Below are 57671 nucleotides of genomic sequence, written 5' to 3'. Positions count from 1 at the left end.
GATGTAGGGAATCAGTGCGCGGCGGCCCTCGGCCTTGAGCGCAGCGAAGCGTTGGTCGATACGATTCATGGTATGGGCCGTCATCTAGAATTCGATTCCGTCGATCTTCGCAACCGTCATGATGTCCTTGTCACCACGTCCGGAGAGGTTGATCACGATGTTCTGGTCGGGGCGCATGGTCGGCGCCAGCACCTTGGCATAGGCCAGGGCGTGGGCGGACTCCAGTGCGGGCATGATGCCCTCGACGTGGGTCAGCTCACGAAACGCCTCGAGCACGTCCTGATCGTTGGCGGCCACGTAGTTGACGCGCCCGACGTCCTTCCACAGCGCGTGCTCGGGGCCGACGCCCGGGTAATCCAGGCCCGCCGAGACCGAGTGGGTGTCGGAGACCTGGCCACCCTCGTCGGACATCAGGTAGGTGCGGTTGCCGTGCAGCACGCCGCGCGGGGCGCCCGACGTCAGGGGGGCGGCGTGGCGCCCGGTCTCGACGCCGTCGCCGCCCGCCTCGACGCCGTACATGACGACGTCATCGTCCTCGACGAACGGATAGAAGAGCCCCATGGCATTGGAGCCGCCGCCGACGCAGGCGATCAGCGCATCGGGCAGCCTGCCGAACTCCTCGATGGACTGACGTCGCGCCTCGCGGCCGGCCACGGCATTGAAATCGCGCACCAGCATCGGATAGGGATGCGGACCCGCCACGGTGCCGATGATGTAGAAGGTGTTGTCGACGTTGGTCACCCAGTCGCGCAGCGCCTCGTTCATGGCGTCCTTGAGGGTCTGCGTGCCGGAGGTAACCGGGATGACGTTGGCCCCCAGCAGGCGCATGCGATAGACGTTGAGCTTCTGGCGTTCGACGTCTGCGGCGCCCATGTAGACCTCGCACTCGAGACCCAGGCGCGCCGCCACGGTGGCCGTGGCCACGCCGTGCTGGCCGGCACCGGTCTCGGCGATCACCCGCGGCTTGCCGCTCTTCTTGGCCAGCAGCGCCTGGCCGATGGTGTTGTTCACCTTGTGGGCGCCGGTGTGGTTGAGGTCTTCGCGCTTGAGCCAGATCTGTGCCCCACCGAGCTGCTTCGACCATCGCTCGGCATGATAGAGCGGTGACGGGCGGCCCACGTAATGGGCCAGGTCGTAGTCGAATTCCGCCTGGAAGGCCGGATCATCACGAAGACTCAGGTAGGTCTTCTCCAACTCATCCAGGGCGAAGCTCAGGGTCTCCGAGACGAACCGGCCGCCGTAGGCGCCAAAATGGCCGCGGGCATCCGGCAGTCGGGTCAGGTCACTGAACTTGCTCACGAAAGACACCTCACAGGGTCGCCAGATAGGGGTGTAGGGGAACAGGTCGACGCCGAGGACTCAGCGCGAGCGCCGATCGTCGGCCCGTCGCACGGCGTCAAGGAATGCCGCCATGCGAGTGGCGTCCTTGACGCCGGGCGCGGTCTCGATGCCACCGGAGACATCCACCGCGAAGGGGCCAACGGCTGCGATCGCCGCGTCGACATTGTCCGGCGTCAGGCCTCCGGCGAGGATAACAGGTTTTGCCAGGCTTGCGGGGATTCGCGACCAGTCGAAGGTCTCCCCCGTGCCCCCCGGCACGCCGGGGCGATAGGCGTCGAGCAGCAGCGCCCGGGCACCGCGATAGGCCTCGGCGGCGGCAGGAAGGTCGAGACCTTCACGCATGCGCAAGGCCTTGATCCAGGGGCGCCCGGCCGCCTCGCAGGCGCCCGGGGTCTCGTCACCGTGGAACTGCAGCAGGTCCAGGTGCGGGCTGCAGCAAGCCACCAGGGACGCCGACGGGTCGACGAAGAGCCCCACGCGGGTGACGAAGGCCGGCACCCGGGCACTCAGCTCGACGAGCCGGCGCTCATCGATGGCGCGCTTGCTGCCCGGCCAGAGCACGAAGCCCAGGGCGTCGGCGCCGGCGGCCACGGCGGCGTCGACGTCCTCCTCGCGGGTCAGGCCGCAGAACTTGATACGGGTGCGGTGCAGTATCGACATGACGGCAGCGGTCTCCGGGTGGGTCGAGATGGATATCGCAAGAAGGCCGGCGCGTCGGCGCCGGCCACCGGACGGCTAGGCCCCCTCCGCCACCGGGCGGCCACGGCGAAATTCGACCATCGGGCAGTCGGGCAGGGCTCGCTCGCCGGTCCACTCACCGAGGAAGGCCAGCAGGTTGGGCCCCAGCGGCTCTCGGGGCAGGCCCCAGCACTCGTCATAGACGGAGTCGACGAAATGCAGGCCGCAGGCCGGAGCGGTCACGTCCCCCAGGGCGCGATTCTTCAGCGCCATGAGCTCGCTGAGGTAGTCATCGCCCCGCTCGCCCCGCCCCACCGTGACCAGGGCGCCGACGATATTGCGGATCATGTGGTGCAGGAAGGCGTTGCCCTGGACGTCGATGACCACCAGGGGACCATGGCGATGCACCTCGATGAAATGAAGGTGGCGCCAGGGCGTCTTCGACTGGCAGCCGGCGGCGCGAAAGCTCGAGAAGTCGTGCTCGCCGACTAGCGCCTGGGCGGCCCGGTGCATGGCATCGGCATCCAGGGGATCGCGACACCAGGTGGCATTGGCCCGTTCCAGCACCGGCCGGCTCGGCTGGTTGAGGATCACGTAGCGGTAGCGTCGTGCCAGGGCCTTGAAGCGGGAGTGGAAGTCGTCGGAGACCGGCTTCACCCAGCGCACCGCGACATCGCGCGGCAGGTTGGCATTGGCGCCGAACACCCAGGCCTTCTCGGAACGCGGCACCGGAGGGTCGAAGTGGACGATCTGGCGGGTCGCATGGACACCGGAGTCGGTGCGTCCGCTGGAGTGCAGGGTGATCGGCTGTCCGGCCGCCACCTTCGAGAGCGCGGCCTCGACGGCCCCCTGCACCGAGGGGGAGTGCTTGAGGCGCTGCCAGCCGCAGTAGCCGCTGCCGTCATACTCCACCCCCATGGCCAGGCGGCCGTTCAGGGGGTGGCGTTCATCGAGGGATCTGAAAAGGGTCATTCGGCCTCATGGCAGGTGTTGATCCAGCAGTTCACGGGCCTCCTGCCGGGCATCCGGATCGCCGGTCTCGTCAATCAGGCTCTCGAGCAACGCCTGAGCCTGACCGCGCTCGCCGGCATCCAGCAGGCGTCGCGCCTCGGCGAGCGTCGACGTCGGGAAGGCCGCCGCGGAAAAGTGGGCATTATCCTCCGACAGCGGCGGGAAGGCCACCTCCTCGACGTCCCACTCCTCCGGCAGGTCGCGATCGGCACGGCTGACGGCCGACGCGGGAGACGCATCGCCGCCGCCCTGGCCAGAAGGCGTGAAGTCCACGCTGGGCTGCATGGGCGTCTCCTCTCGTGGCGCGGGATTCGCCTCCAGGGAAGGCGGATGGTAATCGATGATGTCGCGTCCGTCGTCGGCCTGAACGGTCTCAAGCGGCGTCTCGGCGATCGACGATGCCGGCTCCGCCTCGAAACCCTCGTGATCCTCGAAGCCCTCGTGAGTGTCAGGGAGCTCGTGAGTCTCAGGCGCCTCGTGGGCGTCGCGCTCCGGGTCGGAAGACTCGGTGCCAGAGAGCTCGGCGGCGGGTTCCGGCTTGGGGGGGCGATAGGCGGCCAGGGGGTCGGGCGAGCGATCGACGCTCAATGCCTCACCGACGGACCGTTCTTCGACCGCTTCGGCGCCCTCATCGTCGTCCGGCGCGTCGGGCTCATCGAAGCGACGCGGCTGGTGCTCGTCGGGCACGGGGAACACGGCCCGCTCGGGGTCGGACGACGCGCTGTGCACCGCGTGGCGCTGCATGAGCGTGGCCACCTCGGCCTGGACGTCGGGATCGCCGCCGGCGCGAAGCTGTTCGGCCTGACGCGCCGCGGCGCTGCGATCACCCTGCTCCAGCTGCACTCGCAGCAGCTTGAGCCTCAGGTCGTCGCGGCCGGGCTCTCGGACCAGGCTCGCCTCCAGCAGCTCGCGAGCCTGATCGTAACGCCCATAGGCGATGAAGATATCGGCCTCGTTGATGGCCTCGGCCTCGGGCATGGAGGCGCGTACCGGCGTCCTCGGCGCCTCCTCACGCCCCGGAGCCCGCGCCTCCTCGGCAGCCCTGTCGCCGGCCCCCGGCATCACCACACCGCTGGCCGCGGGGTCCACCGGACGGGCCTCGTTAAAGACCGGGGCCGGCGCCTCCTCCTCACGGCGACGCCGGCGCACCAGAGCCCAGAGTGCCAGCAGCGCCGCCAGGCCGGCGCCGCCCAGCATCAGAGGGCGATCGACGGCGCCCTGGTAGAGGGACCCCCACCAGGGCGACGGCTCAGCCGGCGACGAGGCGCTTCCCGGGGTCACCACGCCGCCCGCACCGGCGGCATCGACGCCGCGTCCACCGGCCGCGAGACTCGCCAGCTGCTCGCGCATGGCCTCCACTTCCTCACGCAGATCGCCGAGCGCGGTCTGCAGCGCGTCCCGCTCGCCGCGCACTGCCTCCAGGGTCTCCCGGCTCTCTTGCCAGCGCTCCTCGAGACGCAGCAGGCGCTGGTCCTCGGTGAGCTCGCCGCCACCCTGAATCATCGCCAGCACCTCGGGGTCTATGACGTCTCCTTCACCCCGGGCAGCCGGTGATAGCGCCAGAGAGGGCGTCGCGCCTGCGCCCTGCGCCGACGCGGCCTCGCCGGCCGAGTCGTCCGCCGCGCCCTCCGTCAGATTATCCGCCGTGAGTCTGCCCTCGGCGGCCATCTCGGCGTCGCTCAGCAGCGTCAGCCGCTGCCCGCCCTCGCCGGCGGGCTCGCCGTCTTCGTCCGCTGCGGCCGCCGTCGAATCGGCGGGGGCATCCTCCGGGCTTGCCGCCGGCGCGGGCGCCTGGGTCGAGGCACTGGCCACGGCCGACGCCGGCTCGCTGCCGCCAAGCGGCACCCGCGCCGGGGCGCCGCTGCCGCGATTGGCCCAGGCCTGGTTCATGGACTGGACGAGATCGCCGGCCCGGGCGGCGGAGCGCGCCGCGATGGCCTCACGGGGAGGGACCACCAGGGTGAAGCCGGCACGCATGGCGTTGATGTTGCCCGAGGGAAAGACCTCCGGGTTGGCATCGACCAGGGCAACCATCATCTGGTTCATGCTGATGCCGCTGTCCGGGCGCAGCCGGCCCGCCACGGCCCACAGGGTGTCGCCGGGACGCACCCAGGCGGGATTGCCGGCGCCGGCCGCGGCCGAGGTGCGGGCCACGGGGCGCGTCGCGGCGTCCGGCGAGCTCGTCGGCAGGCGGGAACGGGAGACGGCCTCCCGCGGCGGCGTCGAGGGGGCGGCGACCAGGGCCGGCAGGCGATCATAGTCAGGCGGGTCGAGCAGCAGGGTCACCTCGCGCAGCTGCTGGCCGCCGGGCCAGTCGAAACGCAGCAGCAGGTCGACCCAGGGTTCGCGTACGGCGCGCTCGGTGGTCAGATCGACCATCAGGCGTCCCTGGCGGCGGGTCACCTCCATCTTCACGCTGGCCGCCAGCGGAGTACGTGAAAGCCCGGCCGCCGAGAAGGCCCCTTCGTCGGCCACGGAGACGTTGAGCAGCCCGGGCTGCAGGCCGGCACTGTCGGTCAAGGGGATACTCGCTCGCAGCGGCGCACTGAGCGTCGAATTGACCTCGGCCTCCCCCAGGCCGAGGGCCAGCGCCAGTGGGCTGGCGGTGGAGAGCGAAAGCAGCATGGCGAGTGTCAGCTTGCGTTTCATCGGGGTCCCTTGCGTCGTTGCTGCCGACGCCTCGAACCGGGCGACGGACTGGTCATATATTCTTAGTCGTCTTGATGTCTATGTAACACATTCCACTCAAGGGCGCGCCATCACGCGACATCAGCGGATCCCATACTTTTCAACATACGACATGGATCATGGGCGCCGCGAACCTCCCCCACCAACGAAATGCGGGGCGCCTCCCTCAGGAGACGCCCCGCACCTTCAGGGCGTGACGATCAGACGGCCGCAGCTGATCGCCCGTGCCTTACTGTTCGCGCAGGATCTTCAACATGCGCTTGAGGGGTTCGGCGGCGCCCCACAAGAGCTGGTCGCCGACGCTGAAGGCGGAGAGGTATTCACCGCCCATGGCCAGCTTGCGCAGGCGCCCGACGGGCACGGTCAGGGTGCCGGTGGCGGCCGCCGGGGTGAGGCCGTCGATGGTGGCGTCCTTGTCGTTGGCGATGACCTTGACCCACTCATTGTGCTTGGCCAGGCGATCCTCGATCTCGTCCATCGGCACGTCTTTCTTGAGCTTGATGGTGAAGGCCTGGCTGTGGGAGCGCATGGCGCCGATGCGCACGCAGAGCCCGTCGATGGGGATCGGGTTGTCCTGGAGACCAAGGATCTTGTTGGTCTCCACGGAGCCCTTCCACTCCTCCTTGCTCTGGCCGTTCTCCATGGGCTTGTCGATCCAGGGCAGCAGGCTACCGGCCAGCGGCGCACCGAAGTTGTCGGTGGGGAAGTCGCCGCCACGCATGGCCGCGGTGACCTTGCGATCGATGTCGAGGATGGCGCTGGCCGGGTCGGCGAGCTCGGCGGCCACGCTGTCACGCAGGCCGCCCATCTGGTTGAGCAGCTCGCGCATGTGCTTGGCGCCGGAGCCGGAGGCGGCCTGATAGGTCATGGAGGTCATCCACTCGATCAGGTCGGCCTCGAAGAGCCCGCCGAGACCCATCAGCATCAGGCTGACGGTGCAGTTACCGCCGACGAAGGTCCTGGCGCCACGGGCCAGCTGGGCATCGATGACACCGCGGTTGACCGGGTCGAGGACGATGGTCGCCTCATCGGCCATGCGCAGAGTGCTGGCGGCGTCGATCCAGTAGCCCTTCCAGCCGCCCTGGCGCAGGTCGGCGTAGACCTTCTCGGTGTACTCCCCGCCCTGGCAGGTGACGACCACGTCCAGCGCCTTGAGGGCCTCGAGGTCGAAGGCATCCTTGAGCGGGGGCACGTCGACGCCGACGTCGGGGCCGGCCTGACCAACCTGGGAGGTGGTGAAGAAGATCGGCTCGATGCCCTTGAAGTCGCCGTCATCGAGCATCCGCTGCATCAGCACGGAACCGACCATGCCACGCCAACCGACAAAACCGACTTTCAACATGTAAAGTCCTCCAGAAATCGAATGTGCGAAATACTATACACGAGCAGGCCGCGCCTGGCAGACGTCGATCAGCCCAGGCCCGCGCAGGTGTGGCCAGCATCTGACGCTGGCCACACCCGCCAGAGCACGCGCCATGTAACAATCCTTGACAAAATGGCGACATTAAGTAAACTTATGTAACATGCATCGAGCGCCAGCGGCATGGATATGGATGGCGTCGAGCGCCCACGGCAAGGCCGTTCAGGGCCTTACTCGGCATTCAGCCCATCCATTGACGCACAAGGACAAGACCCCACCGAAGGGGGGCTCTGGATATGCACCACGATATCGCCGCCATTGCCACCTGGAACGCCCAGGACGCCAAGGAGAAACGCGGACACCCAAGAGCCGCCGTCCCGCGTTACCACTACAGCACCTACGGCCTCGTGCTCAGCTCGCAGCTCGAGCTCCCCGAACTTCGCGGGACCGCGCCCACGCCCACCCCCGATATCGAAATACTGGCCGACTCATTCCCTGAAGACCCGAAGAGTACTGGCATTAGCGAAGTCCCCCCCCAAGGCTCCGCCGACTGCTCCCAGCTCGTCTTCGAAGGGGTAGCCCGTTATCGAGTCGAACAGGGGAAGCGTATCCTGATCGACCGGCGCGTGTTGAAGACCCGGGGAACCGGCACGCCCGAAAGGGATCTGCGAGGCCATCTGCTGGGCAGCGCCATGAGCACCCTGCTGCACCAGAAGCACTGGCTTCCCTTCCACCTGAGCGCCCTGGAGACGCCAGATGGGGCCTGGGGATTCACCGGCGTCCCCGGCGCAGGCATTTCGACTCTGGCCGCCTGGCTGCATTATCACCACGACTGGCCACTATTGACAGACGAGGTCGGCGTCATCAAGCCGGATGAGGCACTACCCTACCTGCACCCGGGCCCTCCCGGGCTCAAGCTCCGGAAGGAGGCCCTGGCGAGCCTGGAGTTCGATCATCACAGCCTCAGCAGGGATCTGACACGAACCGGCAAGTATCACCTCATCCTACACCGAGGATTCCACACCTACGCCCAGCCGCTTAAGGCCCTCGTCCTGCTGGAGCGTGCCGACAAGGGCGCCGCTGCCAGCCTGGAGCCTCTCGAAGGCCTGGAGGCCCTCCAGGTCGTCATGGCGTCCCTCTACCTACCGGAGTGGGGGCAGGCACTCAACGGCCCGGCGCGGCTGATGGCCTACGTCTCCGAGCTGGCTCAGCGCATCCACGTCTATCGCTATCGCCGCCCCTGGTCGCTGGACGACATGGAGCTGAACCTGGCGCCTCTGGTACAGCGGATTCATGAGCGCGCAAGCCATGTCAGGGTTTGACTCACACCCGCTCGAAGGCCGCCAGCACGGCGTCGCCCATCTCGGCGGTCGAGACGGTGCGGGTGCTCTCGGCGGCGATGTCGGCGGTGCGCAGCCCCTCGTCCAGCACCTTGCCCACCGCCCTCTCGATGCGCTCGGCCAGCTCCGGCGCGTCGAGCGAGTAGCGCAGCATCATGGCCACCGAGAGGATGGTCGCCAGCGGGTTAGCGATGCCCTGGCCGGCGATGTCCGGCGCACTGCCGTGGCAGGGCTCGTACATGCCCTGGCCGCTCTCGTTGAGCGAGGCGGAGGGCAGCATGCCGATGGAGCCGGTGAGCATGGCGGCGGCGTCGGAGAGGATGTCGCCGAACATGTTGCCGGTCACCACGACGTCGAACTGCTTGGGCGCCCGCACCAGCTGCATGGCGGCATTGTCGACGTACATGTGGGAGAGCTCGACGTCCGGATACTCCGGCGCCAGGCGCTCCATCACCTCGCGCCACAGGATGGTGGCCTCCAGCACGTTAGCCTTGTCGACGCTGCACAGCCGCTTGCCGCGCTTCTGCGCCATCTCGAAGGCCACCCGACCGATGCGCTCGATCTCGCTCTCGCTGTAGACGTAGGTATTGAAGCCCACGCGCTCGCCGTTACGCTCCTCGATGCCGCGGGGCTGACCGAAGTAGATGCCACCGGTGAGCTCGCGCACGATCATGATATCCAGGCCGGCGACCAGCTCGGGCTTGAGGCTCGAGGCAGCGGCCAGCTGCGGATAGGTGATGGCCGGGCGCAGGTTGCCGAACAGCCCGAGCTGCTTGCGCACGCCGAGCAGCCCCTTCTCGGGGCGCTTGGCGAGGTCCTCGAGCTTGTCCCACTTGGGGCCGCCCACGGCGCCAAGCAGGATGGCGCGGGCCGCCTGGGCCTTTTCCAGGGTCTCGGCGGGCAGCGGCTCGCCGTGGGCGTCATAGGCGGCGCCGCCAAGGAGCCCCTCCTCCACCTCGACGTCGAGGCCATTGGCCTGACAAGCGGCCAGGATGCGGCTGGCCTGAGCGGTGATCTCGGGGCCGATGCCGTCACCGGGGAGAATCAGAACCTTCTGTGTCATCATTACTTCCTTAGTAAGGCTAGCTCAGGGCATGGGGCTTTCCCGGCGACAAGCCTGCGAGGAGGCGCTGTGAACCCATCCCTGGGCGCTACCGATGCCATCCATGGCATCGGACCTCCTCTACGGCTTGCCCCCGGCGCCCCCACGTCCTGGCAATAACATCCAATCTCTTCGATCAGGCCTGTGCGCTATCGCGGAACAACCAGGGCCGCGCGGCGCGATGCTTCTCCTCGAAGGTACGAATGGCGTCCTCGTCCTTCAGGGTGATGCCGATGTCGTCGAGGCCTTCCAACAGGCAGTGCTTGCGGAACGCGTCGACCTCGAACTCGAGGATCTCGCCGGAAGGCGTGATCACCCGCTGGTGCTCGAGGTCCACGTCGAGGCGATAGCCCTCGCTGGCCTCGACCTCGGCGAACAGGCGATCGATGGTCTCCTCGGGGAGCGGCACCAGCAGCAGGCCGTTCTTGAAGGCGTTGTTGTAGAAGATGTCGGCGAAGCTCGGCGCGATCACCACCCGAAAACCGAAGTCCTCCAGCGCCCAGGGCGCGTGCTCGCGAGAGCTGCCGCAGCCGAAGTTGCGACGCGCCAGCAGCACACTGGCGCCCTGGTAGCGCGACTGGTTGAGGACGAAGTCCGGGTTGATCGGGCGATGGGTGACGTCCTGGCCCGGCTGGCCCTCGTCGAGATAGCGCAACTCGTCGAAGAGGTTGACGCCAAAGCCGGTGCGCTTGATCGACTTCAGAAACTGCTTGGGGATGATCAGGTCGGTGTCGACGTTGGCCCGATCGAGCGGGGCCACGAGGCCCTCAGCGCGTACAAACTTGTTCATGGCTCAGGCCTCCTGGGCAGCGGATGAAGCGTCGAACGGGCGGACATCGAGGCTTCTTACATCGACAAAGTGACCGGCGATCGCCGCGGCCGCCGCCATGGCCGGGCTGACGAGGTGGGTGCGACCGCCGAAGCCCTGGCGCCCCTCGAAATTTCGGTTCGAGGTGGAGGCGCAATGCTCACCGGCGCCGAGCTTGTCGGCGTTCATGGCCAGGCACATGGAGCAGCCGGGCTCGCGCCACTCGAAGCCCGCCTCGATGAACACCTTGTCGAGGCCCTCGGCCTCGGCCTGGCGCTTCACCAGGCCCGAGCCCGGCACGATCATGGCGAGCTTGATGGAGTCGGCCACCTTCTTGCCGCGCGCCACCTTGGCCGCCTCGCGCAGGTCCTCGATGCGCGAATTGGTGCAGGAACCGATGAACACCTTGTCGAGGCGGATATCGGTGATCTTCTGCCGCGCCGAGAGCCCCATGTACTCGAGTGCCCGGGTGTAGCCGCGCTGCATGGTCTCGTCGACGGCCTCGGCGGGATCGGGGACCTCGCCGGAGATGCCGGTGACCATCTCGGGGCTGGTGCCCCAGGAGACCTGCGGCTCGATCTCGGCGGCGTCCAGGGTTACCACCGTGTCGAAGCGGGCATCGGCGTCGGAGACCAGATCGCGCCAGTCGGCAACGGCGGCGTCCCACTGCTCGGCTGTCGGGGCATAGTGACGATCACGCAGGTAATCGATGGTGGTGTCGTCCACGGCGATCAGGCCGACCCGCGCGCCCGCCTCGATGGCCATGTTGCACACGGTCATGCGCCCTTCCATGGAGAGCTCGCGAATGGCGCTGCCGGCAAACTCGATGGCGTAGCCGGTGCCGCCCGCGGTGCCGATGCGGCCGATGATCGCCAGCACCACGTCCTTGGCGGTGACGCCGGTGCCGAGGGTGCCCTCGACGCGCACCTGCATGTTCTTCATCTTCTGGGCCAGCAGGCACTGGGTGGCGAGCACGTGCTCCACCTCGGAGGTGCCGATGCCGTGGGCCAGCGCCGCGAAGGCGCCGTGGGTCGCGGTATGGGAATCGCCGCAGACCACGGTCATGCCCGGCAGGGTCGCGCCCTGCTCCGGGCCCACCACGTGGACGATGCCCTGGCGCGGGTCGTTGATCTTGAACTCCTCGATGCCGAACTCGACGCAGTTATCGTCGAGGGTCTGCACCTGGATCAGCGACACCGGGTCCTTGATGCCGGCGTTGCCCTCGGCCCGCTCCTTCACGGTGGTGGGCACGTTGTGATCCGGGGTCGCCAGGTTGGCGTCGAGGCGCCACGGCGCGCGGCCCGCCAGGCGCAGCCCTTCGAAGGCCTGGGGCGACGTTACCTCGTGGAGCAGCTGGCGGTCGATGTAGATCAGCGCGGTGCCATCACCGCGCTCCTTGACGAGGTGCTGCGACCACAGCTTGTCGTAGAGTGTCTGGCCTGCCATGTCATTCTCCCGGGCGCGTAGGCCCTCTCACTGGAATCCGGTCGTCGACCGCGCTTCGCGGCTTTGCCGGCGACAAGGGCATGCGGAGGCGCTGTAAACCCGTCCCTGGGCGCTACATTTGCCATCCATGGCAAATGACCTCCGCTACCCCCTGTCCCCGGCGCCGCTTGCGTCACGCTTCGTTATCATTCTTCGGCGCTTGCCCGGTCGGCGCTATGACTGCAGTCTCCCGCCCATCGCCCATAAAAGCAATTCATGTTATTTATGGATTGGATTCCATAAAGGAATCCTTCTGATTCCCACGGAGCCCCACCCATGGATACCCAGAGCCTGCAGGCCTTCCTGGCCGTGGCGGACAGCGGCAGCTTCTCCCGCGCCGCCGAGCAGCTGCATCTCACCCAGCCGGCGGTCAGCAAGCGCATCGCGGTGCTGGAGGGACAGATCGATGCCCGGCTCTTCGATCGCATCGGCCGGCGGGTCAGTCTCACCGAAGCGGGACGGGTGCTGCTGCCCCGAGCCCGCCAGATACTCGTCATGGTGGACGACAGCCGCCGGGCGCTGGGCAACCTGGAGGACAGCGTGGCCGGCAGCCTCACCCTGGCCACCAGCCACCATATCGGCCTGCACCGGCTGCCGCCGCTGCTCAAGGCCTATACCGACCAGCACCCGGAGGTGCGCCTCGATCTGCACTTCCTGGACTCCGAGCAGGCCTATCAGGGGGTGCTGGACGGCGAACTGGAGATCGCCGTGGTGACCCTCGCCCCGCACCCGGACCCGCAGCTCGAGGTGGTGCCGGTGTGGATCGATCGGCTGTGCTTCGTCTGCGGCCCGGACCACCCCCTGGCCGGGCGCCGCAGGCTGGGGCTGCACGAGCTCTGCGCCTTCGATGCGGTCCTGCCGGGACCGCTGACCTTCACCCGCGGGCTGATCGAGTCACGCTTCGCCGCGGCCGGGCTCAAGCTGCCGGTGGCACTCTCCACCAACTACCTGGAGACCCTGAAGATGATGACCGCCATCGGCCTGGGCTGGAGCCTGCTGCCCGAGCGCCTGGTGGCGGGCGAGCTGCACGTGCTCGAGGTGGATCACCCACCGATCCATCGCCCGCTGGGTTATCTCGTCCACCGCAGCCGCACCCGCTCCAACGCCGCCCGGGCGATGCTCGCACAGCTCGACGACGCTCGGGAGCCGGCCGCCCGGGCATGGCGCTGATCACGCCCCAGCGCGTTACGGTTTACGAAGGCGCAGCGATGCGATCGAGACAGCCCGGTGACGAATTGTTTAGACTGCTCACCATTTGCGACGGATCCTTGCTGTGCCTGCCCACACTCCCCCACCCCTGGTGCCGCGCCACGCCCTGGCCGGCGGCCTGATCCTCACCGGACTACTGGCGCAGATCCTGAAGTTCAGCGGACTCGCGCCACTGGATCATCTGGTGGGCTACTGCCTGTGGCTGGCGACGGCGCTGCTCTGGAAGGACATCCCGAGGCGCACTCGCCGCCAGGCGGGCCTGCTGGCCGTGATCGGCCTGGCGCTACTGGTACTGGCAGAGGCCTGGCAGGGCGCCGAGGTCGACTGGGCGGGCATCCTCGACGGCAACACCTTCGTGGTCGCGATGCTCGTGGGCGTGAGCTTCATCGGCCTGATCGGCAACCTGCGCGGCCGCTCGCGCCCGCCCGGCAAGGCCCTGACCGGCGCCCGCGGCGTGCTCGGCACCTGGCTCGGCGTGCACCTGCTCGGCTCGATCCTCAACCTCTCCACGGTCTTCATGGTCGGCGATCGCCTGGAGCGGCGCGGCCCGCTGACCACGCCGCAGCTGCTCGGCCTCAATCGCGGCCTCTCAAGCGCAGCGCTCTGGTCGCCCTTCTTCGCCTCCATGGGGGTGGTCATGACCCTGGCCCCCGAGATGCACTACGCCACCATCCTGGCCTTCGGGCTGCCGCTGGCCATGGCCGCGGGGATGCTGACAGTCGGCGAGCTCTCGCAGCGCTTCGAACTGGCCGACACCGCCGGCTTCTCGCTATCGCCACGCAGCCTGCTGATGCCGGTGAGCATGGCGGCCACGGTGATGGTGTTCCACTTTGGTCTGACGCCGGAGCTCTCCATCGTCAGCATCATCACCTTCTTGATGCCCGGGATGGCGCTGCTCGCCAACCTGCCCCGGGGCCTGAACTGGACGCGCCGGCGCGTCCACCAGCACGCCATCACCCGGCTGCCGGCGATGCGCGGCGAGATCTCGCTGTTCCTCTGTGCGGGACTCCTGACCGTGGGGCTCTCGACCTTCATCGGCGCCGCCACCGACAGCGACTGGACGCTCTTTGCCCGCTTCGGCCCGGCGCAGGCCATGGCCAGCTTCCTGGCCATCGTCGCCAGCGCCGTGGCCGGCCTGCACCCGATCATCGGCGTCTCGGTGCTCGCCTCGATGCTCGACCTCGACGCTCAGGACCAGACCCTGTTTGCCTTCGTGGCCCTTGCATCCTGGGCCGTGGGCACCAGCGTCGGGCCGCTGTCGGGCATCAATCTCTCGCTGCAGGGTCGCTACGGGGTCAGCGCCACCGGGATGATGCGCCAGAACCTGGGCTATGCCACGGCCATGACCGGGCTGGTCCTGGTCGCGATCCTGCTGATGGAGCGCCTGCTCTAGAACGATGGCGCTGCGGGGACGTCACGACATCAATGTCGCTCCCACGATGTGAGGCTGGCATCGTGCCCTTGTGGGAGCGAACGGTTCGACGCCTCGGAGATGGCGTCGCGATCCGCCGCGCAGCGGCGGCGATCCTTCAGATCACTTCGGCGCGCGGACGAAGTAGCGGTGGCCGCACTGGTGGCAGGGCTCGATCCGGGTGACCCCCTCGAGCTCGACGATGGCGTCGCAGTGCACGCAGGCCATGCGCCCCGGCGCCGCCATCTCGCCGACGCTATAGTCGGCGCGCGACGCCTCCAGGTCTTCCTCGAGCCGCTCGCGCTCGATCACGCTGCGATCCGCAATGGAGAGCAGCGAGTCGACCACCTTGCGTGACAGCATGGAGAGATCAATGCCCAGCCAGGCGGCCACACCCTCGCCACCAGCCCCCAGGTAGCGACGCATCTCCTTGAGGTCGCGCTCGACCCAGGCGCGCAGCAGCGACAGCTCGTCCTTGGTGAACTCCTCCAGCTCGGCCTCGAACTCCACCGCATCATCGAGTTCCTGCTGCAGGTTCTCCCAGGTCAGCTCGTCGGCGCCCTCGCGCAGCCGCTCGAGCATGCGCTCATAGCCCTCGCGCAGGCGGTGGTCGTGGTGCGAATCCTGTTGCTCGCTCATGGTGCTCTCCTTATGACGCGACGGGGCGTGCGGTGTCGGCGGCGCTGCCCGTAGCCGCCGCCCGCCGTGCTGGGGTATCCTAACGGTTAGCCAGTTATTCCATTTAGACGACATCCCGCCGGTAATTCAATGGTTTCGCGCCGCACGGGCGCCCGACCTTGACCCCGGGCAAGGGCCGCTGACATGCGCGGCGCAAAGGCGCTGCGCTCGACTTGCAAGGTACCCGAAGAGAGCGATGGACGCACAGTACAAGCCCCACGAGACCGAACGCGACGCCCAGCAGTTCTGGGACAACAACCAGTGCTTCAAGGCGGTGGAAGACGCCAGCCGCGAGAAGTTCTACTGCCTGTCGATGTTCCCCTACCCCAGCGGCAAGCTGCACATGGGGCATGTGCGCAACTACACCATCGGCGACGTGGTCTCCCGCTACCAGCGCATGCAGGGCAAGAACGTCATGCAGCCCATGGGCTGGGACGCCTTCGGCATGCCGGCGGAGAACGCCGCCATCCAGAACCGGGTACCGCCGGGCCAGTGGACCTACGACAACATCGACTACATGCGCCGCCAGCTCAAGGCGCTGGGCTTCGCCTACGACTGGAGCCGTGAGTTCGCCACCTGCGACGTCGACTACTACCGCTGGGAGCAGTGGTTCTTTACCAAGCTGGTCGAGAAGGGTCTCGTCTACAAGAAGATGTCCACGGTCAACTGGGATCCGGTCGACAAGACGGTGCTCGCCAACGAGCAGGTCATCGATGGCCGCGGCTGGCGCTCCGGCGCGCCGGTGGAGCGCAAGGAGATCCCGCTGTGGTTCCTCAAGATCACCGACTACGCCGAGGAGCTGCTGGCCGACCTGGACAAGATCGACTGGCCCGAGCAGGTCAAGACCATGCAGCGCAACTGGATCGGCAAGTCGCGCGGCGTGGAGCTGACCTTCGATATCAAGCCCGCTGAGGGCTCTGACATCCAGGCATCCGACGGCGCCGCCGCCGAGCCGCTGTCGGTCTACACCACCCGTCCCGATACCCTGATGGGCGTGACCTACGTCGCCGTGGCCGCCGGCCACCCGCTGGCCAAGCAGGCCGCCGAGGGCGACCCTGAGCTCGCCGCCTTCGTCGAGGAGTGCGCCCATGGCGGCACCTCCGAGGCCGAGCTCGCCACCATGGAGAAGAAGGGCATGCCGACCGGCCACCGGGCCGTGCATCCCCTCACCGGCAGCGAGGTGCCGGTCTATGTGGCCAACTTCGTGTTGATGGAGTACGGCACCGGCGCGGTGATGGCGGTGCCCGGCCACGACCAGCGCGACTGGGAGTTCGCGACCAAGTACGGCCTGCCCATCGAGGCGGTGATCGCCGATGCGAACGGCGAGGCCCCGGACCTCTCCGAGGGCGCCCACGACGACTACGGTACCCTGATCCACTCCGGCGAGTTCGACGGCCTGGACTTCGACGCCGCCTTCGAGGCCATCGCCCAGCGACTCGCCGAGCTCGGCCGCGGCGAGGTGAAGACCAACTTCCGCCTGCGCGACTGGGGCGTGGCCCGCCAGCGCTACTGGGGCGCGCCGATCCCGGTCAAGTACGGCCCCGAGGGCCAGACCGTGCCGCTCTCCGACGAGGAGCTGCCGGTCGCCCTGCCCATGGAGGTCACCGTCGACGCTACCGGCTCGCCGCTCAAGCGCATGCCGGCGTTCTCCGACCTGGGCGACGGCTGGACCCGCGAGACCGACACCTTCGACACCTTCATGGAGTCGTCCTGGTACTTCGCCCGCTTCTGCTGCGCCGATAACCAGGAGGCGATGCTCGACGAGCGGGCCAACTACTGGCTGCCGGTGGATCTCTATATCGGCGGCATCGAGCACGCCATCCTGCACCTGCTCTATGCGCGCTTCTTCAACAAGCTGATGCGCGATTTCGGCATGGTCGAGACCGACGAGCCCTTCCAGCGCCTGCTCACCCAGGGCATGGTCATCGCCGAGACCTTCTATCGCCCCACCGAGAACGGCGGCAAGGAGTGGTTCAACCCGGCCGACGTCGAGGTCAAGCGCGACGACAAGGGCCGCCCGGTCAGCGCCGTGCTGGTGAAGGACGGAACGCCGGTGGAGATGGGCGGCATCGAGAAGATGTCCAAGTCCAAGAACAACGGCGTCGACCCGCAATCCATGATCGACCGCTTCGGCGCCGACACCGTGCGCCTGTTCATGATGTTCGCCGCCCCGCCCGAACAGTCCCTGGAGTGGTCCGACTCCGGCGTCGAGGGGGCCAGCCGCTTCCTCAAGCGCCTGTGGCGCCTGGTCAGCGAGCATCTCGAAGCGGGCACGCCGGCCACCCTCGATGCCAAGGCGCTCACCGCGAACTTGAGTGACGACCAGCGCGACCTGCGCCGCAAGACGCATGAGACCATCAAGAAGGCCGGCGACGATATCGGTCGCCGCACGACCTTCAATACCGCCATCGCCGCGGTAATGGAGCTGACCAACGCGATTTCGAAGTTCGACGACGTCTCGCCCCAGGGGCTCGCCGTGTCGCGCGAGGCGGTGGAGGCCTGCGTGCTGCTGCTCGCCCCGATCACGCCCCACGCCTGCCACGCCCTGTGGGCGGCGCTCGGCCACACCGAGCCTGCGATCGACGCCGAGTGGCCGCGGGTGGATGAATCGGCCCTGGCGCGCGACAGCATCGAACTGGTGGTGCAGGTGAACGGCAAGCTGCGGGCGCGCATCGAGGTCGAGGCCTCCGCGGACAAGGCCGCCATCGAGGCCCAGGCCCTCGCCGCCGAGAACGTCCAGCGCCACCTCGAGGGCAAGAGCGTGCGCAAGGTGATCGTCGTGCCGGGCAAGCTCGTCAATATCGTGGTCGGCTGATCGCCACGCCCCCTTCATCGCGCCAGACGGGAGACTGACCCATGCAGCGCCGACACCTTCTGCGCCTCGGCCTCGCCGCCGGCGCCACCCTGGCGCTGGCCGGCTGCGGCTTTCGCCTGCGCGGCTACGACCAGCCGCTGGTGAGCCTCGACGCCCTGGCCCTGGCGGGGCCGGAGACCGACCTTCGCCGCCTGGTTACTCGGCGACTCGAGGGCGCCGGCACCCGGGTGGACGACGACGCTTCGAGAGTGCTCAACCTGGGCAATGAGGCGTTTCGCGAGCGGCGCCTGGGCGGTCTCGACAGCGGGCCTCGCGAGCTTGAGCTGACGCTCGAGGTGCCGTTCTCGGTCCAGCGACGTGCCGATGGCGCCTACCTCCTCGACCAGCAGCGCCTGGAAGTCCGTGAACGCCTGACGGTCAACGACGACGAGCTGCTGGCCCAGGATGCCGAGCGCGAGACCGCCCGCGAGCGGCTGCGCAGTGAGGCGACCCGGCAGCTGATGGACCGCCTGCGCGCCTTGAACGATCAATGAGGGTGCAGGCGTGACGGGGAGCTGTCGTGAAAGGACTAACGTGAAGGTACTCTCTTGAAGGTATTTGCCGACAAGCTCGAGGATGCACTGGCCAAGAAGCTACCCCCGGTGGTGATCGTCGCCGGCGAGGAGCCCCTGCAGCACATGGAGGCCTGCGACGCCGTGCGCCGTGCGGCCCGCCAGGGAGGCGTCGAGGAGCGAGAGGTCCTGCACGTCGAGGCCAACTTCGCCTGGGGGCGCCTGACCGAGGCGGCCGCCAGCCTGTCGCTGTTCGCCACGCGCCGCCTCATCGAGGTACGCCTGGGCAGCAGCAAGCCGGGCCAGGAGGGGGGCAAGGCGCTGCGGGAGTACGCCGAGACCCTGCAGAACGGCGAGGATATCCTGCTGCTCTCCACCGGCAAGCTCGACTATCGCGAGCAGAAGAGCGCCTGGTTCAAGGCGCTGGACAAGGTCGGGCTGTTCGTGCCGGTCTGGCCGGTGGACGCCTCCCGCCTGGGCTACTGGCTGCGCGACCGGGCCGGTCGCCACGGCCTCTCGCTGGATCTCGACGCCGCCCGCTTGCTCGGTGAGCGCACCGAGGGCAACCTGCTGGCCGCCGACCAGGAACTGCAGAAGCTGGCCCTGATGCTGCCCGCGGGGGCACGCGTCGGCCCCCGCGAGGTCGCCGGGGGGGTAGAGGACAGCGCCCGCTATGACGTCTTCACGCTGATGGATGCCTGCCTCAAGGGCGAACGCACCCGCGTCGCCCGCATCATGGCCGGCCTGCGCGGCGAGGGGGTCGAGGCGCCCATCGTGCTGTGGGCCCTGGCCCGGGAGCTGCGCATCCTGCTCTCCCTGCACCAGCACCTGGATCAGGGCCAGAGTCTCGAGCATGCCTGCAAGGCTCAGAAGCCGCCGATCTTCGAGAAGCGGCGCCCGGCCTACCAGCAGGCCATCGCCCGGCTGCCGCTGAAACGGCTGCACAAGCTGCTGCTCTTCGCCCAGCGCCTGGACCTGGCCATCAAGGGCGGAAGCAGCGTCCCCCTCTGGGATGGCCTGCACGACCTGGCACTGACGCTGGCCGGTGGACGAGGCCTACTCGCCGAGCTGCCCTCCTCCTACCGGGTCGGATAGCTGTGTGGGAACGACAGGCCATTTGGGATCAGCCCCTGAGAGTTCTATTCCCGGTGGATGCCCGAAAGCTCGGCGTAGCCTTTGGGGTCTGACCCCCAAGTCGTTGATGGCTCAGTAATATCAGAGGGTTGGCGCAACACGCAGTAGCGGGGTCAGACCCCAAGGGCGCGGCACCGTGCTCGCATGAGGAACAAACACTTTCGAACATGTCGATATCGTCACCTCATTCGTGGGGAGACCCCACAGGGGCGCGACAAGGGCATGAAATTTCACATCATTTCATCCTATACTGGTCAGGCATCGCATCGTTTCGGCGGACTGCAGGGAAGCAGGTACGTCGGAGCCTGGAGCCGGAAGCCCAACCCAAGAAGAAGGAACACCGACATGATGAAGAAGATCTGCCGTTACTTGAGCCCGCTGCTGATCGCCGCCCTGGTGCTGGGCAGCCTGCCGGTGGCCGCGGCCCCGGTGAGCCCGGGCAGCGACCTGATCACCACCCAGGACGTGCTGACGGCCGAGCGGTCGCAGGGCGATCGCGAACGCATCCACGCCGTCCTCGCCCGCGACGACGTCCAGGAGCAGCTGGTCGCCCAGGGCGTCGATCCGGCCGAAGTGGAGGCTCGCGTGGCCGCCCTCTCCGACGCGGAAGCCGCCCAGATGGCGGATCAACTCGAGCAGCTCCCCGCCGGGGCCAGCGTGGTCGGCGCCCTGTTCGCCGTCTTCGTGATCCTGCTGGTCACCGACATCCTCGGCCTGACCAACGTCTTCCCGTTCACGCGTTGAGTGAGAGCCCCGCATGATGGCATGCCTTGACAGGCATCGTGTCAGTGCCGCCCTCCAGAACGCCCGCCTCGCGGGCGTTCTCGCGTTGGTACTGACGATGCTCGTAATGGCCGGTTGCGCCAGTACGCCACGGCTGGCCGAGTCCACCCAGCGCGATCTGCCGCGGCAGACCCTGCTCGAGGACGTCCCCTTCCACGGGCAGCGCGACTACCAGTGCGGCCCCGCGTCGCTGGCCATGGTGCTCAACGCCTCCGGCGTGCCGGTGGCGGTCGACACCCTGATCCCGCAGGTCTTCCTGCCCGGGCGGGAGGGCAGCGTCCAGCCCGAGATGCTGGGCACTGTGCGCCGCCAGGGCCGCATCCCCTTCCGGATCGACGGCACGCTCGACGCCCTGCTGACCGAGATCGATGCCGGTCATCCGGTGGTGGTAATGCAGAACCTCTCGCTGCCTGCCTGGCCGCTCTGGCACTATGCCGTGGCCATCGGCTTCGACCGTGGCGAGAAGACGCTGACGCTGCACAGCGGCATGGAACCCGAGCGCCTCGAGTCCTTCAAGCGCTTCGATGCCACCTGGGCCCGCAGCGACCGCTGGGCCTTCGTCGCCCTGCCGCCGGGCGAGCTGCCGGCCACCGGCGACGGTCAGGACGCCCTGGACGCAATCGCCGACTTCGAGCGCGCACAGGGCGCACAGGCTTCCCTGCCCGCCTGGGAGGCTCTAGTGGAGCGCCATCCGGGCCTTGCCATGGGCCATTTCGCGCTGGGTAACGCCCGCCATGCCACCGGCGACGATGCTGGCGCCCTGGCCGCCTTCGCGGACGCCGTGCAGGCGGCCCCCGACCTCGCCGCTGCCTGGCTCAATCGAGGGCTGCTGCATCGTGAGCGAGGGGAAACCGACGAGGCGCGAGAAGCATTCGAGCGGGCCGCCGCCTTGCCTGGCCCCTGGCAGAACCAGGCCCAGGAGGCCCTCGCGGATCTGACGACGCGGATCTGACGACGCGGACCTGATGACGCAGACCTGACGACTGGGGTTAGCCATGACCTACGACATCGCGCTCAAGCGCATCTATCAACCGGTCGACGCCGAGGACGGCGCCCGGGTGCTGGTCGACCGCCTCTGGCCTCGCGGCAAGCGCCGCGAGGGACTCGCCCTCACCGACTGGTACCGGGATGCCTCTCCTTCGCCGACCCTGCGCCGGCAGTTCCATCGGCAGGAGATCAGCGCGGAGGTCTTCGCCGCTCGCTATCGGGGGGAGTTGCGTGACGCCCCGGAGTGCCTGGTTCCGCTGATGCGCCATGTCCGCCAGGGACGCCTGACCCTGCTCTCGGCGGCGCGGGACTTGGAGGGATCACACCTGCCACTGCTGCGCCAGGCGCTCCTCCAGGCCCTGCATGACGAAGACGTCACAGACCGCGAGCCGGCCTCCTCGCCCTGCTATCTGGGGAGTCTCAAGGACACATGATGTCGCGGTTGTGCCCCCTCAACAGACTTCCATCAATGAGGAACGCGGCGTGACACGATCACAATCGACACAGTAATGATAGCGCTCCAGCTTGAGCAGGCGTTGCCACCAACGCCGCTTAAGCTTGTACACGCCGAACCCGTGACAGTGTGGACACTGCAAAAGCATGGGATCTCCTCGGGGTCGAGCACATCGAGACCCAACCACACAGGTCTTCCATGTCGCCCGCCCATTGATCACACCCGGATGAAGTATTGCCGCTACCCTTGTAGGGGCACAATCGGCGTCTTGGCTCATTTTCATCATCCGGCGCCAACCAGGATTCGTGATGCGTTAGCCCGATTTGCGTGACAATGGCGTGTGCCGGTAGAAAGTCCACAGAACAACCAACCAGCCACAGAAAACTGCCGTGCCAACCGGGTAGGCCAGAAAGCTGTAGGTCATACCGAAATCGAGAAAGGTCACGGGCAGTAGCAACCCCGCCACGGCCAGCGCGCGGTGCGAGCTATCGGGATGATTCAAACCGCTACGAAACAGCCACAGCGGCAGCAGGTAGAGGCCCAATAGCGCGACCAGGCCCGGCACGCCACGCTTGGCCCAGGCGTCGAGCAGGTCATTGTGGGCATGAGCATGTGCCAACACTGCTCGGTCGATCTCACCAGCCTTCACCCGCGAACGCACGCCCTCCTCGTAACCCGCCTCACCGTGTCCCAGCAACGGCCGCTCGACGATCAGGCCCAGCGCCCCCTGCCACATCTCCAGGCGCGTCGTCACCGAACTCGTCTTGGCCTCTTCACCGGTTAGATAATGCTCTACCTCGGCCACCGCCAGACTCACGCGATGCTGTACCCCGGTCTGGGGTAACACATAGAGTGCGGCCAGCAGCACCCCCGCACCCAGCCACCAGGCGGCGGCCTTCCCCCGAGGAAGCCAACGACCGAAGCCACGCTGAAACACCAGCAGGATCAGGGGCAGCGCGACCCAGCCCCCTCGCGTGCCGGAGAGCACCGAAGCCGCCACTCCGCCCAGGGCACCCAGCGCCAGCAGCGCCAACCAGCCAGACCGCCGGGGCCCGTTCAGCGCCCAGCCGATACCCGCCAGGCAGAGCACACCGCTAAGCAGACTGAGGTTTCCGTAGAGGATGGCATGCAGCGGCTCGTGGCCACTGGCCCGCCGCACGCCATTCAACGCCTGCCATAATGCCCAGACCCCGGTCGTCATCCCCCCCAGCGCAAGACCGGTCCACAGCCAGGTCAACGACGGCAGCCAGGCGTGAAGGGCCGGCAACGCCAGCAAGGCCAGCAGCACCGGCACGACCAACGGCCACAAGCCGAGCAACTCGCCATGATAGGCCGCCATGGCCAGCTGAGAGGCGCCGAACAGCAGCAGTATCAGCGCCAGACCCCAGCCCAGGCGACACAGGGGGCGCACCCTCAACCAGCCGGGTATCAACCGGCCCATCAGGGCCAGCAGTCCGAGCAGCCCCAGCCAAAGTGGGCCCCACCAATAGCCGCCAGGCAGCAGCACCGGCAAGGCCATGGTCGCCACGATGCCGGCGGCCGCCAGCCCCTGCATAAAGGTCATTGTGGACTCCATGAGGACCGGGAAATGCCATCGCGCTCATGTCTTCCGAAGTGAATCCCCGCGTCCCACGACATAATTCATCAGGCCGCCCTGCTTGATGCTCTGGGGATCGAAGAGGTTACGGCCGTCGACGACCACCAGCATCGCCAGCTGCTGCTTCGGTCAGGCGAAATCCACCGCGCGGAAGTCCTTCCACTCGGTGCAGATCACCAGCGCATCGGCGCCCTTCACCGCCTGGATGCGATCCCACGACAGCATCAGATCATCGCGCTCTCCGCAGAGCCCGCGACACTCCCGCATCGCCTCGGGGTCTTAGGCCTGCACCCTGGCGCTGCCCTTCCACAGCGCTTCCATCAGGGTGTGGCTGGTGCGTCGCGCATGTCATCGGTGTTGGGCTTGAAGGCCAGGCCCCATAGGGCGATAGTCTTGCCGGCAAACTCCCCCCGAAGGCCTGGGCCAGCTTGGTAAACAGAGTCCGCTTCTGGCGCCGGTTCACGCTCTCCACCGCGGTCAGCAGCTCGGCCTGGTAGTCCACGTCGCCGGCGGTGCCCACTGGCAAGGTGGACTTGCCGAAGATCACCTTGTACTCCGCCATGTGTTCCCCGATTGTCTTGACCACGACCAGCACGTACTGGAGATCGGCGCTGCCATCCTCGTCGGGCGGTGTGCCCACGGCGATAAACTGCAGTCTGCCGAAGGCCACCGCCTCCGCCGTGTCAGTGGTGAAGCGCATCCGTCAGGCACTCACGTTTTCCTGGACCATACGCTCAAGGCCCGGTTCAAACTATGCGGATCTCTACATCCTTCAGCCGTTGGCTCTTTGCCTCGTCCACGTCCATGCACAGCACGTCGTGGCCCACACCGGCCAGGCAGGTCCCCGTCAACAACCCGACATAGCCCGTGCCAAAGATCGTGATCTTCATTATTCACCTCTCTGTTCAACTATTCTGACGTCACACGACGGCACAACCAGCGCTTGCGTATCAGTCCGTCATTTTCTCATAGCCGCAGGTCTGCCTCGGCCTTGGGCAGCACGTACTTGAGGTCGTAGAGCACATGCTCGGGCTTGCCCCAGGCCCGGATGCTCTCTGTGCTCAGCGCGCGGAACTCGCGATGAGCGAGAGCGAGGATGATAGCGTCATAGACGCCGCTCTCAGGCTGCTCCACGGGGCGGATGCCGTACTCGGCCTGGGCCTCGGTCTTGTTCACTTGGGGGTCAAAGACGTCCACCACCATGTTGTAGTCAGAAAGCTCACTGAGGATATCCACCACTCGAGTGTTGCGCAGGTCGGGGCAGTTCTCCTTGAAGGTAAGGCCCATCACCAGCACCCGGGCCCCCTCCACTTGGATGCGCCGTTTGATCATCTTCTTGATCAGCTGGCCGGCCACGTAGGCGCCCATGCCGTCGTTCAGACGCCGTCCGGCGAGAATCATCTCCGGGTGGTAGCCCACCTGCTGGGCTCGGTGGGTCAGGTAGTAGGGGTCCACGCCGATGCAGTGGCCGCCAACCAGCCCGGGGCGGAATGGCAGGAAGTTCCACTTGGTGCCGGCGGCCTCCAGCACCTCTTCGGTATCGATCCCCAGGCGATTGAAGATTACCGCCAGCTCGTTGATCAACGCGATGTTCACGTCGCGCTGGGTGTTCTCGATCACCTTGGCGGCTTCTGCCACGGCAATGGAGCTCGCCTTGTGGGTGCCGGCGGTGATCACCTTGCCGTACAGCGCATCGACGAAGTCGGCGATTTCCGGGGTGGAGCCGGAGGTGACCTTCCTGATGGCGGTCACCCGGTGTTCCTTGTCGCCCGGGTTTATGCGCTCCGGGCTGTAGCCGGCGAAGAAGTCACGGTTGTAGGTAAGGTTTGACACACGAGCCACCACTGGAACACACGCCTCCTCGGTGGCGCCAGGGTAGACGGTGGACTCATAGATCACCACGTCGTCCTGGCCGATTACCTGACCCAGCGTCTCGCTGGCGCGGATCAAGGGAGTAAGATCAGGGCATCGACTGGCATCGATGGGCGTAGGCACAGTCACGATATACACATTGCATGCGCGCAGGGGCTCAAGCTCGCAGGCAAAGCTGAGCTGGGTCGCTTCGGCCAGCAGTTCCGGCTCCACCTCCAGAGTATGGTCAATTCCATCACGCAACTCGCCAATACGCGTGGCGTTGATATCGAAGCCCACGGTGGGCAGCACCTTGCCGAACTCTACCGCCAGCGGTAACCCCACATACCCTAGGCCAATCACGCCCAGGTGAACATTGTGTATGCTCGGCATCTGTTGGTTCCTTGATTGATCGCCATTGCCCATTACAACGGCCCTACGGTTACATTGTGTAACCTTAGGTGGCTGCCCATACCACGAGAAGATGAAATTGCTCACCTCGGCCGATATGAGCTCTCTAAGGAGAGGAAATTTGGTAGAGCTCTGGTGTCTGAAATGCAAGATTCGGCGACACGGAAGATCATCGCGAAAAAGGCTGAATCATCGTCCCAGAAAGCATCTTGGCTATCGGACAACGGCGCAGGAGTTCCTGGGGGGAATACTCAGGAGCCTTGGACACCGCAGGTCAGCGCTTATTGCTTGAATACAGTGTCCAAGAACGACAATGAGCCCTAAGCCTAGCTTGAGGATGTGCCGGAACCGCTGCAGACACAGAAGATCAGCAGGTCCACGAGCACCTGCTCGACAATTGACAGCTTGACGCCTGATCCCCGAGCAGTGATGCCCTAACACTTACACCTAATACATACCAAGAGCCAGATATCTACTACTTCATGGGTGAGGCGGCTAGAGAAAAAAATAAAAATAAATAATAAAAGTTACAAATAAAAAACAAAATTCTCATACCAACTCCCATGCCTTAAGTCTAAAAATCTAACAATGCATCCTTGAAAAGACACCAGAGCTTTAAACTTGTGACATTCATGCAAAAGGTTACAATAGATTACAGGATATCAAAATCTAGCGAAGCTTATAGCATGGCAAAATATATTGCGCATAATCTCAAAAATAGAAATTTAAATATTTTAATCAACAAACGAATAAAAAATAATATGCCTTTATTATTTATGCCTCTGCACAAGGGAACAAAAAATGAGCTGGATACTGCAACGCGCCTTACGCCTTTCTCGGAGACAGAAATGCTTCATCCAACTTATCCTTGATGCCCCCTTACTATCCGCAAGCTTATTACTGGCCATTATTCTAAAACAGGAAAGCATGGCACCGTTGCTCGACCCCCATATCACAATGACATTGTTAATTACTTTGCCGATCACGCTAGCCATATTCTTCTGGCTAGGCTTATACCGCATATTGATACGTTACGTTGGGGTAAAGATGCTCCATACTCTTGCTGCGGGAGTCATGGCATCATCACTGGTCATTTGGACGACATCAGCTCTTCTGGGCAGTTCATTGCATGCCTCAACACTCGCGATCTATTCAATTCTCGCCATGTGCTCAGTGGGAGGTATTCGTTTTTTTTCACGCAGCCTCTTTCATCGTAACAGTATGCGACACAAGGCTAGGGTAATCATATACGGAGCAGGCACGGCCGGTTCGCAGTTGGTCAGTTCTCTCAGGAAAGGATCAGAATTCATACCGATAGCCTTTGTTGACGACTGGAAAGGTATGCATGGAACAATTGTAGAAGGGATCAAAGTATATTCGCCAGATTTCCTAAATCACCTGATCAGCACGATGAAGGTTGAACGGATACTTCTAGCCATGCCAAGCATATCCCGATCTCGGCGTCAGGAAATCATCGCATCACTGGAAAACATGAACGTTACCATACAAACCATTCCGGGGATGGAGGAGATAGTAAACGGAGATGCAAAACCAGGTCAGATAAGAGACGTCGCAGTGGAAGACTTGCTTGGACGAGATCCCGTTCCACCTCGCCTTGATCTTTTAGATGCTAATATCAGAGACAAAGTGGTGATGGTCACGGGTGCGGGAGGATCAATCGGATCTGAACTAAGCCGCCAAATAATGCGATTAGGACCAAAAAAACTGCTTTTGTTAGATACGTGTGAATATGCACTTTATACGATTGAAAAAGAACTCGAAGAAATACAAATTCATGAAAAAAGACCCACTATATCAATAGCCTTGATAGGTTCAGTTCAAGAAGAGAAACGCATTAATAGCATCATGAAGGCATACCGCGTCCAGACACTTTATCATGCTGCGGCCTACAAGCATGTTCCCATGGTCGAATACAACTTAATTGAAGGCATAAAGAATAATGTCTTCGGTACGTTGAGCACGGCAAGGGCAGCAATTGCCGCTGAAGTCGAAAACTTCATACTTGTTTCCACCGACAAAGCCGTGCGCCCTACCAATATGATGGGGGCAACAAAACGCCTGGCAGAACTGATCTGCCAGGCATTCGCAAACTCTCAAGATAAGACTCGATTCTGCATGGTACGATTCGGTAATGTGTTAGGTTCTTCGGGCTCCGTCATTCCTCTTTTTCGTCGGCAAATAGCTCAGGGGGGTCCATTGACCGTAACCCATGAATCCATTACTCGCTACTTCATGACAATCCCAGAAGCCGCTTCCCTTGTATTGCAGGCAGGAGCCATGGGAAAAGGAGGGGATGTCTTCGTGCTGGATATGGGCGAACCGGTGAAAATTTCGGCACTGGCTAGCCGAATGATCCGGCTTTCAGGATTAGAAATCAAAAGCAAAGAAAACCCTTATGGTGATATCGAAATAATATATTCCGGGTTGCGCCCCGGAGAAAAACTATTTGAAGAATTGTTGATCGGAAAAAATGCAACAGGCACAGATCACCCTAGAATTCATAGTGCACGAGAACCCTATTGGAAGTGGCCGAAGCTAAAAATATTCATGGACAACCTTCAGGAAGCAATAAATTCGCAAGACATCAAGACACTTCACAACCTAATCTTACAGTCACCTGCAGGCTTTTGTCCTCAAACACCTATCGTAGACAAACTGTGGTGTATTGGTAGAGAGGTTTCTGAAATGCCTGCGACACATTCTGCTGACTTCGCGGAAAAAAACAATTCAGATGCTCCATTACAGCATATGAAGACGAATATCTTGATGAAAAATTACAACAACTGCCCCTTGGATTCATAAAATGAACAGTACTTTAGGCCACCCGGTACAAGCAAGAGCGCCAGCGCCAGTACCTACCGGATCTTACCAGCATTGGCGGACACCGGTCTAAGCGATCATTCGGGCCTCGAAGACCTCTGGGCTATGTGGCCCCACGAGAACACCCGGCATGAGCGGCGTGGGATGTGCAGAAACCAGGGGGCGTTACATCATGGACATATTAAATAATATGCTATTTTTATGAAAATGTTTGATGATTCTTCTGTTTTGGTTACCGGTGGCAGCGGCTCCTTCGGCAATACCTTCATTCCCATGCTGCTGGAGCGCTGCAACCCCAAGCGCGTGATCATCTTCTCGCGCGACGAGTTGAAGCAGTGGGAGATGGCCAAGAAGTTCGATGGGGACTCTCGTGTGCGCTTCTTTATCGGTGACGTGCGCGACCGCGACCGCATCTACCGCGCCCTGGACAGGGTGGACTACGTGGTGCATGCGGCGGCCAACAAGATCGTGCCCACTGCCGAATACAATCCCTTTGAGTGCGTCAAGACCAATGTGATGGGCGCCATAAACCTGATCGATGCCTGCATCGACAAGGGTGTAAAGAGGGTGGTGGCGCTTTCCACCGACAAGGCCAGTAGCCCGATCAACCTGTACGGCGCCACCAAGCTCACCTCTGACAAGCTGTTCGTGGCCGGCAACTCCTATGCAGGCGATAATAAAACACGCTTCGCCGTGGTGCGTTACGGTAACGTCATGGGCTCGCGTGGCTCGGTGATCCCGTTCTTCACGTCGATCCGCGACAAGGGCGTGCTGCCGATCACCGATGCGCGCATGACCCGCTTCATGATCTCTTTGGAACAGGGCGTGGAACTGGTGTGGCACGCCTTCGAGGACATGGAGGGCGGCGAGATCTACGTCAAGAAGATCCCCTCCATGAAAATCAGCGACCTGGCGCGCGTGGTGGCCCCGGAAGTGAAGCAGGAAGAGGTCGGCATCCGCCCCGGCGAGAAACTGCATGAGCAGATGATCGGCCCCGACGATGCCTACTACACCTATGAGTATCCCGAGCACTACAAGATCCTGCCGGCCATCAACAAATGGGACCAGGACGTCAATCGCATCAAGGATGGCAAGAAGGTGCCGGAAGGCTTCGTCTACGCCAGCGACAACAATGCCGAGTGGATGAGTGACGACATGCTAAAGACGTGGATAGACGCCAACAGGGAAAAGATCGGAGCCATCTGATGATCCCCTACGGACGCCAGGATATTCAGCAGGCCGATATCGACGCCGTGCTCGAGGTGCTGCAGTCGGACTTCCTGACCCAGGGCCCCAGGGTGCCGTGTTTCGAGCAGGCGGTGGCCGACAAGTTTGGCGCCCGCCATGCGCTGGCGGTCAACAGCGCCACCTCGGCGCTGCATGTGGCCAGCCTTGCACTTGGCCTGGGGAAAGGCGACTGGCTGTGGACCTCGCCGGTCACCTTCGTCGCCTCGGCCAACTGCGGCCTGTATTGCGGTGCCCAGGTCGACTTCGTGGATATCGACCCGCGCACCTACAACCTCTGCCCCAAGGCGATGGAAGCCAAGCTCGAACAGGCCGAGCAGGAAGGACGCCTGCCCAAGGTGGTGGTGGCGGTGCACCTGTGTGGCCAGTCCTGCGACATGCAGGCGATCCATGCCCTGAGCCAGCGCTATGGCTTCCGGATCATTGAGGACGCCTCCCACGCCATCGGTGGCCGGTACCAGAATGACCACATCGGCAGCGGCCTCTACAGCGATATCACCGTGTTCAGCTTCCATCCGGTGAAGATCATCACCACCGCTGAAGGTGGCATGGCGCTGACCAACGACGACGCGCTGGCAAGTCGCATGAACCTGTTGCGCAGCCACGGCGTGACCCGCGATCCGGCGCTGATGACCCACGAGGGCGACGGCCCCTGGTACTACCAGCAGATCGATCTGGGCTACAACTACCGCATGACCGAGCTGCAGGCGGCGCTGGGCCTCAGCCAGCTCGAGCGGCTGGACGACTATGTGGCCCGGCGCAATGCCCTGGCCTCCCGCTACGATGACCTTCTGCAAGGCCTGCCGGTGACCACGCCCTGGCAGCACCCGGAGAGTGTTTCCGGGCGCCACCTCTACGTCATCCGCCTCAAGCGCCACCAGATCGCTTCCACGCATCGTCAGGTGTTCGAACGCCTGCGCGAGCAGGGGATCGGCGTGAACCTTCACTACATCCCGGTGCATACCCAGCCCTACTATCAGGCCATGGGTTTCCAGGCGAAGGATTTCCCCGAGGCGCAGCGCTACTATGCCGAGGCGATCAGCCTGCCGATGTTCCCCACCCTGAGCGATGCCGAGCAGGATGCGGTGGTGGCGGCGCTGAAACAGGCTCTGTCCGGCTCATGAACATTGCCATTATTCCCGCCCGGGGCGGCAGCAAGCGGATCCCGCGCAAGAACATCAAGATGTTCTGTGGCAAGCCGATGATCGCCTGGTCGATCGAGGCCGCGCTGGCCAGCGGCTGCTTCGCGCGAGTGATCGTCTCCACCGATGATGACGAGATCACCGCGGTGGCGCGCGAGTGGGGCGCCGAGGTGCCCTTCATGCGTCCCGCCGCGCTGGCCGACGACCATGCCGGCACCCTTCCGGTGATCGCCCACGCCGTCGAGTGGCTGAGGGAGCAGGGCGAGCCACCCGAGGTGGTTTGCTGCCTCTATGCAACCGCGCCCTTCGTGCAAACCGACGACCTGTGGGCCGGCGAGCAGGCCCTGCAGGCAGGCGATGATGTCGACTACGCCTTCTCGGTGACCAGTTACGCCTTCCCGATCCAGCGAGCGCTGCGGCTCACCGCCGAGGGGCGCGTCTCGATGTTCCAGCCCGAGCACTTTCACACCCGCTCCCAGGACCTCGAGGAGACCTGGCATGACGCCGGCCAGTTCTACTGGGGGCTTGCCGCGGCCTGGTGCGCCGGCACCCCCATCTTCGGCGAGCATGCCGTTCCGGTCTGCCTGCCGCGCCATCGGGTGCAGGACATCGACACGCCGGAGGACTGGCAGCGCGCCGAATGGCTGTTCCAGGCCCTGCAGGCCGAGGGCCAGGCGGGTGGTTGAGGCAGTAGCGAATACCCGGGGGCATAGCAGTCGCCCGCCGCGGGTCGTGTTTCGTGCCGATGCCTCGCTGCAGATCGGCAGCGGCCATGTGATGCGCTGCCTGACCCTTGCCGAAGCCCTGCGCAAGCGTGGAGCCGAGTGTCACTTCCTCTGCCGGGAACATCCGGGGCATGCCCTCGCCCTGCTGCAGGCCCGCGGCTTCGCTGTCCATCGGCTGCCGACCGGCCAGCCAGGCGCCCCCGCCGCCGCAGGCCAACCGTCGCGCACTCCCCAACCGGCCCACGCCGACTGGCTGGGTACCACCTGGGAAGCGGATGCGGCCCAGTGCATCAAGGTCGTGCAACGCCTGGCCCCCGACTGGCTGGTGGTCGACCACTATGCACTCGACGCCCGCTGGGAAGTTCGCGTGACACCGGCGGACTGCCGGCTGCTGGTGATCGATGACCTCGCTGATCGTGAGCACCACGCCGACCTGCTGCTCGACCAGAACCTGGGCCGCCGGGTCGAGGACTATGCCGGCCTGGTGCCTGCGCATTGCCGTTGTCTGATCGGCCCGCGCCATGCGCTATTGCGCCCCGAGTTCGCCCGCCTGCGCGAGACCAGCCTGGCGCGCCGCCGTACCCCGCGGCTTCGCGAATTGTTGATCACTCTGGGCGGGGTGGACAAGGACAATGCCACCACTGACGTGCTTAGCGCCCTCAGCGATTGCCCGCTCCCGGACGACTGTCGTATCACCTTGGTCATGGGCGCCTCGGCGCCATGGCGGGACGCAGTCCAGGCCAAGGCAGCGACCCTGCCTTGGCCCACCGAGGTGGTGGTCAATGTGACCAACATGGCCGAGCACATGGCGAGTGCCAATCTGGCAATCGGTGCCGCCGGCAGTACCTCCTGGGAGCGCTGCTGCCTGGGATTGCCGACGCTGATGGTGGTACTGGCGGAGAATCAGCAGCCGATCGCCGAGGCCCTGGATGCCGCCGGCGTGGCCGTTAACCTCGGCACGCCCGCGCAACTGAGTACGCTACCAGCGCGCTGGCCAACCCTGACTCGGCCGCCGGCGCTGGCCCGGATGAGTGAGGCGGCCGCGTCGCTCACCGCTGGCGACGGCACGGCCACCATGTGCCATGCCATGTGGGAGATCGCTCAGGAAGGTCTCAGCGAATGACAGATGACAGCGTCCACCTTCGCCCGCTGAGGGAACAGGATCTCGAACGCATCCGCACCTGGCGAAACCATCCCGAGGTCCGCCGTTTCATGTATACCCAACATGCGATCAGTGCCGACGAACACCGTGGCTGGTTCCAGCAGGCACGGGATGACGTCGACAGGCATCTGCTGGTCGTCGAGCGGCAGTGCGCTGGCGCTGCTGGTGAGCCATTCGGCTTCGTCAACCTGCACGTGGTAGACCCCTGCGCCAGGCGCGCCGTCTGGGGCTTCTACCTCGCCCCTGAAGCGCCCCGCGGCAGTGGCCGAGCACTTGGGGAGGCAACGCTGGCGCACACCTTCGCCAACCTCGACCTGCACAAGCTGTGCGGCGAGGCCCTGGCGAGCAATGACCGCTCGATCCGTTTTCATCAACGCCTGGGCTTCATGCGGGAAGCATGTCTGCGCGACCACCACTTCGACGGCCACACCTATCATGATGTCATCGGCTTTGGCCTGATCGCCGCCGACTGGCAGACGCGTCAAGGAGCCTCCATACCATGACTCATCCAGCTATCGAGATTGCCGGTCGCCGCATTGCCGCGGATCAGCCGCCTTATATCATCGCCGAGCTTTCCGCCAACCATAATGGCAAGCTCGAAACCGCCATGCGCATCATCGAGGAAGCCAGCAAGGCCAGTGCCGATGCCGTAAAGCTGCAGACCTACAGGCCCGATACCATCACCCTCGACTGCGACAGTGACGACTTCACGATCAAGGGCGGTCTGTGGGACGGGCGCACCCTCTACGAGCTCTACGAAGAAGCGCACATGCCCTGGGAGTGGCACCAGCCGCTCTTCGAGTACGCCCGCAAGCTCGGCATCACCATCTTCAGCTCCCCCTTCGACGCCACCGCCGTCGACCTGCTCGAAGAGCTGGGCGCCCCGGCCTACAAGATCGCCTCCTTCGAGGCGGTCGACCTGCCGCTGATCGAGTACGTCGCCCGTACCGGCAAGCCGGTGATCATCTCCACCGGCATGGCCGATGCAGAGGAAATCCAGGAGGCCATCAACGCCGCCCATGGCGCCGGCTGTGAGCAGCTGGCCGTCCTGCACTGCGTCAGCGGTTACCCGGCCCCGGCCGAGGACTACAACCTTCGCACCATCCCCGACATGATCGACCGCTTCGGACTGGTCACCGGCCTTTCCGACCACACCATCGACAACACCACAGCCATCACCAGCGTCGCGCTCGGCGCCAGCCTGATCGAGAAGCACTTCACCCTCGATCGTAACGGCGGCGGTCCCGACGACAGTTTCTCCCTGGAACCGTCGGAGCTCGCCGCCCTTTGTCGCGATGCGAAGACCGCCTGGCAGGCGCTGGGCCAGGTCGACTATGGCCGTAAATCCAGCGAGCAGGGCAACGCCCAGTTCCGGCGTTCACTGTATTTCGTGAAGGATCTAAAGGCAGGGGACGTGATTACCGAGGATGCGGTGAGGAGCGTGCGGCCGGGGTATGGCCTACACCCCAAGCGATTATCTGAAATCATTGGAAAAAAGGTTGTCAGAGATGTTGGCCAGTACTCTCCTGTAAGACTCGATTTCCTCTCATGACCTATTGCATTGCTGCACAGGCTATACGACGCTGTGAGCATCCCCGGCATTAGCGGCGTAGGGTGTGAGAAACCAAGGGCTCATTACAGCATGAGGTCTCGGGACCCTACTAGCTCGCCATGGATCGCCTCAATCATCAGGCTAGCGGACAGCGGCAGCAGCCATCACCTCCCGCAACACCCGACAGGTCTTATCTACTTCCGCGTCAGTCAGCGTCGGGTGGCATAGGAACATCAGGCTGGTCTCGCCCAGCTCACGGGCTACGGGGAGCGGTTCTTCAGGCCGCCAACCCGTTCCGTCAAACGCCTTCTCCCGATAAACCTCCGAGCAGGAGCCCGAGAAACACGGCACGCCGCGCGTAGCGATCTCATCGATGATCCGGTCACGGTCCCAATCCTGAGCGAGCTGCCCCGGCTCCACAAACACGTAGCATTTGTAGGCGGCGTGCTCGCAACCACTGCGCTTGGCGCAAAGGCTGTCGCAACTGGTGTTGCAGCAAAACATAGGCACCCGCAGTCCATGGCACTCTTTCGCCGCGTCCCAGATCCGTAGGGCGTTGGCCTGGCGGCCGGCCGACCACGCCGGCATGCGCGCGAGCTGAATACGTCCTATAGCAGCCTGCATCTCTGTCAGCCGCCAGTTGGTGCCGAAGCTCTCATGCAGCCAGCGGAAGCCCGGTGGATGCTCGCGCTCGTAAACGGCCTCCCAGCTCTTGCCGTGATCCTTGTAGGCCCACATCTTGCGCCACAGGATTTCATCGTTAGTGGTAACCATGCCCCCTTCGCCGCCGGTGGTCATGATCTTGTCCTGGCAGAACGACCAGCAGCCCACATTGCCGATGCTTCCCACGCTTCGGCCACGATAGCGGGCGCCGTGGGCCTGGGCGCAGTCCTCGATCACGTAGAGCCCATGGAGATCGGCCAGTGCCATCAGCGCCTCCATCTCGCACGGCCAGCCCGCCAGGTGCACGGCGAGTATCGCCCGGGTATTCGGTGTGATCTTCTCAGCAACCGTGGCGGCGGTGATGTTCTGAGAATCGCGGTCTACATCAGCAAATACCGGCACCGCCCCGGCGATAACAATGGTGGAGATCGAGGCCATAAAGGTACGCGAGGTCACGATCACTTCATCGCGCCCCCTGCCCTCGCCTTTTCCAACCCCCAACCCCTTCAGGGCCAGATCCAGCGCCGTGGTACCATTGGCCACCGCGATGGCGTAATAGGTACCGGTAAATTGTGCGAACTCACGCTCCAATTGCCGGCCCTCCTGGCCAGTCCAGTAGTTCACCTGGTTGGAAAGCAGCACATCTTGTACCGCCTGAGCCTCTTCTTCTGTGAACGAGGGCCAAGGGGAGAAAGGTCCGTTAAGCATCAATCCACCAATGTTGAAAGAGAACTATAGAAGCACGATGCTTTACGAAATAAAAGATACGTGCAGAATGCAAATTTTCAAACATAATCCTGATTAACCCACCACGGTCTTCCATATATATCCCAGGTCGCCGACCAGGCTCCAGCAGCGAATGTATTCCATATTAAACTGCACCTTGTCGGGCCAGATCACCTCGCGGCTGTATAGCTCCGGGTCCGGCTGGCTGGCCAACAGCTCCTCCTCGTTGCGGTAGGCCAGAGTCGCCGGCCCAGTAATGCCTGGCCGCAGGCTCAGCATCGCCCGATCTTCTCCCTCAAGCCGATCGGCGAAACCGGGAACATCCGGGCGCGGCCCCACAAAGCTCATCTGTCCCAGCAAGACATTGATCAGTTGGGGCAGCTCATCGAGCTTGGCGCGACGAAAGAGGCGGCCCAAGGGGGTAATACGAGGATCGTTTCCAGTAGTTACCGTGGTGGTATGCACCGCGGAAGGCCGCATGGTACGAATCTTGATAACCTTGAACAGCCTGCCGTCACGACCCACGCGCTGCTGAAGGAAAAAGCCGTTCTGCCGGGTTTCCAGCGTAGCCAGGACCCACGCCAAGGCTATCAGCCAAAAAGTCAACAGCAGTCCGACCGCCGCACCCAGAACATCGAAGGTGCGCTTGAGCGCCTTTTGCCGGCTAGTCAGCCCCGCAGCGGCAGCCCCACAGTCTGCCAAGGCGCGCTTGCCAAGGTGGGGTAGTTCCAAAGTCACGACGCGAGATACTCCTCTGAATGGGCAAGGGCCCCCTCAAATCCAGCCCCGCAGCCGATAATAAGCAAGACCCATCATTTCATGCATGGCACGGGTGCTACGGGAAAGGGCCCCGGCACTGGGCAACAAACGGCGCAGCCGAAAGCTCGACGGCTGCACGATAGAAAAACCGGTGGCCACCGGCGTGATCTGCACCTCCAACGCCGACAGGGTGGCCAGAGAGCGACGCATATGCGAGGCGGACGTGACCACCAATAGCGACTGGATGGCGTGCTCGGCCAGCAGCGGCGCCAGTTCCTCCACATGGCCGCGAGTGGTGATCGCCTGAGTTTCCAGGATAAGCGCCTCCTGCGGCACGCCCATATCGCCCAGAAACCGCGCCCCCGCCTCGGCTTCGCTCATGCCGGCGATACGCTGCGGAACTCGACCGCCACTAAGTATCACCCGCGGGGCGCGCCCAGCATGGTAGAGTCGGGCAGCATGCCAGTATCGATCAATCGCCCCCCCGGCGGAAGGATAGACCCACTGGCCGTTACCGGTGCTGAACGCGCCGCCCAGCACCAGTATTGCATCCGCCGCGGGCACGGCCTCCACCGGCCGATCGGCCCAATCACGTTCAAGCCACCATAGCAGACGATCTGCAACCGCAGGTGTGGAAAATATCCAAAGTACAGTCAGGCCCAAAGCCAAGAACAAGGTAGCTACACGGAAACGACTGAGCAACAAGAATGCCAGGGCAGCCAAAAACAAACACACGCTTATACCCATAGGGTAAAGCAGCAATGAAACAATCTTAGAAAGTTCGTACATAAAAACGAGTAGAGAGTGTTTAAGATGAAAAGGGAGAAGTGAAGTCTCAACATCAAGGCGCTAAGGTTTTCCACATCCATCCTCTTAAGCCTGGATTCATAGAATAACCGCAGCACTTTTGGCACCACGGTAGAGGTAGGAGGCCCAGCACTTCCCGGCTACTATGATGGATCGTGGCCAGAGTCGTCGGTAAATGAGAACTTCACTTTTGCTACCGATCTTCAAGTCTACTTCTGCGACCCTCAGAGCTCATAGCAGCGGATAACCAAGGAGCATAATCTACCGCCTGCTGAGGCAGTACTACTCAAAGGGAGTGGATTTATCAACGTTACTCAGCAAGACCTTAATAAGATGCCATGCGGTTGAACGAGCCCCTCGAAAGACATTGGGCCACAAGACACCTGCTGAGATCGTATCAATCACTGTTGCATTGCCCCGTTGAGTACGGGTCGCCCATGTTTACAACTATAGAACAAAATTAACTAACAAACTCCACCAACAAATAGTCGTTACTCAGTTCACCCACAATACGTGCATGTGGATTATTCTGGTGCGAACGCATCACAGCATGGTTATGTTTCGAAATGGTGGTCATGCAGCGAAACCCCGACCACCAGGCCGTGTGATACATGATTTGATTCATCACCCGCCCGATACCCTGACCTTCGCTGGGCTGGTCGATCAGTCGCCCCACGAAGCAGCGGTGATTCCAGAAGCAGCGCAGGAAGAAGTATCCCACCAGGGTTCCGTGATCATCCCACACGCCAAACATCAAGAAGGCCGGATTGGCACACACGCGCCGCAGGCTGAGCAGTGTGAAGTCGTGAGGACGAAAATAGTGCAGGCGTGCCTCACCTTGCCGTTCAAGCAGCGCCATCAACTGGGGAAGTTCCTCACTTCGAATGGGCCTGAACGAAAAGCCTTCCAGCGAGAACTCGGCAAAGGCACGCTGCGTCTGACGCTGCATGCGGCGGCGATGAAGCAACTCAAAGAGCCGCGCATTAAGCCACTCCACAAGCTGCCACACCCAAGGCAAATGGTGCTTGATAAACAACAGCACTCGAGTAATCATGTCACCTCCAGCATCGCCTTGAGACCCCGTCTGACCGGCAGTTGCCAGACCAACTTACACCAGTCATGATTACCCTCAATCAGCCCCGGCCCCTGCGGCGTGATCACAACATCCCAACCGATCGAACGGTTGTGCGGATGTTTGAGGCTTGCCTTGCGAATCATCGATAATGTCTCTGACCAGTAGGGCACCTGAAACCCCTCGATCGGGATACCGGTGACGGGGTGTACCGCCTCCGGCGCGCGCGTGATATCGGAGTAAATGCCGGGGCCATTGACCCTGCCAGTGGCTTCATCGATGGGCGCTGCCAGATTGCCTGCCGCCAGGTTATCCACGTGAGAGTTGACCGAAATTCTCAACCGGCAGCCAAGCACATGATAGTTCCCTGCCTCGTCGATCAGCGTGAAGATACGCACGGTATTGACTCCGGAAGGCGACAGGGCCTGCAACTCAGAGTGCTGATCCACTAAGCTCTCCACTATATTTAAGCCCTGTTGCTTCATCCAGGTCACCAGGTGCGCTGCGCTCAACTCGTCGGTACGATGAATCTTTACGCTGGACCCGCAGTTGCCTGAAGCGTCCTTGAACACCAGGCGCTGATGGTCGGCGAGGAGACGCTCCACCAGCACCGGATCCGCCTGGAGGGCTTCGATAGACCAGAGTCCGTGACGGAAGAATTCTTGATAAGCGGCGTGAAAACGACGTTTATCACTGAGCACCTCCCGCGCATCGCGAGGGTTCACACGCTTCTGGAACTCATACATGGTGCCCGTGCCCGCCCATGTTGCTTTCTCGTTAGGGTTGAGTTTGGCAAAACCAAACTGGTACCACTCGAGCGGTGATATATTATAGCGCAGCGAATCGCTGACCATCACCACCGACTGACGTGCCATCCCAACGTGATCGGTATCACGTGTATGGCGCATAAAGCGGCGCAGCAGCGGCCAATTCATGCGGCGCAGGTAATAGCCCAGATAAGCAGTACGACATGCCAAGGTTAGCGTCATGAGTTCACTCCCCTTCCCCTTTCTCCATGATCTGCACCAGCTCATCCACGCTGACGAAGTGGATATCCGGCCAGCGCCGCAGCATACCGGCCAGAAGCTCATCCAGTTTCTCGAGCCCCTGCTGGCGATTGGCGGGATCGATATGCCCCGCAAAGTTGACCCGGTGGGAACTGATGATCACCGGCTTGCGCCAGCGGAAAGCCGCTGCCATCTCGCGCAGCGCCTGCCCCACCGGGTCGGACTTGTTACCGCTGCAGGGCTCGAAGCTCAGGGTGCGAACCAGCTTGCCGGCCTGACCTCCCTTAGGCGGTGTCAGAAAGTTGACGCTGCGCCGACTCTTGCCGCCACCGGACGGCTGGCGACCGCTCAGCGGCTTATCGATAGAGCGCACGCCAAGGCCTGCCACAAAGTCATCCAGCGCCGGGTGCAGCTTGAGTGCGGGCGGTGTAAAGGTCGTGGAGGCGAAGCCGAACGTCGTCTCGAACAGGGCGAGACCCTCGCGAATGATCTCGCGGTGCTGGGCCAGCAACACTTCATCATGTAGCGAGAAGGCATGTGTGAAGGCCACACCCGGCATATCGGGCACGCCGGCAAGCCCGGCCATGCTGGCCACCTCCAGGTTCGCCTGAAGATCCTTGTCCCCACGCGCTAGCTTACGTTCGAGCAGCGGCACGCTGAAATGCTCACGGCCATGGAACTGGGGGCGAATCAAGCATTCCTCCATGCCCTCCTGCCAGGCCTGACAGGTCCCTTCATAGGCGGCAGGCTCCTCGGCGGCCAGCCGTGCAAAGGTGGTAGAAAGGGTTTCGTAGCCGTAGCGGCCCTCGCGCAGCATGAAGGCCGTATCAGGATTGGCGGAGAGCGCATAGGCTGTAAACACCACCCGCCGGGCTTGCGCATCCCGGTGCCTGGCCAGCACCCCGTAGAGCATATGGAGATCCTCTCGGGTCTCCACGCTGTCGCAGTAGTCCATGTAGCCGCCGAAGCCGCTTACCCTATCCTTCAGCGCTTCCACGGCACGCTTCTTGGCAGTGCGAATGCTACCGTAGTCGTCTACGGCGAAGGCCACATACTTGACCCCGGTGTGCCAGCCGGGAAGGTGCTTGACTTCGTGAAAAAAGTTTTTAACGAGAGACATTACGGTTCCCTGGCAACACTATCTCGATTGGACTTCATCGGTTTTATCGATTGATAAAGGTTGTCCAGCCCATCCCAGATAAGTTCTGATCTAAATCTCGCAGCCCACTTTTTACCATTTGCTCCATGAAGCGCTGCCAGCTCAGCGTCACCCATATAACGAGAAATAGCTTCAACCACCCCCTCAACATCGCCTTTCTCAACGAGCGTACCGTTGTAATCATGACTAACAGCATCGCGACAGCCTGTCACGTTGGTGCTCACAATTGGCAGCCCCATGGCAGCAGCCTGAATCAATACATTTCCAAACCCTTCCCACCATGCAGGCAATACAAAGACATCAAATAAGCTCAAGTAGAGTGGAACATTTTCCTGGAAGCCAACCCAGTGTATATCCGGATCATTCTGTATAACCTCCAGCAGTTCAAGGTCTGGAAATTGTGCTTCATCTAGAACGCCGAGAATAACAAGTTTTACCGAAAAACCACGCTCCCTTAGCTTTAAGAATGCGTTTACAAGCTCCGCTATACCTTTGCGCTCGGCTAAACGCCCAACAAAACCAAGTACCTTACTATCATTAAAGCCAAGATTGCTTTTCAGACGATATTGCGCTTCATGATCTACAACTGAAGGATTGAAACGAGAAATATCAACACCATTGCTACTACCCGGACCGATCACTAACGCTTTGTTATTTGACACCACACCATCTTCGACAGCTTGTTGATTGACAGAATCACTTATACACACCACTTTATGAGCACATGCAGCCGACAGCCACTCCATGAACATCAACAGGTTTCGCTTTGCCCCTTTTTCATGGTCATAGCGTAAGCCTCGACAAGTGTACACTCTGCGCGGCACGCGCAAAAGGTAAGCTGCGAAACATCCTAGAAGGCCCATTTTCGGAGTACCAAAGTTCACTACTTCTGGACGAATCTTTGACAGCGCTTTGATAACCTGAAAAAGGGCCTTGAGATCAGAAAACAAGGATATTTCCCGCTCTATATCAATAGCGACATGCTGAGCGCCCTCTTCAAGGGCATACTTTTCAATAAACCCACCGCTAGGGCCAAAAACATGAACCTCATAGCCAAGCTGAGAAAAATAGCGTGCCTGCCCCTTAATAAGCGGTGTACTTTTTGATGATGTAATCCCAATCACCAGCTTAAGCTTAGCATGATCTTCCATTTAACATCCAAATTTATTACCACAGTTAAAACCTAGAAGCGCTATAAAAGCAATATACCAACCTGAATCCGTGATGCCGGCGCCGGCACTTTCCCTGTCATCGCCAGCGAGCATTTTTTGAACTCCGGGCCCGTCTCTATCATCCAGCGCATGTCTGCTATGGCCGACCATTGCTGCGTCGGCCGGCGACGATGACTCGTTTTGTCATGCATCACTACCCGCCGGGCACGGTAATGCTGGCTGCTGGTGACCATCAGCCCTCTGCGTGGTGGCGTTGTCCGACAGGCGATCAGCATGGCGTTCCTCGCGGATAGCGCAGGCAGCTTCGCAGGGTGTTCAACACCGTCATGCGCCCGATGTCCTGCCCGAAATCGAGGATGATCTGCCGCGCCTTGTGAATCACGAGAGCCGCACGATGCACCAATTCCTGCAACACAGTCCGTATCCGGCGCCGCTTGGCGGGATGGCGGACCGGGCTCAGCTCGCCGGTCATGCCCAACTGCCCCATCAACCGCAGGATGTTGTAGGCCAGTTGGGCGAGATGCAGGATCAGATCATTGGTGGCGAACTTGCCCGAGGGCAGCCGCTCCAGGTCGAGATCGGTCTTGATCTCGCTATGGAATTGCTCGTGGGTGGCATGCGCCTGATAGCGCTTGATCACCGCCTCCGGCTCCTCGTCCAGGCTGGTCCACCAGCCTTCCAGCTCAACCTCCGGTTCGAGCAGCAACTGGCCATCACGATCGGCGGTGCGCTTCACCAGCTGCATCACGCGCTTGACGACGTATTCGACCTTGTTGTCGTCGTGGATCGAGACGGGCTGGGTCCTCAGCGCCTGGCGCTTGCCAGGGCGCAGCTCTTCCCAATAATCCGCCGCCATGGCCAGCCAGGTGTTCTGATTGGCCGTGACCGAGCCACGCGGTTTCCATTTTCACGAGGTAGTCCAGCCGGTGGCCCACGTCGGCAAAGGCCTGCCGCTGCCGTTCGAGAAGCGCCAGGTGCGCCTGGCTGTCGAAGCCGCTGTCCTCGCGCAGCAGGATCGGTTGCTCGGTCAGACCCTGGGCGCGAGGCAGTACCCGCTCCAGGAAGGCGTTGCTCTCCTTCATGGTGTGCTGCTTGCCGGGACGCAACTCCAGGCCCCCTTCGTTGCCCAGATAGGCGGCAATCGGCGTGTAGCCATCGACCTTCTGGTAGGTTCGCGAGACGCCATCCTTCTTCGAGTTGCTGTTGTCCATGACGAAGGTGTCGATGTCCAGGCAGACGTGTGTCGTCTCGGCGGTGATCGGTACCTCGACCAGTGACAGCAGGGTCTTGGACCAGATGGCGGTGCGCGCCTGCAGATCGTTGGCGGCAAGTTTCTCCAACCACTGTCTCAGCGTCGCCGTGCTCGGCACCTTGTGCAGGGTCAGCAGCTGTTGGAAGGGCTTGTCTTGGCGGAAGTTCTCGATGGCGTCATAGTCGCTCATGCCCAGACACAGCAGACCCAGGTAGCTCTTGATCACGTCGCTGATGCGCATGCCCAGCGTGGTGGGGAAGCGGCTGTCGATGCTGTCGACGCCAGCGATCTCGAAGCATTGCCCGATGATGGACAACTCGGCGTGACTGGTGAGGGTGCGGCGACTGGTGCGGAACTTGACGTTGGGCATGACTCTGTCTGGGTGAATGAGGATAACGACTATATTGCCATGCAGGTCAGTGGGTTAGAAGCGCTTCCGAGGACCGGGCTCACGGATTCAGGACTAAGATACGCTCAACCTGGAAGGGAGAACAGCTTACCCATGACACTATCCAACTTCATATATTTTTTGTAGCCACTAGCGTCATAGAACGTAAGCTCACCAAAATAAATCTTACCGGCCATGTTGTAAAGATCCACCCTTACGTGTGGAAAACCTTGAGACAGGTCTCGAGCCACACTCACCATTTCCTCAAAATTTTCAGGCCACCTAGGGTTAGGTACATCTTCCCCGTCACACCCAAACTGATACTCTTCAATACCAATATCAACATATTTTTTATTCAGGTCAAAAAACGCCTTCTTTACCCCATCCCTACTAAATCGCTCGTCACAGAGCAAAACATAATATGGCTCACCATCGAAGCAAAAAAACTTATAATCTGTAAGACTGTTTCCCTGAGGTGGAGAAAGTAGCTTTTCTGCAATGACCTTTGGTTTCAGCCCATAATACGCCCACTCTCTTCCGGCACTTTTCTTATTAATTTTAAACAAGGGGGAAACAACCTTGCGTAGCTCTACGCTCGAAACTTTTTTCTTTATCCTATCTACAAAAATGATATTCCGTCCTCCCCCACCTGTCGTAGACTTCATCACAAAAATATTTGGAAGTTTATTCACATCTATTTCTTCCGCATGTTCATATGCAGCATAAACTTCATTCAACAAATGACCATAACCCCTGCTTTCAACAAACTCTCTGACATTATACTTATCAGTACATTTTTTTATAACTGGGTCTCGATAGTAAAGCTTATAACATTGAAGCTTCTCAGTATAAAGAACAGGATTTTTGAGGCGCAAGATCCGGTGGTGCCTAACAAAGTATTGGGCACTAACCATAAGTGAATCAGGAACCCAAAATAAAAATCGTAATATAAATAATTTAAGCATATCCACAAAGCCTCAACTCATGCATTACAACAGATTCAAACAAACTAAAGTTTTGATTATGACAACATCTAGCATTGCTAGTTAACTACAAAACTTTTAAGAAAATTTTCGTATTTTTCTCCAATAGACTTCAGGTTCAGATCATTAGATAGTTTAGAGGCATTATGGCCCATACTTAATCTAAGTCCCTCATTATCGATCAATTGAAGTATAGCATTACTCATCTCTTGAATATCACCATCTTCAACAATCAATCCATTCTCTCCGTGCTGGATGATCTCTGAAGGACCCGCGTTAATATCAAAGGCTATTGAGGGGCATCCTAAGGACATAGCTTCAATTAGTGCATTAGGGAAGCCTTCGCTACGCGACGGCAATACAAAAACACTAGCTGAAGAATACAACAGTCCCATATTGCTCACCGAGCCAAGAAATTTGGTACGATCTGAAAGCCCTAAGCCCTGAACCATTTTTTCCAATTTTTGCGTTTCCGGCCCTAGGCTACCGGCAATATGCAACTCCCACTCAGGCGCATCAAGCCTTGAAAAGGCTTTAATAAGGCGGTCAAGGCCTTTGACATGGTAGTGCCTGGCTACCGCAAGCACCACTTTCTTACGATCTACTTTTTGTGAGGGCTCGAAAGATCTAACAGGGTTGGGTATTATTTTAACCTTTACACCTTTCTTCAACAGCTCTTTTTTTACAAGAGCTGCTCGCTGAGTTTGAGCTATAACTCCAGAACATTTAGGATAGGTGAGAGACCTAATCAAGCGCATGTATAAGGGAAACTTCAACCCTGGGCTAGCCCTGTCCGTTACCACCACTGGCACTTGGAGAAACGAACTTGAAAGTTTCACCAATGAGTTATGATAATCACCATAGGAAAGTATTACATCTGGGCGTTTCGATTTAATTACATGCCTGACAAAGCGAATCCAGCTCAAATAGAAATACACCTTCCCTCGTGCGGAAAGAGAAAATCCCGGCTCGACCACATCAATTTTATCGTTGAGTTCATAAAACCTCTCTCCCCTGTAACAAAGCACAAGAGTCAAAGAGTGACCAGCGTCAGCCAACCAACTTGTCATAGTAGAAACTGAGTTCTCAAGACCACCAAGCCTCAGTGAAGGAGCAACAACTAATATTTTCATAGCGACTCACACTAAGATACACTTAAGAAAGAATTATCTACTTCTAGACTTTTCGACACCTTAATGAACTCATCTATTTCTTCATCGCTTGGAGCACGCCCACGCCTAAGCAGTATTTTTTCATGCCCAAAAATAGCACATGTGGCACTCACCATGGCAAACCGAAAGCAGCAAGAAAGCAAGGAGACAAAAGCCTCACAGGGGCTACTTTTAATTTTCTTTACGTTATTTCTCAATATGGGAAAATAAGAAGAAATCAGCTTGCTAGCATTAACGTCATCAAACTCTGAATAGTAATATAGAACATCCGGAATACAGCCTAACAGGCGGTTGTCGAGAGCCCTTTGAAAATATTCCATATCTTCCCCATAAGTTAGCTCTTTCTTATATTTATGCTCCACTGCAACACTAGACCTGATCATGGAAGAGATTGGAGATATAAAAATTGGCTTACCTGAGCGATGTCGGACATCATTGAATGAAAAAACTGCACGAACTCTAATCAAGCCTTCCCCACTCTTAAAACTCCCTAGTCCACAACCACAATAATCCGCTCTATAATTCCGCTCCAAAAACTCAACTTGTCGCTCTAACTTTTCAGGGTGATAAAAGTCATCAGCATCCAAGTATGCCACATAGTCACCTGTTACATGATGCAAGGCAGTTTGTCTAGCTGCGGCACGCCCTCGGTTCACAGAATGTGATATCAGCGAGATTCTTGAGTCATTGAAAGATTTCACGACTGATTGTGTGTTATCAGTTGATCCATCATCTACGATGACAGCATTCCAGTTAGTATAGCTTTGGGTAATAAGTGAATGTAGTGCACGAGCGATTGTCCCCCCCCCGTTATAAACAGGCATCATAACGGAAACTAAAGGGCTATTATTTGACTTAATCTTCATAAAAAATCCGATAAATAGATTTATAAATTCAAGATACTTATGACTATAATAAAAAATCAACCAAATTATTAAAAGGACCGATAAAACTTTAACAATAGTTATCGTAATAGAGGGTAAAATCAAAGATACGATGTGATGATTTTAATTTACACACAAGGGTTGGCGGTCTCAATGACCAAGTGCAACACGTGACCCATCAGGTACGGTGTTGCCATGACTCACTGCTATCGCCACCTCTCTGCTGAAGACCGAGCCGCCATCATGATGATGCGAGCCACGCACTCGATCCGAGCCATTTCCACTCATCTGGGCCGGGCACCAAGTACCGTGTCGCGGGAACTCGCTCGCCACACGGTTTCCCCCGTCAAGGGCTACGATACCAGCCTGGCGGGCTACCGGGCTCGTCTGACGCGTCATCGGCCTCGTCGTCGCACCAAGCTGCATCCCGGTGGAGAGCTCTTCGAGGTAGTGGTCTACCTGCTGCGCAAGGTCTGGTCACCGGAACAGATAGCCCGCACACTGAAGCGCATGTCTCCCAACGATTCACGTCGACAGGTCTCGCATGAGGCCATCTACAACGCGCTCTAAGTGATGCCCCGTGGCAGCCTCAAGAAGGAGCTCATCGCCTGCCTTCGGCAGGGTAACGGCAAGCGTCGGCCACGCAGTTGTGGCAAGGATCGACGCCAGCAGATTCCCGAGCTTGTCAGCATCCACATGCGGCCGCCTGAGATCGAAGACCGTCTGATGCCTGTCCATTGGGAAGGCGATCTCATCATTGGCGCCAACAATCGCTCGGCTGTCGGTACGCTGGTGGAACGCACCACGCGCTTGGTGATCCTGGCGAAAGTGGATGGCACCACGGCCACGGCGGCAGCCGTCGGCTTCAGCGACAAGCTCAATGAGGTGCCGCGAGCCCTGCGTCTGTCCATGACCTACGACCAGGGCAGGGAGATGGTGAAGCATGAAGAAATCACGCAGAAGACCGGTACGGCGATCTACTTCGCTGACCCGCATAGCCCATGGCAGCGGGGCTGCAACGAGAACACCAACGGGCTGTTGCGGCAGTACCTGCCGAAGGGCACGGATCTCTCCGTCTACAGCCAGGAAGAACTCGACGAGATCGCCGACTCACTGAACACGCGGCCGCGCAAGACTCTGGACTGGCGCACGCCGCTGGAAGTTTACGCCGAGGTGCTCAAGAAATCGGTCGCTGGCCCGAGCATCCTTCAATAGCGTTTCGCTTGGAACTTGAGACCGCCCCTGTTGGAAAAGTGACAGGTTGTATAAAAGTCAGAGAAAGTTATATTTATAAATGCTCTAATGAGTAAAGAGCAGGGCAAAAAATAAGAATATCGCCAGAGTCTGAGTACTCACGATACCAAAATAAAGCGTCAAAGCAATCAACCTATTGATTAATATTTGAAACTTTGGATTAGTAAGACGACATAGAATGCTCTTATTATAAAAGTAACTAAACCAGTGCGCGTGAAAGTATAATTTTATTTTTTTGAATTGCGATCATATTTTATTCACACTCCATAGTAATAGCTAGTTCATCGCTGCTGATAAACTCCACATCTGGCCAGCGTTTCAGGATATCCCCCAAGAGCTTATCAAGGAGCTTGAGATTTCGATCACGATGGGCAACATCCATGCCCCCAACGTAGTTTATTCGGTGCGTACAGATCACAGCTGGCTTACGTAGTACAAAAGCTTGTTTTATTTCTTCCAATACCTGACCTGACCAATCTTTGTTTTTATTAACATAAGACTCAAATTGCACATTGCGAACGCTATAGCTTTGGCCTAACTTGTTTCGCTGACCTGTGAAGTGGCGGCGACTACGCAAACCATTACTGCCCTCAAGCTGAGGCTCTGGATGCCCGCGCAGCGTTTGTATCATTCGTATGCCATTTTTAGCTAAGGGCTCTTCCAACTCAGATGGCCACGTGTAGTTACACGCGACAAAAGTTTCCGAACGGAAGCCAAAAACCATCTCGAACTGACGTAAACCATCATTCATGATAGCCAAAATGGCTTTGAACTGATGTGCGGAGGCCGGCCAGTAAGCCGTAAGATACTTGTTCTGGTGGAGTGCACCTGTGCGAGTCTTTAGCCCGTAAAAATTGTGCTCAAAGGCAATACGGGTCTCGGGCTGCTCAGCGCGGAGATCTTCCATCCACTGAGTGCTGTTAAGATGTTCACGCGCATGAAATTGGGGCTTGATCAGTCCTTTTACCATCGCTTGCTGCCATAGCGGCCAGAGATCGTCACCGTGATATGCTTTATAGCTCTCGCGAAAGGGCTGATGGTAAAATTTCTCAAAACCACTCCGCTTGATCGCCGCAAAGTCCGGGTTACCCATCACTGTATTAAAGGTAAAAATTGCGGGGCTCCCCTGCGAGTCGCAATGAGAATCCAGCACGTTGAACAGTGCCTCCAAGTCCTGGCGATTCTCTAGGCAGTCCAAGCGATCATAAGGAGACCGATCGACACGTATGCGGGCCTTAAGCAGATTCTCGTATGCATGCCGAGAGGGCATACGGATAGCTCCCCAGTCATCGCTTTCGATCACGACCAGCTTGCGTCGCGTCCGCCAGCCACGCAGATTGGTGGCGGTTCTCATTAAGTCCGTCTTGAGTCGGGCCATTGATGCCATGGTTAAAACGCCTCCTCAGCGGAGCGAAATGCAGCCACGTGCTTAGGCACCTCTGCATCAAAGAGCTCCTGCCACTGCTGCCCAACTCGATCAACCTGGAAACGCCTTGCGCTCTTCAGCACTTTCTCAGCAATCCCAGCCCGCTGACCGATTTGCGCCACTTCCAAGATGCGCGATGCCATAGCATCGACATCAAACGGCTTGATCAGATAACCGCTTCGCTCCTCCTCGACGATCCACCTTGCAACAGGATAGGAGTCAAACACGATCGGGATAGCTCCATAACTTTGCGCTTCTATCAGCGTGTTGGGAAAGCCTTCGAAGGCAGAAGTCATGAAGAAGATGGCGGCTCGATGGTAGTAGGCATCTGGTATCTGACGACCGTGGAAATTGATACGATTTAACTTCTTATAAGACGCTTCATTGCGCAACAAGTCAAGATCTGGACCATCTCCTACCACATCCAACTCCCATTCCGGAAGCTGCCCATTAATTGCTTCCCATATCGGTAGAATTAACTCGGCTTGTTTTTGTTTACACGCCACCCTACCCAACCATAACAGCCGCTTCTCTTTACGAGGGACTTTCTCTAGTACAGAGGGAATAGAGTTAGGAATTAGCTTAATTTTTTGTTTTTTGAAATTTGGCAAGAAATATCTAAGCTCCTCCACATTAGGTGGTCCAAACATAATGAAATGGTCATAGGTATCTAGTATGCGATACAAATTCTTGGCATGGCGCCGTTTGTGGTGTAACAAAAGAAGCTGGCGCCCTAAAGGATTGTGCAGCCATCTTTCCACGGGCTTAGGAACTACACTACAAATGTAGTTATCAAGATTGGCACGGACCGAATAGAGAGTATTACGTAGGCAGGCCAGCAGGAGATAAGCCTTGTTCGCCTTCAGTATTTCACCAATATCATGCTCATAGGGCATCTGGTTAATTACAATATCCGGCTTAAAATTCTGCAGCGTATCCTCCAGAAGCTCGAGATTCTTGATATTTTTTTGTCCGCCTGGGAAACACGTATGCACTAATTTCATAGGCTCTTCGTTTGAGTGCCCCTTTTCTGCGAAGGAGAAAACTGTAACCTCGTGACCCATCGAAATGAAGTGTCGCCCTAGCTTGCAGGTACTCATTTGTACGCCCCCACTATTGGGGTGCAGCGGAGGTGTTAATACAAACATTACTTTGTAGCTTTCAATTGACATGATATCAACCCGGTTTAAACTATAGCATTATTAATTTTTAAGGGAAATCAAATAAAGTGGAGTGAAAGAGCTGCAAACGCAATAACCATGAATCTTTAGATAGGGAGCACAAACCTCAACATCTCTTTAATAGAAAAAATATCGGGATAAATAGATGTCAGCCAAGGAAAGGCAAAAACAAAGATTGTCATAAAGTCCATTAGCTTGGAAATATAATATATTACATATGGAAAAAACAATAATGCAGATATATAGCTTGCTAGTATATAGGCTTTATCCCAGATTATTTTCTCAATTGAAAATTCAGTTCCTAGCCGCCAAAGGATAAAACCTGCCATTACCAGTAGAAAACCGAGACCCCAAAATCTGCCCGCAGCAATGCCCAAGAACCACAACAAATTTGATGCTATCAGCATCATTAAACCGTTGGATAGAATGTTCTTTGCAAATATATTCATACTGAAATAAGCGCCAGAAAAAATCAAACCATAAATCAGTACATCGAGTGCTATTTTTTGGTAGCCTGCTACCATATATGCTCGCCATAACCGAGTGCCACCCTGCATTTGCTGTTCAATTACCTTAGCTCGGTCATCTAGATCAGCCTGGTCTCTGTCTGAACGGTCAATAACCTTTTGTTGCCCGATATCAACTTGAGATATGAAATCGACGGCAACATCTGGAGCCACTAAACTTATTTGAGAAGACAGTGTAAACATGATTGCATATACCATTGGCTTATTACCAATAGCTAGAAACACAAATGCCGGCAAAGCTAGCAATAAAAAACTAAAATGAATTAATGGTGTAGTTGCCATCAAGGCAATATACCGCAGCTTTTTTGTTTCTTGAAATCTCAGGATACCATAGATTAAGACCCAACCAGCGGTCGGGTTACGTACTGCTTGAAGGCTCTCAATATTCCGAGTAAGGAAAAAACATAAGCATAAAAATATGATTACCCAAGGCAATTTTCTATGGTATATGTTTCTAAATATTATAAGCATTGATCCTGTAAAAAAATAACCATAGAAAATACCAACCATGGGAAAAAAAAGCTCGGGGACACCTATAACACTACCTGCAAAATACGCAACAATATGCTTAAACAAGTCATTACTTCCCGGTGCTCCCTTGAACTGAACTATTTCAAAAGAATCAGACATGAACTGATGAAAAGTCATATCTGAATAAAATGTATATACTGACAGAAGGTGGCGAACTCCATCAGGCCCCTCTCCTGTCGGATCATATGCGATCGGTAAAGATACTGCATACCAAACAACGAATATCGTCAGCAACCAATGTCGATGCCCAAAGTTTTTACACTTCCATGCCGCGTATAATAAGACGGGAGGAAAAAATGGAGAAATCAACAGAGAGAAACCAATATCTCTCTTTCCCATACTGCGCGCAACATGTGCTGAACCAAGATGACGGACATTCATACCAGTTTCTCAATAAGATATTTTTAAACACTTTGTATTCTTGCGCTTTTAAATGAAGCGTTATCATCCAGGAATATATAAAAACACGCCTGATTTTTGAATTATTTAATTTATATGTGATGATCTCACTGGCCAAGTGCAATAGCGTGCCGGAGCGAGTGCGGATCTCACTTGGCCATTGAGACGACCGCCTAATTTAAGTGGTTCTGCCAAGAGGATTAAGTTCAAGTTTTCGAAACCATAAAAAATCAACTACCTATGAATAAAGACCTACTGGAATAAATACTAAATTTCAGATTTACTTAATATTTAGTTAGCGCTATAAAAAACGCTCCACAATTTAAAAAATATTTGCATACAATAACAACTACTCTGAATACTTCTCCTTCTTTTAACATTTAACTAGCTGGCTTAGCACTTCAAGCCCATCGATTTTTTTTCCTCCTATTATTGTTGTATATTGCGCCATTATTAACCAATGCCTCTCTATGTCAGAGTAAAAATATCGCACATCATCCAAGCTTAGATCTTCAAGCATGTATACTCCGAAGGCAAAAGCTTGATGAACATAACCATAACGGTCATAACCATGCTGATCGAACCCTGGCACATGAATCACCGGTACTCCATGGATTAGCAACCAAAGTTGTGCACCAGAATTTCCAACAATCGCAATATCGATTCGCGATGCAAAGTCTGCCATGGTTTCATTCCGTGGAGCTAGCTCTACAACCTCTTTGTCGAAGTACGAATCGGTCAGCCGGCTATTGGGGTGAAGTCTAAGCTGCAACCTCGACACTTGCAAAGCATCAGCTAGTCTACGTAGTTGTGCGTGTTCTCGTGGAGTTGGTGAAAATGTGACGTTTGTCGCCATACCAACCCTTGGTTTTTCGGGAATCGGCCGTATGGGAACTGGCAATATGGTTGGCCGGCGGGCAATCATAGTAGCTGTGTCACGGCCTTTGACAACGCCGAGTCCTAGCTCGTTAAGTACAGCAGCGGCAAGAATAGGATAGGGCAATCGTCTGTGATGATGAAAATCATCTTGCCACCATAGAGCACGGTTACCTTCCACCGAAGCTGCACACCATAGGGCATGAAGCCTAGGCGCTACGTCACTAATGATAATGGGGATCAAACCCGGCCGACGGCGGAGCCAACGCCTGGCATGAGCATAGTGGAGAAGCACCTGTCGATCTACCTGATCAAGTCGTTGGCACCGACCTCGAATTGACCAAGTAAAGTACAGTGCCCATGGAAGCCGAACTGTAAAGCGAAGAGCATGCATCCAGCGGCTATGATCTCGTCGCGAGCCATGAATAATAGCTTTTGGTGGAAGCCCAGCTGAACGAAGTTCATTGACCACTGCGGCAGATTTTGAGTTGGGGCGAATATCATCATTGATATAGAATGCAGGGCCCGGTAAACGCCTCAGAGGTAAATCTGCAAGGGGACTAAATCGGCGGATCGGTGCAAATATAATCCACCTGAGAGGTCGTCGCGCACGCTCTCGCTCGTTGGCGCGACGCACCCTCTCGCCACCACGTCTTAAACAGGCTAAAAGATTCATAGGCTTAATTAATTTACTTTTTAATATTTAACAGAATGTTTTATGGCATAGCCTTGTTCATCTACAAGAAAAATTAATAATTACAAAACCAATAAATTCCCTTCCTTAGAAGTTTCTTGACTTCAACTTATGGATCGTCAACGACACCCTTTGGATTAACCTTAACTGACAGAAGTTGATCTCTGTGCCGCGATAATGCGGCGAACACTGGTAGACAAAATCTCAAAGCTTTTCTATGAATTCAGTTCTTCTTCCGTAGTTTACTTCGCCCGACGTCTGCCAAGGAGTCTTCGCATCACGTTGCAGGGCACAAGCTCAGCCGTTTCCGTCGAGAAGCTGCCTTAGGAGCCCCAACTGTTGCGGTCGTGGTTGAAGTGCTTTTCGATAAGGCTGGAGGCCAATGACATGCTTGTGATGGCGATGATGTGATCGGAGAAGCCAGTAACCAGGCCGAAGCGTTCGATAATGTAGGGATCGGTACGCAGGTTGAAGTCCACCTCTGGTGAGGGATAACCGCTGACACAGTACAGGATGGCCAGCAGATTGCAGCCGGCACGGCGGATGGCGTCGCTGGCTTCCGAGATCTCTTAGGCATCGGCCATGGCGGTGGAGATGATCATAGACTTGCCCGTTTTGGCCAAATATTGGAATAGCGTCAGATCGACGGCTCGTAAGGAGGAAATCTTGTAGGCCGGCGCGCCGAGGCCTTCCACAAGATTGATTGCAGTTCGCATGACCTTGCTGGCCAACGGGTTAACTACGTAATCGACTCCGTCGAACGCACGATAGATGTGATTCCTATCGCGCATGTCACCAATCAATAAGCACACATGAGAAATTCTATCGCACTTCTTGGGCATTTCCCAGTGTTTCATTTCGTCAAGGGAGAAGATGCTCACCCAATTCGGAATTGTGATGCTACAGCAGCATCGTTATGAAGATGTTGCCAAAAGAACCGAGACCACCAATTGCGAGTGTGAATGCATGCTTATAAAATAAAAAACTTTCCTTTTAAGCGTGTTCAGGCATGTTCCGTCATGCGCTGGAAGATGATGTTACGCGCTGCAAGTTCGTCATAGGTACCTTGATCCACCACCCTGCCTGCGTCCAGCAGGTATATTCGGTCGCACTGTCTTACCGTGGCCAGGCGGTGGGCGATCATGATGATAGTCTTGTTGCCCGAGAAATCATGGATGGCGTTCATCACCAGTTTTTCGGTGATACCGTCCAGGGCGCTGGTGGCTTCATCCAGCACCAGTACCTCGGCATCGTCGTAGAGCGCCCGGGCAATGCCGATGCGCTGACGTTGCCCCCCGGACAGTTGAATGCCACGTTCGCCGACACGCGTGCCGAGACCATCAGGTAACTGTACCAGTAACTGTTCGAGATGGGCCATGCGCGCCGCCCGCCATACGCGCTCTTCTTGGATCGCTTCGCTAGACAAGCCGAAGGCGATATTTTCACGAATACTGGCATCGGCCAGGAAGATGGCCTGGGGCACGAAGCCCAGGCTGTTCTGCCAGGAACGCCGTTGATCAGCGCGCAGCGGTTCGCCGTCGATGCACAGCACGCCGCGAGTAGGCTCCATCAGCCCCAGCAGAATATCGATGGCAGTACTCTTGCCGGAGCCAGAGGCGCCTACCAGGCCGATCACCTGGTTTCGGGGAATGGTAAGGCTCACGCCGTCAAGCGCCGGCACTAACTGGTTGGGGTAATGGAATACCACATCTTTCAGGCTGATCGCCCGACGGGGCACCAGTTTCTCGACGGTGAGGCTGTCCGGAGACTTCGCACTCTCGTGGCTGGCCAGGAGGTCCGGCTTGATGTTGTCCAGTGCCGACATGTTCGCCTTGATCTGGCTAATGCCTCCATAGATGCCCTGAAAGGCCGGCAGCAACTTGAAGCCCGCTAAAGCATAGATGGAAAGCACCGGCAGGATGGTGCCCAAGTTGCCCTGGTAAGTCGCCAGCAGGTAGAGCACCAGCAGGATGATGGAACCAAAGGCCAGCAGTTGCATGGCGTAGCGTGGTACCTGGCCCAAGGCGGCATTCACCCCACGAGCTTTACCGAAGCGCCGACTTGTAGCGGCAAAGCGGCGGTTCATATCTGCCTGGCGGCCCAGCAGCAGCACATCCTTGATGCCGCCGAAGCCCTCGTTCATCAGCTTGAAGCGCTGCTGTTGCATCTGGCTGATGGTCTTGCTGTTGCGGGAAAGCCGCATGCGCACCGTTAGATAAAGTGTTACATAGGCGGTAATGAAGAGCGCCGCCCCTACCAGCGCCACTAGGGGGTTGAAGGCAATAATGACCACTATCATAAATACTGCCATTACCGCCTGGGCGTTAATCTTCAGCAGATGATTCAACATCTGGGTCACCCGGTTGCACTCCATGCTGATGCGATTGATAAGCTGCGTACTGCTGCCGCTGGCGTGGAACAGCCAGGATTGGCGCATATAGTGCTGGTAGAGCCGGGTGCTGAGCTCGGCGCCAAGCTGCTCCGCGTAGAGTACCAGACGCCAGAGAGTAAACATGGAGATCGCCGCCCCCAGCGCCAGGGCGGCAAACACCGCGACTCCCATCCAGAACAGGAAATCAGCCGGGCTCGCAAAGCCGCTAGCGCGATAAATCTGCGTCAAGGTACCATCTCTCTCTAGGCGGCTGATATCGCCCACCAGACTCATGAAAGGGCCCATGGCCAGCACGCTGGCCACCTCGGCGAAACCCATCAGCACCACCAACCCCTGCAGACGTACCAGCCGATGGCGCTGTTCGACGGTGAGCAGGGAGTAGAGTTCTTTGAGCTGACTTAACATGGCAATGTACCGAGGTTCGGGGGTAAATCAGGGATAAGGTCGAAGTGGATATTTTCAGCGTTCAACTTTGTGTTGCTTAGTGGTACTAGTCGGAAAAAATAACATATATTGGCACTTACAGCGCCAACCGCACAACAGACTTGTACTACTCTGACCCAATGGGTGACCTGTAGTAATCGATTGCGCCGACAGCCGCACAGCAGGTAAGTCACTTGGGATAGTGAGATTTCCGCCTTTTCAGCTTAAGCGTCGTAGTACTCGCGATACCAAGTGACGAAGTTGCCCACACCTTCCTTCACTGGCGTTGCGGGCTTGTAGCCCACAGCGCGTTCGAGTTCGCTGGAGTCAGCGAAGGTATCCGGCACATCGCCGGGCTGAAGAGGCAATAGTTCCTTGATGGCATGCTTGCCCAGCGCTTCTTCAATGGCCTCAATGTAGGTGGAGAGTTTTACCGGGTTGTTGTTGCCAATGTTGTAGAGGCGGTATGGGGCATCACTGGTGGCCGGGTCGGGGACGTCGCTATTCCACTGTGGATTAGGCGCGGCGATCTGATCACTGGCGCGAATAACCCCTTCGACAATGTCGTCAACATAGGTGAAGTCGCGAGTATGGTGGCCATGGTTGAAGACCTGGATGGGCTCACCAGCAAGCATGTCGCGGGTGAACAGGAACAGCGCCATATCGGGCCGGCCCCAGGGGCCATAGACGGTGAAGAAGCGCAGGCCGGTGGTGGGTAACCGGTAGAGATGGCTGTAGCTATGCGCCATCAGTTCGTTGGCTTTCTTTGTGGCGGCGTAGAACTGCAAGGGGTGATCAACGCTTGCGTGCTCGGAGAACGGCATGTGGGTGTTGGCACCATACACACTGCTGGTGCTGGCGTAGGTCAGGTGCTCAACCTTGGCGAAACGGCAGGCCTCCAAGATGTTGGTAAAGGCCACGATGTTGCTTTCCACGTAGGCGTGAGGGTTATCCAGCGAATAGCGCACCCCGGCCTGGGCGGCCAAGTGGATGACTCGATCAGGGCCATGCTCCCGGAAGATGTCGTTGACGGCCTGCTGGTCGGCCAAGTTGGCACGGATGAAGGTGTAGTCGGCGCTGACACGCTGAGCGGTCTCGTCGAGCACGCACAGCCGGGCTTCCTTTATGGCTGGGTCGTAATAGTCGTTGACCACATCGACGCCGATAACACTGTCGCCGCGCTCGAGCAGGCGCTTGACGGTGTGGAAGCCGATGAAGCCGGCATTGCCTGTGACAAGAATCTTCATTGGGGCCTTCTGATAATTGGCTATATGTATTTTTTTACCCTATTGCGCGTCTTGAAGAGTGTGCTCTATTCATCGCGCAGGAAGATGAGATTACGGGTCAAGTCCTCGACCTCGGCTGCATAACCCTGCTCTACCAAACCCCAGCCGGAGATGCCCAGGCACACTACGTGATGGTAGCGAAATAGCGCTGGCCGAGTGACGCCATTATGGTTATTTATAAGAATACGCATAGTAGCCATAGCCGTAGGCGGTTGCCGCCTTGCGTTCCATCGCATTGAGGATTGCCCCCTTGACCGTCGCCCCACCGCTCTCCAGC

44 protein-coding genes and 4 pseudogenes (1 of these 48 running past the window's edge) are annotated in these 57671 nt (G+C 59.4%); 17 read left to right on the top strand and 31 right to left on the bottom strand.

Translation table 11 applies throughout. The features are described from left to right. The 6 genes from trpA to asd all read right to left on the bottom strand — a co-directional run. On the bottom strand, positions 1–69 hold the beginning of the coding sequence (trpA, locus tag ABE957_RS15455; RefSeq protein ID WP_349759558.1) for a tryptophan synthase subunit alpha. Its footprint begins 735 nt before the window's first position; only the first 69 of its 804 coding nucleotides appear in the window; it begins with the start codon at positions 67–69; its stop codon lies beyond the left edge, outside the window. A gap of 15 nt (positions 70–84) precedes the next feature. Next, a complete protein-coding gene (gene trpB, locus ABE957_RS15450) occupies positions 85–1299 on the bottom strand; it encodes a tryptophan synthase subunit beta (RefSeq protein ID WP_349759557.1) in 1215 nt (404 codons plus the stop codon). A 60-nt stretch (positions 1300–1359) separates the two neighbouring features. Further along, on the bottom strand, positions 1360–2001 hold the full coding sequence (locus ABE957_RS15445) for a phosphoribosylanthranilate isomerase (protein WP_349759556.1): 642 nt from the start codon (positions 1999–2001) through the stop codon (positions 1360–1362). A 75-nt stretch (positions 2002–2076) separates the two neighbouring features. After that, complete coding sequence (gene truA, locus ABE957_RS15440) at positions 2077–2991, bottom strand: tRNA pseudouridine(38-40) synthase TruA (RefSeq protein WP_349759555.1); 915 nt, start codon at positions 2989–2991, stop codon at positions 2077–2079. A gap of 6 nt (positions 2992–2997) precedes the next feature. After that, the gene (locus tag ABE957_RS15435) at positions 2998–5679 is read right to left on the bottom strand and encodes a FimV/HubP family polar landmark protein (RefSeq protein WP_349759554.1); all 2682 of its coding nucleotides are present in this window, start codon (positions 5677–5679) and stop codon (positions 2998–3000) included. Between the two features lie 268 nt (positions 5680–5947). Continuing rightward, positions 5948–7060 (bottom strand): aspartate-semialdehyde dehydrogenase, encoded by a 1113-nt coding sequence (gene asd / locus ABE957_RS15430; protein WP_349759553.1) that lies wholly within the window; start codon positions 7058–7060, stop codon positions 5948–5950. Positions 7061–7374: 314 nt separating this feature from the next. On the opposite strand from asd, the gene ABE957_RS15425 reads away from it, so the two are divergent. Next, a complete protein-coding gene (locus tag ABE957_RS15425) occupies positions 7375–8400 on the top strand; it encodes a hypothetical protein (protein WP_349759552.1) in 1026 nt (341 codons plus the stop codon). Between the two features lies 1 nt (position 8401). Here ABE957_RS15425 and leuB read toward each other — a convergent pair whose 3' ends face one another. The 3 genes from leuB to leuC all read right to left on the bottom strand — a co-directional run bounded on the left by leuB (position 8402) and on the right by leuC (position 11774). After that, a complete protein-coding gene (gene leuB, locus ABE957_RS15420; protein WP_349759551.1) occupies positions 8402–9481 on the bottom strand; it encodes a 3-isopropylmalate dehydrogenase in 1080 nt (359 codons plus the stop codon). A gap of 175 nt (positions 9482–9656) precedes the next feature. Continuing rightward, positions 9657–10310 carry a 3-isopropylmalate dehydratase small subunit gene (leuD, locus tag ABE957_RS15415; RefSeq protein WP_349759550.1) on the bottom strand — a complete coding sequence of 218 codons (654 nt, stop codon included), beginning with the start codon at positions 10308–10310 and terminating at the stop codon, positions 9657–9659. A gap of 3 nt (positions 10311–10313) precedes the next feature. After that, complete coding sequence (leuC, locus tag ABE957_RS15410; RefSeq protein ID WP_349759549.1) at positions 10314–11774, bottom strand: 3-isopropylmalate dehydratase large subunit; 1461 nt, start codon at positions 11772–11774, stop codon at positions 10314–10316. Positions 11775–12089: 315 nt separating this feature from the next. Between leuC and ABE957_RS15405 the strand changes: the two genes are divergently transcribed. Together ABE957_RS15405 and ABE957_RS15400 are read left to right on the top strand one after the other, a co-directional pair. Further along, on the top strand, positions 12090–12983 hold the full coding sequence (locus ABE957_RS15405) for a LysR family transcriptional regulator (RefSeq protein WP_349759548.1): 894 nt from the start codon (positions 12090–12092) through the stop codon (positions 12981–12983). 103 nt (positions 12984–13086) lie between these two features. Then, positions 13087–14415, top strand: a complete 1329-nt coding sequence (locus ABE957_RS15400; protein ID WP_349759547.1) for a hypothetical protein — start codon at positions 13087–13089, stop codon at positions 14413–14415. A 141-nt stretch (positions 14416–14556) separates the two neighbouring features. Here the strand turns inward: ABE957_RS15400 and ABE957_RS15395 are convergent, their stop codons facing one another. After that, positions 14557–15072 (bottom strand): zinc ribbon-containing protein, encoded by a 516-nt coding sequence (locus tag ABE957_RS15395; RefSeq protein WP_349759546.1) that lies wholly within the window; start codon positions 15070–15072, stop codon positions 14557–14559. A gap of 235 nt (positions 15073–15307) precedes the next feature. Between ABE957_RS15395 and leuS the strand changes: the two genes are divergently transcribed. From leuS to ABE957_RS15365, 6 genes are all read left to right on the top strand, one after another. Continuing rightward, entirely contained in the window at positions 15308–17926 is a 2619-nt protein-coding gene (gene leuS, locus ABE957_RS15390) for a leucine--tRNA ligase (protein ID WP_349759545.1), read from the top strand. A 41-nt stretch (positions 17927–17967) separates the two neighbouring features. Further along, the gene (locus tag ABE957_RS15385; protein ID WP_349759544.1) at positions 17968–18459 is read left to right on the top strand and encodes an LPS-assembly lipoprotein LptE; all 492 of its coding nucleotides are present in this window, start codon (positions 17968–17970) and stop codon (positions 18457–18459) included. 54 nt (positions 18460–18513) lie between these two features. Beyond that, complete coding sequence (holA, locus tag ABE957_RS15380) at positions 18514–19572, top strand: DNA polymerase III subunit delta (protein WP_349759543.1); 1059 nt, start codon at positions 18514–18516, stop codon at positions 19570–19572. A gap of 387 nt (positions 19573–19959) precedes the next feature. Further along, positions 19960–20355, top strand: coding sequence for a PA2779 family protein (locus ABE957_RS15375; RefSeq protein WP_349759573.1), 396 nt, complete (start codon positions 19960–19962; stop codon positions 20353–20355). A gap of 106 nt (positions 20356–20461) precedes the next feature. Then, a complete protein-coding gene (locus ABE957_RS15370) occupies positions 20462–21346 on the top strand; it encodes a PA2778 family cysteine peptidase (protein WP_349759542.1) in 885 nt (294 codons plus the stop codon). Positions 21347–21389: 43 nt separating this feature from the next. After that, the gene (locus tag ABE957_RS15365; protein ID WP_349759541.1) at positions 21390–21815 is read left to right on the top strand and encodes a DUF488 domain-containing protein; all 426 of its coding nucleotides are present in this window, start codon (positions 21390–21392) and stop codon (positions 21813–21815) included. 333 nt (positions 21816–22148) lie between these two features. On the opposite strand, the gene ABE957_RS15360 is transcribed toward ABE957_RS15365, so the two are convergent. From ABE957_RS15360 to tviB, 3 genes and pseudogenes are all read right to left on the bottom strand, one after another. Then, positions 22149–23399: an O-antigen ligase family protein gene (locus ABE957_RS15360; protein ID WP_349759540.1), complete on the bottom strand. Its 1251-nt coding sequence runs from the start codon at positions 23397–23399 to the stop codon at positions 22149–22151. Between the two features lie 36 nt (positions 23400–23435). Continuing rightward, positions 23436–24322 (bottom strand): annotated as a pseudogene (locus ABE957_RS15355) (UDP binding domain-containing protein). A gap of 76 nt (positions 24323–24398) precedes the next feature. Further along, positions 24399–25676 carry a Vi polysaccharide biosynthesis UDP-N-acetylglucosamine C-6 dehydrogenase TviB gene (gene tviB, locus ABE957_RS15350; RefSeq protein ID WP_349759539.1) on the bottom strand — a complete coding sequence of 426 codons (1278 nt, stop codon included), beginning with the start codon at positions 25674–25676 and terminating at the stop codon, positions 24399–24401. A gap of 819 nt (positions 25677–26495) precedes the next feature. Here tviB and ABE957_RS15345 point away from each other — a divergent pair. The 7 genes from ABE957_RS15345 to pseI all read left to right on the top strand — a co-directional run bounded on the left by ABE957_RS15345 (position 26496) and on the right by pseI (position 34361). Further along, positions 26496–28517, top strand: coding sequence for a polysaccharide biosynthesis protein (locus tag ABE957_RS15345; protein ID WP_349759538.1), 2022 nt, complete (start codon positions 26496–26498; stop codon positions 28515–28517). Between the two features lie 225 nt (positions 28518–28742). Next, positions 28743–29741, top strand: coding sequence for a UDP-N-acetylglucosamine 4,6-dehydratase (inverting) (gene pseB / locus ABE957_RS15340; protein WP_349759572.1), 999 nt, complete (start codon positions 28743–28745; stop codon positions 29739–29741). Then, on the top strand, positions 29741–30904 hold the full coding sequence (gene pseC, locus ABE957_RS15335) for a UDP-4-amino-4,6-dideoxy-N-acetyl-beta-L-altrosamine transaminase (RefSeq protein WP_349759537.1): 1164 nt from the start codon (positions 29741–29743) through the stop codon (positions 30902–30904). The genes pseB and pseC overlap by 1 nt, the downstream gene beginning before the upstream one ends. Continuing rightward, positions 30901–31608, top strand: a complete 708-nt coding sequence (pseF, locus tag ABE957_RS15330; RefSeq protein ID WP_349759536.1) for a pseudaminic acid cytidylyltransferase — start codon at positions 30901–30903, stop codon at positions 31606–31608. The genes pseC and pseF overlap by 4 nt, the downstream gene beginning before the upstream one ends. A 46-nt stretch (positions 31609–31654) precedes the next feature. Then, positions 31655–32770, top strand: a complete 1116-nt coding sequence (gene pseG, locus ABE957_RS15325) for a UDP-2,4-diacetamido-2,4,6-trideoxy-beta-L-altropyranose hydrolase (protein ID WP_349759535.1) — start codon at positions 31655–31657, stop codon at positions 32768–32770. Continuing rightward, complete coding sequence (pseH, locus tag ABE957_RS15320; RefSeq protein WP_349759534.1) at positions 32767–33312, top strand: UDP-4-amino-4,6-dideoxy-N-acetyl-beta-L-altrosamine N-acetyltransferase; 546 nt, start codon at positions 32767–32769, stop codon at positions 33310–33312. Before pseG ends, pseH begins: the two co-directional genes overlap by 4 nt. Further along, positions 33309–34361 carry a pseudaminic acid synthase gene (pseI, locus tag ABE957_RS15315; RefSeq protein WP_349759533.1) on the top strand — a complete coding sequence of 351 codons (1053 nt, stop codon included), beginning with the start codon at positions 33309–33311 and terminating at the stop codon, positions 34359–34361. The genes pseH and pseI overlap by 4 nt, the downstream gene beginning before the upstream one ends. Before the next feature lie 141 nt (positions 34362–34502). Here the strand turns inward: pseI and ABE957_RS15310 are convergent, their stop codons facing one another. The 11 genes and pseudogenes from ABE957_RS15310 to ABE957_RS15255 form a co-directional block, all read right to left on the bottom strand. Continuing rightward, a complete protein-coding gene (locus tag ABE957_RS15310) occupies positions 34503–35732 on the bottom strand; it encodes a DegT/DnrJ/EryC1/StrS family aminotransferase (protein WP_349759532.1) in 1230 nt (409 codons plus the stop codon). A 93-nt stretch (positions 35733–35825) separates the two neighbouring features. Continuing rightward, entirely contained in the window at positions 35826–36488 is a 663-nt protein-coding gene (locus ABE957_RS15305; RefSeq protein WP_349759531.1) for a sugar transferase, read from the bottom strand. 36 nt (positions 36489–36524) lie between these two features. After that, a complete protein-coding gene (locus ABE957_RS15300; RefSeq protein WP_349759530.1) occupies positions 36525–37298 on the bottom strand; it encodes a YdcF family protein in 774 nt (257 codons plus the stop codon). A 478-nt stretch (positions 37299–37776) separates the two neighbouring features. Then, entirely contained in the window at positions 37777–38370 is a 594-nt protein-coding gene (locus ABE957_RS15290; RefSeq protein ID WP_349759529.1) for a hypothetical protein, read from the bottom strand. Next, positions 38367–39377, bottom strand: coding sequence for a sugar-transfer associated ATP-grasp domain-containing protein (locus ABE957_RS15285; protein WP_349759528.1), 1011 nt, complete (start codon positions 39375–39377; stop codon positions 38367–38369). Before ABE957_RS15285 ends, ABE957_RS15290 begins: the two co-directional genes overlap by 4 nt. A 4-nt stretch (positions 39378–39381) precedes the next feature. Continuing rightward, positions 39382–40515 carry a hypothetical protein gene (locus tag ABE957_RS15280; RefSeq protein ID WP_349759527.1) on the bottom strand — a complete coding sequence of 378 codons (1134 nt, stop codon included), beginning with the start codon at positions 40513–40515 and terminating at the stop codon, positions 39382–39384. Continuing rightward, the gene (locus ABE957_RS15275; protein WP_349759526.1) at positions 40515–41705 is read right to left on the bottom strand and encodes a glycosyltransferase family 4 protein; all 1191 of its coding nucleotides are present in this window, start codon (positions 41703–41705) and stop codon (positions 40515–40517) included. Before ABE957_RS15275 ends, ABE957_RS15280 begins: the two co-directional genes overlap by 1 nt. A gap of 289 nt (positions 41706–41994) precedes the next feature. Continuing rightward, positions 41995–43348: pseudogene (locus tag ABE957_RS15270) on the bottom strand (IS1380 family transposase). 104 nt (positions 43349–43452) lie between these two features. Then, positions 43453–44331, bottom strand: coding sequence for an ATP-grasp fold amidoligase family protein (locus ABE957_RS15265; protein WP_349759571.1), 879 nt, complete (start codon positions 44329–44331; stop codon positions 43453–43455). Between the two features lie 77 nt (positions 44332–44408). Beyond that, the gene (locus ABE957_RS15260) at positions 44409–45482 is read right to left on the bottom strand and encodes a glycosyltransferase family 4 protein (protein ID WP_349759525.1); all 1074 of its coding nucleotides are present in this window, start codon (positions 45480–45482) and stop codon (positions 44409–44411) included. Between the two features lie 11 nt (positions 45483–45493). Next, positions 45494–46387 (bottom strand): glycosyltransferase family 2 protein, encoded by an 894-nt coding sequence (locus tag ABE957_RS15255; RefSeq protein WP_349759524.1) that lies wholly within the window; start codon positions 46385–46387, stop codon positions 45494–45496. Between the two features lie 213 nt (positions 46388–46600). On the opposite strand from ABE957_RS15255, the pseudogene ABE957_RS15250 reads away from it, so the two are divergent. Beyond that, positions 46601–47620, top strand: a pseudogene (locus ABE957_RS15250) (IS30 family transposase). A gap of 292 nt (positions 47621–47912) precedes the next feature. On the opposite strand, the gene ABE957_RS15245 reads toward ABE957_RS15250, so the two are convergent. The 7 genes and pseudogenes from ABE957_RS15245 to ABE957_RS15215 form a co-directional block, all read right to left on the bottom strand. Next, positions 47913–49046, bottom strand: coding sequence for a hypothetical protein (locus ABE957_RS15245; protein ID WP_349759523.1), 1134 nt, complete (start codon positions 49044–49046; stop codon positions 47913–47915). A 2-nt stretch (positions 49047–49048) separates the two neighbouring features. Further along, the gene (locus ABE957_RS15240; protein ID WP_349759522.1) at positions 49049–50257 is read right to left on the bottom strand and encodes a glycosyltransferase; all 1209 of its coding nucleotides are present in this window, start codon (positions 50255–50257) and stop codon (positions 49049–49051) included. A 95-nt stretch (positions 50258–50352) separates the two neighbouring features. After that, positions 50353–51705 (bottom strand): hypothetical protein, encoded by a 1353-nt coding sequence (locus ABE957_RS15235; protein WP_349759521.1) that lies wholly within the window; start codon positions 51703–51705, stop codon positions 50353–50355. Positions 51706–52096: 391 nt separating this feature from the next. After that, positions 52097–52408, bottom strand: coding sequence for a hypothetical protein (locus ABE957_RS15230; RefSeq protein WP_349759520.1), 312 nt, complete (start codon positions 52406–52408; stop codon positions 52097–52099). Positions 52409–53616: 1208 nt separating this feature from the next. Beyond that, positions 53617–54084 (bottom strand): annotated as a pseudogene (locus tag ABE957_RS15225) (N-acetylneuraminate synthase family protein). Positions 54085–54296: 212 nt separating this feature from the next. After that, on the bottom strand, positions 54297–56090 hold the full coding sequence (locus ABE957_RS15220) for an ABC transporter ATP-binding protein (RefSeq protein WP_349759519.1): 1794 nt from the start codon (positions 56088–56090) through the stop codon (positions 54297–54299). Positions 56091–56332: 242 nt separating this feature from the next. Further along, positions 56333–57355, bottom strand: coding sequence for an NAD-dependent epimerase (locus tag ABE957_RS15215; protein ID WP_349759517.1), 1023 nt, complete (start codon positions 57353–57355; stop codon positions 56333–56335). Positions 57356–57671: the final 316 nt, after the last annotated feature.

It is taken from the genome of Halomonas pelophila, assembly GCF_040196315.1.
In the GTDB taxonomy this organism is placed as follows: Bacteria; Pseudomonadota; Gammaproteobacteria; order Pseudomonadales; family Halomonadaceae; genus Halomonas; species Halomonas pelophila.
This window is presented reverse-complemented; position numbering and strand designations above follow the sequence as displayed.

What these genes read in the sequence shown, in the direction of transcription:
- ABE957_RS15445 (WP_349759556.1), bottom strand. Translation starts at nt 2,001, where the DNA reads ATGTCGATACTGCACCGCACCCGTATCAAGTTCTGCGGCCTGACCCGC.
- truA (WP_349759555.1), bottom strand. Translation starts at nt 2,991, where the DNA reads ATGACCCTTTTCAGATCCCTCGATGAACGCCACCCCCTGAACGGCCGC.
- ABE957_RS15435 (WP_349759554.1), bottom strand. Translation starts at nt 5,679, where the DNA reads ATGAAACGCAAGCTGACACTCGCCATGCTGCTTTCGCTCTCCACCGCC.
- asd (WP_349759553.1), bottom strand. Translation starts at nt 7,060, where the DNA reads ATGTTGAAAGTCGGTTTTGTCGGTTGGCGTGGCATGGTCGGTTCCGTG.
- ABE957_RS15425 (WP_349759552.1), top strand. Translation starts at nt 7,375, where the DNA reads ATGCACCACGATATCGCCGCCATTGCCACCTGGAACGCCCAGGACGCC.
- leuB (WP_349759551.1), bottom strand. Translation starts at nt 9,481, where the DNA reads ATGACACAGAAGGTTCTGATTCTCCCCGGTGACGGCATCGGCCCCGAG.
- leuD (WP_349759550.1), bottom strand. Translation starts at nt 10,310, where the DNA reads ATGAACAAGTTTGTACGCGCTGAGGGCCTCGTGGCCCCGCTCGATCGG.
- leuC (WP_349759549.1), bottom strand. Translation starts at nt 11,774, where the DNA reads ATGGCAGGCCAGACACTCTACGACAAGCTGTGGTCGCAGCACCTCGTC.
- ABE957_RS15405 (WP_349759548.1), top strand. Translation starts at nt 12,090, where the DNA reads ATGGATACCCAGAGCCTGCAGGCCTTCCTGGCCGTGGCGGACAGCGGC.
- ABE957_RS15395 (WP_349759546.1), bottom strand. Translation starts at nt 15,072, where the DNA reads ATGAGCGAGCAACAGGATTCGCACCACGACCACCGCCTGCGCGAGGGC.
- leuS (WP_349759545.1), top strand. Translation starts at nt 15,308, where the DNA reads ATGGACGCACAGTACAAGCCCCACGAGACCGAACGCGACGCCCAGCAG.
- ABE957_RS15385 (WP_349759544.1), top strand. Translation starts at nt 17,968, where the DNA reads ATGCAGCGCCGACACCTTCTGCGCCTCGGCCTCGCCGCCGGCGCCACC.
- ABE957_RS15375 (WP_349759573.1), top strand. Translation starts at nt 19,960, where the DNA reads ATGAAGAAGATCTGCCGTTACTTGAGCCCGCTGCTGATCGCCGCCCTG.
- ABE957_RS15370 (WP_349759542.1), top strand. Translation starts at nt 20,462, where the DNA reads ATGGCCGGTTGCGCCAGTACGCCACGGCTGGCCGAGTCCACCCAGCGC.
- ABE957_RS15365 (WP_349759541.1), top strand. Translation starts at nt 21,390, where the DNA reads ATGACCTACGACATCGCGCTCAAGCGCATCTATCAACCGGTCGACGCC.
- ABE957_RS15360 (WP_349759540.1), bottom strand. Translation starts at nt 23,399, where the DNA reads ATGACCTTTATGCAGGGGCTGGCGGCCGCCGGCATCGTGGCGACCATG.
- tviB (WP_349759539.1), bottom strand. Translation starts at nt 25,676, where the DNA reads ATGCCGAGCATACACAATGTTCACCTGGGCGTGATTGGCCTAGGGTAT.
- ABE957_RS15345 (WP_349759538.1), top strand. Translation starts at nt 26,496, where the DNA reads ATGAGCTGGATACTGCAACGCGCCTTACGCCTTTCTCGGAGACAGAAA.
- pseB (WP_349759572.1), top strand. Translation starts at nt 28,743, where the DNA reads ATGTTTGATGATTCTTCTGTTTTGGTTACCGGTGGCAGCGGCTCCTTC.
- pseC (WP_349759537.1), top strand. Translation starts at nt 29,741, where the DNA reads ATGATCCCCTACGGACGCCAGGATATTCAGCAGGCCGATATCGACGCC.
- pseF (WP_349759536.1), top strand. Translation starts at nt 30,901, where the DNA reads ATGAACATTGCCATTATTCCCGCCCGGGGCGGCAGCAAGCGGATCCCG.
- pseH (WP_349759534.1), top strand. Translation starts at nt 32,767, where the DNA reads ATGACAGATGACAGCGTCCACCTTCGCCCGCTGAGGGAACAGGATCTC.
- pseI (WP_349759533.1), top strand. Translation starts at nt 33,309, where the DNA reads ATGACTCATCCAGCTATCGAGATTGCCGGTCGCCGCATTGCCGCGGAT.
- ABE957_RS15310 (WP_349759532.1), bottom strand. Translation starts at nt 35,732, where the DNA reads ATGCTTAACGGACCTTTCTCCCCTTGGCCCTCGTTCACAGAAGAAGAG.
- ABE957_RS15300 (WP_349759530.1), bottom strand. Translation starts at nt 37,298, where the DNA reads ATGTACGAACTTTCTAAGATTGTTTCATTGCTGCTTTACCCTATGGGT.
- ABE957_RS15290 (WP_349759529.1), bottom strand. Translation starts at nt 38,370, where the DNA reads ATGATTACTCGAGTGCTGTTGTTTATCAAGCACCATTTGCCTTGGGTG.
- ABE957_RS15285 (WP_349759528.1), bottom strand. Translation starts at nt 39,377, where the DNA reads ATGACGCTAACCTTGGCATGTCGTACTGCTTATCTGGGCTATTACCTG.
- ABE957_RS15280 (WP_349759527.1), bottom strand. Translation starts at nt 40,515, where the DNA reads ATGTCTCTCGTTAAAAACTTTTTTCACGAAGTCAAGCACCTTCCCGGC.
- ABE957_RS15275 (WP_349759526.1), bottom strand. Translation starts at nt 41,705, where the DNA reads ATGGAAGATCATGCTAAGCTTAAGCTGGTGATTGGGATTACATCATCA.
- ABE957_RS15265 (WP_349759571.1), bottom strand. Translation starts at nt 44,331, where the DNA reads ATGCTTAAATTATTTATATTACGATTTTTATTTTGGGTTCCTGATTCA.
- ABE957_RS15260 (WP_349759525.1), bottom strand. Translation starts at nt 45,482, where the DNA reads ATGAAAATATTAGTTGTTGCTCCTTCACTGAGGCTTGGTGGTCTTGAG.
- ABE957_RS15255 (WP_349759524.1), bottom strand. Translation starts at nt 46,387, where the DNA reads ATGAAGATTAAGTCAAATAATAGCCCTTTAGTTTCCGTTATGATGCCT.
- ABE957_RS15245 (WP_349759523.1), bottom strand. Translation starts at nt 49,046, where the DNA reads ATGGCATCAATGGCCCGACTCAAGACGGACTTAATGAGAACCGCCACC.
- ABE957_RS15240 (WP_349759522.1), bottom strand. Translation starts at nt 50,257, where the DNA reads ATGTCAATTGAAAGCTACAAAGTAATGTTTGTATTAACACCTCCGCTG.
- ABE957_RS15235 (WP_349759521.1), bottom strand. Translation starts at nt 51,705, where the DNA reads ATGAATGTCCGTCATCTTGGTTCAGCACATGTTGCGCGCAGTATGGGA.
- ABE957_RS15230 (WP_349759520.1), bottom strand. Translation starts at nt 52,408, where the DNA reads ATGGCAGACTTTGCATCGCGAATCGATATTGCGATTGTTGGAAATTCT.
- ABE957_RS15220 (WP_349759519.1), bottom strand. Translation starts at nt 56,090, where the DNA reads ATGTTAAGTCAGCTCAAAGAACTCTACTCCCTGCTCACCGTCGAACAG.
- ABE957_RS15215 (WP_349759517.1), bottom strand. Translation starts at nt 57,355, where the DNA reads ATGAAGATTCTTGTCACAGGCAATGCCGGCTTCATCGGCTTCCACACC.